The organism is Nocardia sp. MH4 (assembly GCF_019266065.1).
Lineage (GTDB): Bacteria > Actinomycetota > Actinomycetes > Mycobacteriales > Mycobacteriaceae > Nocardia > Nocardia canadensis.
Genome location: NZ_LPNR01000090.1, coordinates 1 through 55,920, shown reverse-complemented (window position 1 = coordinate 55,920; position 55,920 = coordinate 1). Strand labels below are relative to the sequence as shown.

At 70.4% G+C, this 55,920-nt stretch carries 52 protein-coding genes, 1 tRNA gene, 1 pseudogene and 1 riboswitch (1 of these 55 only partly in view); of the genes and pseudogenes, 34 read left to right on the top strand and 20 right to left on the bottom strand.

Annotation, left to right across the window (positions count from 1 at the left end; translation table 11 throughout):
- Together ATM97_RS11465 and ATM97_RS11460 are read right to left on the bottom strand one after the other, a co-directional pair.
- Positions 1–146: the start of a TerD family protein gene (locus tag ATM97_RS11465; RefSeq protein ID WP_218717965.1), read on the bottom strand. The gene continues 436 nt to the left of window position 1, outside the view; 146 of the gene's 582 nt are visible here — the first part of the coding sequence; it begins with the start codon at positions 144–146; its stop codon lies off the left edge, out of view.
- Positions 147–222: 76 nt separating this feature from the next.
- Positions 223–642, bottom strand: a pseudogene (locus ATM97_RS11460) (MgtC/SapB family protein); the annotation flags it as partial.
- Between the two features lie 136 nt (positions 643–778).
- Positions 779–960: riboswitch (M-box (ykoK) riboswitch) on the bottom strand.
- A 153-nt stretch (positions 961–1,113) separates the two neighbouring features.
- Here ATM97_RS11460 and ATM97_RS11455 point away from each other — a divergent pair.
- Entirely contained in the window at positions 1,114–1,821 is a 708-nt protein-coding gene (locus ATM97_RS11455) for a hypothetical protein (RefSeq protein WP_218717964.1), read from the top strand.
- A gap of 13 nt (positions 1,822–1,834) precedes the next feature.
- Here ATM97_RS11455 and ATM97_RS11450 read toward each other — a convergent pair whose 3' ends face one another.
- A complete protein-coding gene (locus ATM97_RS11450) occupies positions 1,835–2,692 on the bottom strand; it encodes a universal stress protein (RefSeq protein WP_218717963.1) in 858 nt (285 codons plus the stop codon).
- A gap of 228 nt (positions 2,693–2,920) precedes the next feature.
- Here ATM97_RS11450 and ATM97_RS11445 point away from each other — a divergent pair, with 228 nt between their 5' ends.
- On the top strand, positions 2,921–3,178 hold the full coding sequence (locus ATM97_RS11445) for a hypothetical protein (protein ID WP_218717962.1): 258 nt from the start codon (positions 2,921–2,923) through the stop codon (positions 3,176–3,178).
- A 44-nt stretch (positions 3,179–3,222) separates the two neighbouring features.
- The gene (locus ATM97_RS11440; protein WP_218717961.1) at positions 3,223–4,905 is read left to right on the top strand and encodes a SulP family inorganic anion transporter; all 1,683 of its coding nucleotides are present in this window, start codon (positions 3,223–3,225) and stop codon (positions 4,903–4,905) included.
- A 5-nt stretch (positions 4,906–4,910) separates the two neighbouring features.
- On the opposite strand, the gene ATM97_RS11435 is transcribed toward ATM97_RS11440, so the two are convergent.
- Together ATM97_RS11435 and ATM97_RS11430 are read right to left on the bottom strand one after the other, a co-directional pair.
- Entirely contained in the window at positions 4,911–5,900 is a 990-nt protein-coding gene (locus ATM97_RS11435) for a hypothetical protein (protein ID WP_218717960.1), read from the bottom strand.
- A gap of 80 nt (positions 5,901–5,980) precedes the next feature.
- The gene (locus ATM97_RS11430; RefSeq protein ID WP_218717959.1) at positions 5,981–6,178 is read right to left on the bottom strand and encodes a three-helix bundle dimerization domain-containing protein; all 198 of its coding nucleotides are present in this window, start codon (positions 6,176–6,178) and stop codon (positions 5,981–5,983) included.
- A 232-nt stretch (positions 6,179–6,410) separates the two neighbouring features.
- On the opposite strand from ATM97_RS11430, the gene ATM97_RS11425 reads away from it, so the two are divergent.
- Positions 6,411–7,211: an alpha/beta fold hydrolase gene (locus ATM97_RS11425; RefSeq protein WP_218717958.1), complete on the top strand. Its 801-nt coding sequence runs from the start codon at positions 6,411–6,413 to the stop codon at positions 7,209–7,211.
- A gap of 51 nt (positions 7,212–7,262) precedes the next feature.
- Here ATM97_RS11425 and ATM97_RS11420 read toward each other — a convergent pair whose 3' ends face one another.
- The 3 genes from ATM97_RS11420 to ATM97_RS11410 all read right to left on the bottom strand — a co-directional run bounded on the left by ATM97_RS11420 (position 7,263) and on the right by ATM97_RS11410 (position 9,554).
- Positions 7,263–7,859, bottom strand: a complete 597-nt coding sequence (locus ATM97_RS11420) for an ABC transporter permease (RefSeq protein ID WP_218717957.1) — start codon at positions 7,857–7,859, stop codon at positions 7,263–7,265.
- Positions 7,860–7,889: 30 nt separating this feature from the next.
- The gene (locus tag ATM97_RS11415) at positions 7,890–8,912 is read right to left on the bottom strand and encodes a medium chain dehydrogenase/reductase family protein (RefSeq protein ID WP_218717956.1); all 1,023 of its coding nucleotides are present in this window, start codon (positions 8,910–8,912) and stop codon (positions 7,890–7,892) included.
- Between the two features lie 72 nt (positions 8,913–8,984).
- Positions 8,985–9,554, bottom strand: coding sequence for a TetR/AcrR family transcriptional regulator (locus ATM97_RS11410; RefSeq protein WP_218717955.1), 570 nt, complete (start codon positions 9,552–9,554; stop codon positions 8,985–8,987).
- Positions 9,555–9,711: 157 nt separating this feature from the next.
- Between ATM97_RS11410 and ATM97_RS11405 the strand changes: the two genes are divergently transcribed.
- The gene (locus tag ATM97_RS11405) at positions 9,712–10,221 is read left to right on the top strand and encodes a universal stress protein (RefSeq protein ID WP_218717954.1); all 510 of its coding nucleotides are present in this window, start codon (positions 9,712–9,714) and stop codon (positions 10,219–10,221) included.
- 22 nt (positions 10,222–10,243) lie between these two features.
- Here ATM97_RS11405 and ATM97_RS11400 read toward each other — a convergent pair whose 3' ends face one another.
- From ATM97_RS11400 to ATM97_RS11390, 3 genes are read right to left on the bottom strand one after another with little or no spacing between them, the layout of a single operon-like run.
- On the bottom strand, positions 10,244–10,999 hold the full coding sequence (locus ATM97_RS11400; RefSeq protein ID WP_255587572.1) for a MerR family transcriptional regulator: 756 nt from the start codon (positions 10,997–10,999) through the stop codon (positions 10,244–10,246).
- Between the two features lie 14 nt (positions 11,000–11,013).
- Positions 11,014–11,901 carry an alpha/beta fold hydrolase gene (locus ATM97_RS11395; RefSeq protein WP_218717953.1) on the bottom strand — a complete coding sequence of 296 codons (888 nt, stop codon included), beginning with the start codon at positions 11,899–11,901 and terminating at the stop codon, positions 11,014–11,016.
- A gap of 34 nt (positions 11,902–11,935) precedes the next feature.
- Entirely contained in the window at positions 11,936–12,910 is a 975-nt protein-coding gene (locus ATM97_RS11390) for a YafY family protein (RefSeq protein WP_218717952.1), read from the bottom strand.
- Positions 12,911–13,003: 93 nt separating this feature from the next.
- On the opposite strand from ATM97_RS11390, the gene ATM97_RS11385 reads away from it, so the two are divergent.
- Entirely contained in the window at positions 13,004–13,465 is a 462-nt protein-coding gene (locus ATM97_RS11385) for a VOC family protein (protein ID WP_218717951.1), read from the top strand.
- Positions 13,466–13,504: 39 nt separating this feature from the next.
- Here the strand turns inward: ATM97_RS11385 and ATM97_RS11380 are convergent, their stop codons facing one another.
- On the bottom strand, positions 13,505–14,119 hold the full coding sequence (locus ATM97_RS11380) for a TetR/AcrR family transcriptional regulator (RefSeq protein WP_218717950.1): 615 nt from the start codon (positions 14,117–14,119) through the stop codon (positions 13,505–13,507).
- Positions 14,120–14,216: 97 nt separating this feature from the next.
- Between ATM97_RS11380 and ATM97_RS11375 the strand changes: the two genes are divergently transcribed.
- The 7 genes from ATM97_RS11375 to fadD11 are packed head-to-tail and all read left to right on the top strand — an operon-like array spanning position 14,217 to position 22,824.
- Positions 14,217–15,110 carry a metal-dependent hydrolase gene (locus ATM97_RS11375; RefSeq protein WP_218717949.1) on the top strand — a complete coding sequence of 298 codons (894 nt, stop codon included), beginning with the start codon at positions 14,217–14,219 and terminating at the stop codon, positions 15,108–15,110.
- A 17-nt stretch (positions 15,111–15,127) separates the two neighbouring features.
- On the top strand, positions 15,128–16,186 hold the full coding sequence (locus ATM97_RS11370; RefSeq protein WP_218717948.1) for a PDR/VanB family oxidoreductase: 1,059 nt from the start codon (positions 15,128–15,130) through the stop codon (positions 16,184–16,186).
- 27 nt (positions 16,187–16,213) lie between these two features.
- Positions 16,214–17,734: an aldehyde dehydrogenase family protein gene (locus tag ATM97_RS11365; protein ID WP_218717947.1), complete on the top strand. Its 1,521-nt coding sequence runs from the start codon at positions 16,214–16,216 to the stop codon at positions 17,732–17,734.
- A 3-nt stretch (positions 17,735–17,737) separates the two neighbouring features.
- On the top strand, positions 17,738–19,198 hold the full coding sequence (locus ATM97_RS11360; RefSeq protein WP_218717946.1) for an NAD(P)/FAD-dependent oxidoreductase: 1,461 nt from the start codon (positions 17,738–17,740) through the stop codon (positions 19,196–19,198).
- Positions 19,198–20,079 (top strand): short-chain dehydrogenase/reductase, encoded by an 882-nt coding sequence (locus ATM97_RS11355; RefSeq protein WP_218717945.1) that lies wholly within the window; start codon positions 19,198–19,200, stop codon positions 20,077–20,079. The genes ATM97_RS11360 and ATM97_RS11355 overlap by 1 nt, the downstream gene beginning before the upstream one ends.
- On the top strand, positions 20,076–21,008 hold the full coding sequence (locus ATM97_RS11350; RefSeq protein ID WP_218717944.1) for an alpha/beta hydrolase: 933 nt from the start codon (positions 20,076–20,078) through the stop codon (positions 21,006–21,008). The genes ATM97_RS11355 and ATM97_RS11350 overlap by 4 nt, the downstream gene beginning before the upstream one ends.
- A 16-nt stretch (positions 21,009–21,024) precedes the next feature.
- A complete protein-coding gene (gene fadD11 / locus ATM97_RS11345) occupies positions 21,025–22,824 on the top strand; it encodes a fatty acid--CoA ligase FadD11 (RefSeq protein ID WP_218717943.1) in 1,800 nt (599 codons plus the stop codon).
- A gap of 38 nt (positions 22,825–22,862) precedes the next feature.
- On the opposite strand, the gene ATM97_RS11340 is transcribed toward fadD11, so the two are convergent.
- Complete coding sequence (locus ATM97_RS11340) at positions 22,863–23,486, bottom strand: hypothetical protein (RefSeq protein WP_218717942.1); 624 nt, start codon at positions 23,484–23,486, stop codon at positions 22,863–22,865.
- 273 nt (positions 23,487–23,759) lie between these two features.
- Between ATM97_RS11340 and ATM97_RS11335 the strand changes: the two genes are divergently transcribed.
- Both ATM97_RS11335 and ATM97_RS11330 read left to right on the top strand, forming a co-directional pair.
- Positions 23,760–25,946, top strand: a complete 2,187-nt coding sequence (locus ATM97_RS11335) for a catalase (protein WP_218717984.1) — start codon at positions 23,760–23,762, stop codon at positions 25,944–25,946.
- A 23-nt stretch (positions 25,947–25,969) separates the two neighbouring features.
- Entirely contained in the window at positions 25,970–27,433 is a 1,464-nt protein-coding gene (locus tag ATM97_RS11330) for an aminotransferase class I/II-fold pyridoxal phosphate-dependent enzyme (RefSeq protein WP_218717941.1), read from the top strand.
- Positions 27,434–27,638: 205 nt separating this feature from the next.
- Here ATM97_RS11330 and ATM97_RS11325 read toward each other — a convergent pair whose 3' ends face one another.
- Entirely contained in the window at positions 27,639–28,538 is a 900-nt protein-coding gene (locus tag ATM97_RS11325) for a metalloregulator ArsR/SmtB family transcription factor (RefSeq protein WP_218717940.1), read from the bottom strand.
- A 100-nt stretch (positions 28,539–28,638) separates the two neighbouring features.
- Here ATM97_RS11325 and ATM97_RS11320 point away from each other — a divergent pair, with 100 nt between their 5' ends.
- The 3 genes from ATM97_RS11320 (at position 28,639) to ATM97_RS11310 (ending at position 32,105) form a co-directional block, all read left to right on the top strand.
- Positions 28,639–29,961, top strand: coding sequence for an NAD(P)-binding domain-containing protein (locus ATM97_RS11320; protein ID WP_218717939.1), 1,323 nt, complete (start codon positions 28,639–28,641; stop codon positions 29,959–29,961).
- A gap of 18 nt (positions 29,962–29,979) precedes the next feature.
- Positions 29,980–31,203 carry an MFS transporter gene (locus ATM97_RS11315; protein WP_218717938.1) on the top strand — a complete coding sequence of 408 codons (1,224 nt, stop codon included), beginning with the start codon at positions 29,980–29,982 and terminating at the stop codon, positions 31,201–31,203.
- Positions 31,204–31,787: 584 nt separating this feature from the next.
- On the top strand, positions 31,788–32,105 hold the full coding sequence (locus ATM97_RS11310; RefSeq protein WP_218717937.1) for a GYD domain-containing protein: 318 nt from the start codon (positions 31,788–31,790) through the stop codon (positions 32,103–32,105).
- On the opposite strand, the gene ATM97_RS11305 is transcribed toward ATM97_RS11310, so the two are convergent.
- Entirely contained in the window at positions 32,106–33,128 is a 1,023-nt protein-coding gene (locus ATM97_RS11305) for an LLM class flavin-dependent oxidoreductase (RefSeq protein WP_218717936.1), read from the bottom strand.
- Positions 33,125–33,697: a DUF1684 domain-containing protein gene (locus ATM97_RS11300; protein WP_218717935.1), complete on the bottom strand. Its 573-nt coding sequence runs from the start codon at positions 33,695–33,697 to the stop codon at positions 33,125–33,127. The genes ATM97_RS11305 and ATM97_RS11300 overlap by 4 nt, the downstream gene beginning before the upstream one ends.
- A 367-nt stretch (positions 33,698–34,064) precedes the next feature.
- On the opposite strand from ATM97_RS11300, the gene ATM97_RS11295 reads away from it, so the two are divergent.
- Together ATM97_RS11295 and ATM97_RS11290 are read left to right on the top strand one after the other, a co-directional pair.
- Positions 34,065–35,147, top strand: coding sequence for an oxygenase MpaB family protein (locus ATM97_RS11295; protein WP_218717934.1), 1,083 nt, complete (start codon positions 34,065–34,067; stop codon positions 35,145–35,147).
- A gap of 11 nt (positions 35,148–35,158) precedes the next feature.
- Positions 35,159–35,374 (top strand): hypothetical protein, encoded by a 216-nt coding sequence (locus ATM97_RS11290; protein WP_218717933.1) that lies wholly within the window; start codon positions 35,159–35,161, stop codon positions 35,372–35,374.
- Here ATM97_RS11290 and ATM97_RS11285 read toward each other — a convergent pair.
- Positions 35,366–36,133 (bottom strand): TetR/AcrR family transcriptional regulator, encoded by a 768-nt coding sequence (locus ATM97_RS11285; RefSeq protein ID WP_218717932.1) that lies wholly within the window; start codon positions 36,131–36,133, stop codon positions 35,366–35,368. The two genes, ATM97_RS11290 and ATM97_RS11285, sit on opposite strands and share 9 nt — an antisense overlap.
- A gap of 202 nt (positions 36,134–36,335) precedes the next feature.
- On the opposite strand from ATM97_RS11285, the gene ATM97_RS11280 reads away from it, so the two are divergent.
- The 11 genes from ATM97_RS11280 to ATM97_RS11230 are packed head-to-tail and all read left to right on the top strand — an operon-like array spanning position 36,336 to position 46,396.
- Entirely contained in the window at positions 36,336–37,142 is an 807-nt protein-coding gene (locus ATM97_RS11280) for an ABC transporter permease (RefSeq protein WP_308248448.1), read from the top strand.
- A 1-nt stretch (position 37,143) separates the two neighbouring features.
- On the top strand, positions 37,144–38,007 hold the full coding sequence (locus ATM97_RS11275) for an ABC transporter permease (RefSeq protein WP_218717931.1): 864 nt from the start codon (positions 37,144–37,146) through the stop codon (positions 38,005–38,007).
- 9 nt (positions 38,008–38,016) lie between these two features.
- Positions 38,017–39,414, top strand: coding sequence for an MlaD family protein (locus ATM97_RS11270; protein WP_218717930.1), 1,398 nt, complete (start codon positions 38,017–38,019; stop codon positions 39,412–39,414).
- 1 nt (position 39,415) lies between these two features.
- Entirely contained in the window at positions 39,416–40,441 is a 1,026-nt protein-coding gene (locus tag ATM97_RS11265; protein ID WP_218717929.1) for an MCE family protein, read from the top strand.
- Positions 40,441–41,505 carry an MCE family protein gene (locus ATM97_RS11260; RefSeq protein WP_255587568.1) on the top strand — a complete coding sequence of 355 codons (1,065 nt, stop codon included), beginning with the start codon at positions 40,441–40,443 and terminating at the stop codon, positions 41,503–41,505. Before ATM97_RS11265 ends, ATM97_RS11260 begins: the two co-directional genes overlap by 1 nt.
- Positions 41,505–42,599: an MCE family protein gene (locus tag ATM97_RS11255; protein ID WP_218717928.1), complete on the top strand. Its 1,095-nt coding sequence runs from the start codon at positions 41,505–41,507 to the stop codon at positions 42,597–42,599. Before ATM97_RS11260 ends, ATM97_RS11255 begins: the two co-directional genes overlap by 1 nt.
- A complete protein-coding gene (locus tag ATM97_RS11250) occupies positions 42,596–43,678 on the top strand; it encodes an MCE family protein (RefSeq protein ID WP_218717927.1) in 1,083 nt (360 codons plus the stop codon). Before ATM97_RS11255 ends, ATM97_RS11250 begins: the two co-directional genes overlap by 4 nt.
- The gene (locus ATM97_RS11245; protein WP_218717926.1) at positions 43,675–44,949 is read left to right on the top strand and encodes an MlaD family protein; all 1,275 of its coding nucleotides are present in this window, start codon (positions 43,675–43,677) and stop codon (positions 44,947–44,949) included. The genes ATM97_RS11250 and ATM97_RS11245 overlap by 4 nt, the downstream gene beginning before the upstream one ends.
- A 23-nt stretch (positions 44,950–44,972) precedes the next feature.
- Positions 44,973–45,557, top strand: a complete 585-nt coding sequence (locus ATM97_RS11240) for a hypothetical protein (RefSeq protein WP_218717925.1) — start codon at positions 44,973–44,975, stop codon at positions 45,555–45,557.
- Positions 45,558–45,591: 34 nt separating this feature from the next.
- Positions 45,592–46,185, top strand: a complete 594-nt coding sequence (locus ATM97_RS11235; protein ID WP_218717924.1) for an SRPBCC family protein — start codon at positions 45,592–45,594, stop codon at positions 46,183–46,185.
- A gap of 10 nt (positions 46,186–46,195) precedes the next feature.
- A complete protein-coding gene (locus tag ATM97_RS11230; protein WP_218717923.1) occupies positions 46,196–46,396 on the top strand; it encodes a hypothetical protein in 201 nt (66 codons plus the stop codon).
- Between the two features lie 19 nt (positions 46,397–46,415).
- Here the strand turns inward: ATM97_RS11230 and ATM97_RS11225 are convergent, their stop codons facing one another.
- Positions 46,416–47,597, bottom strand: a complete 1,182-nt coding sequence (locus tag ATM97_RS11225; RefSeq protein WP_218717922.1) for a lipase family protein — start codon at positions 47,595–47,597, stop codon at positions 46,416–46,418.
- 135 nt (positions 47,598–47,732) lie between these two features.
- Positions 47,733–48,323, bottom strand: coding sequence for a PadR family transcriptional regulator (locus ATM97_RS11220; protein ID WP_218717921.1), 591 nt, complete (start codon positions 48,321–48,323; stop codon positions 47,733–47,735).
- 119 nt (positions 48,324–48,442) lie between these two features.
- On the opposite strand from ATM97_RS11220, the gene ATM97_RS11215 reads away from it, so the two are divergent.
- Both ATM97_RS11215 and ATM97_RS11210 read left to right on the top strand, forming a co-directional pair.
- A complete protein-coding gene (locus tag ATM97_RS11215; protein WP_218717920.1) occupies positions 48,443–48,859 on the top strand; it encodes a nuclear transport factor 2 family protein in 417 nt (138 codons plus the stop codon).
- 226 nt (positions 48,860–49,085) lie between these two features.
- Positions 49,086–49,646, top strand: a complete 561-nt coding sequence (locus tag ATM97_RS11210; RefSeq protein ID WP_218717919.1) for a hypothetical protein — start codon at positions 49,086–49,088, stop codon at positions 49,644–49,646.
- A 467-nt stretch (positions 49,647–50,113) separates the two neighbouring features.
- Here the strand turns inward: ATM97_RS11210 and ATM97_RS11205 are convergent.
- Positions 50,114–50,195 (bottom strand) — tRNA-Leu (locus tag ATM97_RS11205).
- A gap of 371 nt (positions 50,196–50,566) precedes the next feature.
- Between ATM97_RS11205 and ATM97_RS11200 the strand changes: the two genes are divergently transcribed.
- A partial coding sequence (locus tag ATM97_RS11200) for a fatty acid synthase subunit beta domain-containing protein (protein ID WP_218717918.1) occupies positions 50,567–55,920 on the top strand: 5,354 nt, incomplete at its 3' end.

Sequence of the window (55,920 nt, the reverse complement as noted above, 5' to 3'; positions counted from 1 at the left end):
AGATCCAGGTCGACACCGCGCTTGCGCCGCGCGATCCCGAGCAGCCCGCCGCTGGATCCGGCCGACGGGTCCCAGCTCACCCCCACGCTCATCTTGGTGATGCCGGCGAGGTCGGCCGCGCCGTCTTCCTTCTTCAGCGTAATCACGATTCCAGGCTACGGACTGGTGGAGCGGGCTGCAGGGCAACAGAATTCACACCGACCGGTGCGCGGCTGTTTCGGGCTCCGGCTGCCGGTCCACCGCGCGTCCCGCCGCCCGTAGCGCCACGTTGGTGACGACGACGGCGACCGTGCCCGCCGCCGCGGTGGCGTACATGCCCGCGCCGGCGAGCGCGCCCACCGCCGCCGCGCACCACAGCGTGGCCGCGGTGTTCAAGCCGCGGATATTGACGCCGTCGCGCAGGATCACCCCGGCCCCGAGAAACCCGATGCCGGAGACGATCTGCGCCGCCACCCGCGTCGGATCGGCATCGGCGCCGTGAAAACCGTTGGCGGACAGGAGAACGAACAACGCGGACCCGGCGGCGACGAGCGCATTGGTCCGCAGCCCGGCCATCCGGGCACGATACTGACGCTCGATCCCGATCAGCGCACCGAGACCGATCCCCGCGCCGAGGCGGAGCAGCATTTCCAGAGTCGACATGACGACCACACCTTCCGGCGTGCGGCGGTGTCGCTCAGCGCGCGGACGCGGCGGCGATCACCGTGTGAACGAGGGACAGCACAGCTCTATGACTTCCGTCGGGCACGACAACCACCTCCTCACGCGACCTCCCGGCCGCTGCCACTTCCTCGTAAGACCTTCGGCACTCCACGGCGTGAACCCGCGCACCGCTCGGTGCCGGGAGCCAATCGGGGCAACCCCTTAAGCCGGGGAAACCTGTCCTGACCCGGGGCGTCTCTCGACGTTCGGGGTCGCTGGCCTGTATCCGTGAAGGAGCCTCAGCGAACGACGGCACCTTGCGCCCACCAGTAAACCCCCGGCTACCGATTCCCGCAACCCAGTTTGTGTATTTCCCGAGTTACGTTGATTACCAATATGTTTCGCAATCTACAATCGATGCGGGCAGCCTTCGCTTTCCTCGCCGGGTTCAGACGATTTTCGAGGGGTGAGATGGGCACACGCGAGTGGATTGCCGAGAAGGTGGAGGAGTCCAGGGAAGCCACCTACAAGGTGCACCTGCGGGGCGAGCAGGTGCTGGTCGTCGAGCGGACACACGGTCTCTCGCCCGCCACCGTGTTGTGCCTGGAGCGCTCGCCCGCCGACTTCACCGCCGCGGATCTGGATGCGATCTGTACGCAGGTCCCGGAAGTCGACTTCGTGGTGGGAACGCGGTCGAGTCCGATCGCGCATCAGACCTACCACCGTGCCGACATGCTCGGCATCGGGATCGGATCTCTCGGCGACCTGTTGTTCGCGCTGCGTCACGAGGATGTGGCGAGCGCGCGGACGAAGGAACGTGTCTTCGTCGAGAACGGGTTCGCCGGCCATACGGGCGTGGAGAGTTTCGGCCGGATCGCGAAGCGGGCGTACGAGATCGTGCTCCGAGCCGCGGACGCCCGGACCAGGCGGGTCGTGATCACGAAGGAACCCGAACTGTCCGCCGAGGAGGTGAGCGGACTCGTGGCCGAACACCGCACGCTCGCCCTCGACTCCATCGCGTCGAGCAACCCCGCGACCCGGGGGTTCGGCCCCGACGCCCGCGACACGGCCTGCTCGGCGGGTGTCGCGTTGTTCACCTGGAAATCCCTCCTCGCCGACCTCGCCAGGGAGGCCGGCGTGCCGGGCGGGACACCACGCCCGCAGACCGAGTCACGGTGAGGAAGGGACGCGGTCAGCGCAGGGACTCCGGGCGGGTGATGAGGAGGGGTCGGGAGGTGCCGTGGAGGACGGCCTGGGCGACCGAGCCGAGGGTGGTGCGGGCGGCACCACCGCGGCCGTGGCTGCCGACGACGATCAGCTGGGCGCCCGCGGCGGCGGTGAGGATGGCTCTGGCCGGGCGGTCCTCGACGACGATGCGCTCGACGCGCACGTCGGGGTACTTCTCGCGATAGCCCGCCAGGCTCGCCGAGAGCTCGGCCTCGGCCTCGGCGCGCATCGTCGCCCGCGAGTCGTAGCGGAAGAACTCCGACCAGGCGTGCACCGCGATCACCCGGACATCGCGTCGGCTCGCCTCGTCGAAGCCCTGCGCGATCGCGTCCGCGTCGGCGCCGGAACCGGCCACGCCCACCACCACCGCGCCGCCGGCGACCGGCGCTTCCGGCACCACGGCCACCGGGCAGGACGCGTGCCGGGCGATGGCGGTGCTGACCGAGCCGAGCAGGGTGCGCCGCAGGGCGCCGAGTCCCCGGCTGCCGACCACCACCAGCCGGGCCCGCTCGCTGCGGTCCCGCAGCACCGCGCGCGCGTCACCGACCTCGACGAAGGTGTTCACGACGAGCTGATCGGCGGCGACGAGCGCCGCCGCCTCCGCGACCACGGATTCGCCGTGAGCGTAGAGCGCCGCACCGTCGAAGAGCGGACCGCTGAGGCCGGGCCCGTACTCGATCGGGACCTCGACGGCGTAGCCGATCACCAGCGGCGCTCGATGGTGGGCGGCGTACGCCGCGGCCCAGCGCACCGCGAACAGCGACTGTGCCGAACCATCGACACCGACGACGACCGGGCGGCAAGAGTGTTCGGAAAGGGACATGACGGCCTCTCTGTCCCGTTCACCCTGCGTTCCGGGCTTCGCGCCGGAACAGGGCCGCAGGACCTGAGCGCCAGGGACTTCGGTCCCTTCAGTCCAGCGGCGCCGACCAGCGGAGGAGGGTGCCGCCCTCGGGCCGTGCGATCGCGGCGAAGGCACCGCCCGCGGCCGCGGCCCTGGCAGCCGGATCGGCCGGCCCGCTGCGCCGGATCACCTCGGGGGGCGACGCCGATGCCGTCGTCGGTCACCTCGTCGCACACCACGAGTTCCACCGCGACCGTGCGCGCCTTCGCGTGCCGCACGACGTTGCTCACCGCGGTACCCCGGCCCGCGCGCGATCCGGTCGCGGTCGGCAGCACGGTGGTCAGGACGCCGGTGACCGGTCCGTTCGCGCGCAGCGGCAGGGTGAGCACGGGCCCGAGGTCCGCGATCGAGACGAAGTCCGGCTCGTGGTCGGGGGGATCGGAGACTCGCGTCCCGATCCGGTGACGTCTCCGCCGCCCACGCGCGCGACGGCGCACAATATCGGCACTGTGTTGGAGCACGTACTGCCCGGATTGCGGCAGTTCCGGAACTATCAGCGCGCCTGGCTGCGGTCGGACGTGGTCGCGGGTGTGACCGTTGCCGCGTACCTGATCCCGCAGGTGATGGCCTACGCGACCGTCGCCGGGCTGCCGCCCGTGGTCGGGCTGTGGGCCACGATCGCACCGCTGGCGGTGTACGTGCTGCTGGCGACCTCGCGGCAGCTCTCCGTCGGCCCCGAGTCGACGACGGCGCTGCTGACCGCGGTCGCGCTGGCGCCGCTGGCCGCGGGCGACCCGTCGCGCTATGCCGCGCTGGCCGCGCTACTCGCCCTGCTGGTCGGGGCGTTGTGCCTGGTGGGCGCGGTGGCCCGGCTCGGGGTGCTGGCCGATCTGCTGTCGCGTCCGGTGCTGGTCGGCTACCTGGCGGGCACCGCCGGGCTGATGATCGCCGGGCAGCTGGGGCGGGTCACCGGCGTGCCGGTGGACGGCACCTCGGTGATCGAGCAGGTGCATTCGTTCGCGGCCGGTATCGCCGCGTGGCATCCGGCGACCGCTCTGCTGGCAGGCACCGTCCTGGTCGCCCTGCTGATCCTGGCGAAGTGGGCGCCGCGGGCGCCGGGGCCGCTGCTGGCGGTGCTGGCCGCGACGGTGGCGGTGGCGGTGTTCTCGTTGCAGGACTTCGGCATCGAGGTGGTGGGGGAGGTGCCCGCAGGCCTGCCGACGCCGGGTCTGCCCGCCCTCGGGTTCGCCGATATGGCGGCCCTGGTGCTCCCCGCCGCGGGCATCGCGGTCGTCGGTTTCTCCGATAACGCGCTGACCGCACGGGCCTTCGCCGCCCGGCACGGCGAGCGGATCCAGGCCAATACCGAGCTCGCCGCCCTCGGCGCGACGAATGTGGCGGCCGCGTTCACCCACGGATTCCCGGTGAGCTGCAGCGGTAGCCGCACCACCATCGCCGACCTGATGGGCGCCCGCAGCCAGCTCTACACCCTGGTGACCCTCGCCGCGGTGCTGATCGTGCTGTTCGGCGCGACCGGGGTGCTGGCCGAGTTCCCGATGGCGGCGCTGGGCGCGCTGGTCGTCTACGCGGCGCTGCGGCTGATCGATGTGCGGGAGTTCCGCCGGATCGCCCGGTTCCGGCGCAGCGAACTCCTTCTCGCGCTCGGCACCGTCGTCGCGGTGCTGGTGTTCGGTGTCCTCTACGGCGTGCTCGTCGCGATCGCGCTGTCGGTGTTCGACCTGCTGCGCCGGATCGCGCGCGGGCACGACGCCATCCTCGGTTTCGTCCCCGGCCTCGAGGGCATGCACGACGTGGACGACTATCCCGAGGCGAAACCCCTTGCCGGACTGGTGGTGTACCGCTACGACGCGCCCCTGTGCTTTGCCAACGCCGAGGACTTCCGCAAGCGCGCGCTGGCTGCCGTCGACTGGTGGGCCGAGCGCAGCGGTGAACCCGTGCGCTGGTTCGTGCTCAACGCCGAAGCCAATGTCGAGGTCGACCTCACCGCCCTCGACGCCGTGGAGCAGGTTCGCGACGAACTGGCCGCGCGCGGTGTGGTTTTCGCGATGGCCCGGGTCAAACAGGATCTGCGCGACGACTTGGACGCGGCCGGTCTCACCGAGCGCGTCGGCACCGATCGCCTGTTTCCCACCCTGCCGACCGCGATCGAGGCCTTCCGGAAGGCCACGTAGCGGTGTCACTTCTCGGTGAGTACCTCGGCCAGCGGTCGACGCGGCGTGGGCGGACGGCGCACGTCGACGGGGGCGATGCCGATCCGGACGACGACCTGCGGGACACCGGGCCGCCCGGCCAGACCGGCCAGCAGGCGCCGGTTCGCGGCGAGTTCGGTGATATGGGTCAGCGCGCAGGTCGACAGGCCCGACGCGGTGCACTCGAGCAGCACCGCCGAGAGCGCCTCACCCGCGCGCAGCCAGTCCAGCGGGGACTCCGCGCCGGTGGTCAGCACGGCCAGGCGGGCGTGATCGTCGTCGAGATCTCCGCGACGCGCCGAGCGCCCCGGTGCCGGGAACGCGCGCGCGACGCCCACCCGGGCCAGCTCGGATTCCGAGGGCAGCGCCGTGGGCGGCACGCCGTCGGGTTGGTCGGAATGTCCAGCCCACCAGCGGAGTTCGGCCTGGTATTGCCTGTCGTACTGGCGTAGTGCGCTCGCCTGCTCGGACGCGGTGGTCATCCGGGGGCGCGAGTCCTCCGGCAGCAGATCCACATCCAGATCGTGCGGCGCGACGAGTGCCCCGATGGTGGACATGACCGAGGACAAGCCGATCGGTGCCGCCATCGGCAGCCGGTCGGTGTAGCGGCGGTCGATCGCCTCCGCGCGGCGCAGTTCGCCGATCGGTGGATCGGGCCACGGCTGGAACCGGACGCGGGCCAACAGATCCGGGCGATCCGGCTCGGGCAGCCGGGTGACGTCGGTGTGCCAGTGGGCCGCGGCGAACGCGGTCCGCACATGGTGCAGCACCGCCCCGCAGCTGATCACCGCCTGGCGTCCGGTCGGGTCCGCGGCCGTCAGCCCGCGGGTGGTGTCGCGGCACAGCTCCAGGGTGGTGCCGTCGAAGATCCAGCGCCACGGCTGGGTGTTGTGCACCGACGGTGCCCGGCATCCGAGCCGGATCGCCGCGCGCACCGTGGGATGGTCGGGGATCGGGAGCACCGGCTGCTCGGTCATGTCATCGAGCCTGATTCGCGATGCCCGCGGCCGATACGGTCGTTACGCCCTTTCGGCGGGGACCGAAGTCACTCATCGGCTCAGGCCGGTGGGGCGGACAGGCTGCGGGTGGCGCGGCGCTCGACCAGCAGCGGAACGAAGTCGCGGACGTGCACGTCGGCGAATCGGTCGTAGGCCGTGTGGACGGTGTCGGCGATGTATTCGGGGGCGATGCTGGGATATCGCTGCGTGAGTCGGATGACGACTTCGTCGATCTGCTGGGCTTCGTCGGTGGCCATGAGTCCATGGTCAGTGTGGGTCGATCGGGGGTCAATGGATTGCGCGGATCGTTTGCCAGATGTTGCCGGAGCGGTACCTGGTCCCGCGGGCGACCGTGGAGGTGGTCCGGTGCGCGGGGCCCGCCGGGGCACGACGATACTGGGCGGCGGGCGATCGCCGATGTCGCCACGTCGCCCGGATCCGCGCCGCACGTCAACTGAATCCGAGATCGCCGGGAGAGGTAGACCGATCATGAGCAGAATCCGACCGACTACAGCCGTCGCACTGGCCGCCGGGCTGAGCGCCTGCGTGCTCACCGCCGCGCCCGCCCTGGCCGCCGAGAACCCGACCGTGGTGCTGGTGCACGGCGCGTTCGCCGACACCACCAGCTGGGACGGTGTCGCCGCCGCCCTGCGCGCCGACGGCTATCGCGTGGTCGTGCCGGACAATCCGCTGCGCGGACCGGCCAACGACGCCGCGGCCGTCGAGCGCGCCATCGCCGGGATCGACGGGCCGATCGTGCTGGTCGGCCACTCCTACGGGGGTGCGGTGATCACCAATGTCGACGATCCCGATGTCACCGCCCTGGTCTACATCGCGGCCTTCGCCCCGGTGCCGGGCGAACCGACCCAACTCCTGCTCGACCCGATCCGCTTCCCCGGCAGCAGGCTGCTGCCCCCGGTCCTGCAACTCGAGCTGGTCGACGACAGCCAGGGCGTCGCGGGCAAGAACCTCGACGGCTACGTCGATCCGGCCTCGTTCCACGAGGTGTTCGCCCAAGACGTCGACGACGCGACCGCCGCCGAGATGATCGCCCACCAGCGCTCGATCGCCGTCGCCGCCAACCTGGAGCTGTCGGGTCCCGCCGCCTGGCAGCACCTGCCGAGCTGGTATCTGGTCTCCGGCGAGGACCGGGTCATCCCGCCCGCGTCCCAGCGCTTCATGGCGGGCCGGATCGGCGCCACCACGAGCGAGATCCCCGCCTCGCACGCCTCTCTCGTCGCGCAGCCGCAGGCTGTGGCCGAGGTCATCGAGCGGGCCGCCGGGAGCTGACCCGCCGACTGCCCGCGCGGCGTGGCCGGGCGGGCAGTCGGGGGAGTGGCGTCAGGCGGCCATGGCCCGCCGCCGGGGTTCGATCGCCGCGGCGAGCAGGTAGCTGCCGCCGCCCGCGACGGCCAGCACCCAGTACGGGCTCGCGCCGTCGAGGAGGAGGGCGGCCGTGGAGGTGAGGGCCAGCCAGGCGCCGAGCGCGTATTGCAGGACGTCGCGGTAGGCGGCGCCGCCGGCGAGATAGAGCAGGCCGACGATCAGGCCCGAACCGGTGGGCCACAGCAGCATCTTCAGATCGTCTTGGGCCAGTGCCGAACTCAGCGCGGTGATGACGAAGAACAGCGCGCCGAACCCGACCAGCCACGACGCCGCGAGCAGCTGGCCGACGACCGCGTCGGCCCCCGTGACGCCGCGCTGGGCCCGCATGGTGACGACGCTGGTGATCACCATCGCGATCAGCAGCCCCGCGATCAGCAGCGCGCTCGGCGCCGCCGCGGGCAGCCGCACCAGCGGATCGGCGCCGTGGGACAGGGCGTAGGCGCCGTGCCCGAGCAACCAGGCCAGCCCGAAACTCAGGTAGGACGGCCGGTTGTCGAGCAGGACACGCAGGGTGGACGGTCGGGGGTCGGTAGGCGAGATGAGCTGGGACATCACGGATCTCCTGGGTGTGGGCGGAACGGATCAGGCGACGACGACGACTTTGCCGACGACCGTGCGGGACTCGGCGAGCGTCATGGCACGGGCGGCCTCGGTGAGCGGGATGCGCGCGGCGACTTGGGCGCGCAGGTCGCCACGGGCGGCGAGTGCGAAGACCTGGCCCAGGTCCTCGGTGACGCGGGCGCGGAAGGCGGCCTGGCGGCGCTTGCCCGCCCACAGATTGAAGAAGTGCGCATTGCGCTTGTTGGGCAACACGTTCCACAGCATCAGTCGCGCGAACAGCTTCAGCACGGGCAGCCGGGAATCGCCCTCGTCGTTCTTGGTGGCCGCGGTGCCGTAGGAGACCAGCGTGCCGTGCGGCGCGAGCAGCGCGAACGAATCGGCGATCCCAGGGCCGCCGATATGGTCGAAGACCGCGTCCACCCCGCCGGGGGCGAGCGCCCGAACCTGCCGCGCCACGTCGCCGCGGTAGTCCACCCAGGTCGCGCCGAGCGCGCGCACGGCCTCGGCGTGGCGGGCCGAGGCCGTCCCGATGACCTGAATTCCGTTGGCGCGGGCCAACTGCACCAGCGTCGAACCGACCCCGCCGTTGGCGCCGTGCACCAGGATCGTCTGTCCCGCGCGGACGCGGGCGGTCCGGAAGAGCATCTGCCAGGCGGTGATTCCGTTGACGACGAAGGTCTCCGCCTCGGCGGCATCGAGCGCGGCGGGCACCGGCACCAGGTCGGCCGCGTCGAGCACGGTGTGACTGGCCCAGCCGCCGATCTTGGTGAGCGCGGCGACCCGCGTGCCGATCAGCGCCGGGTCGACGTCGGTCCCGACCGCGGTGACGGTCCCGACCAGGTCGTAGCCCGGCACGAACGGGAAAGGCGGCTGGTCGTAGTACTTGCCGCGCCGCATCTGCTGTTCGGCGAAGGACACTCCGCTGGCCTCGACCCGGACAAGGGCCTGCCCGGCGGACGGCGCGGGCAGTTCGCGCTGGGTGATCAGCAGGCCCTCGGGTTCGACGCGGCCGGGCAGGACGATCTCGGTGGCGGTGATGGACATGCGATACTCCTAGTGTGTGACTGGTCAATCACTCGTTGGGTCGAAAAAATGCCCCGCGAGGGGCATCGGGGTTCAGTGGGGTTTGGGGTGGCGGATGCCCGCGGTGACGATCTGTGCCCAGGCGCTGTTGTCGCCGTCGAGCCCGAGGGTGGTGATCAGATGGCAGAGCTGGCCGAAGGCGATGAAGCGCTGGACGTATTCGTCGGCCGCGCCCGAGCGCTGCTTGGCGAGCTCGGTCACCCGGGCCAATCCGTCGCGCAGTGCCGCGCCGATCTCCGGCACGTCCGCCACGGATTGGGCGTGGACCTGCAGCATCAGCAGGCTCTTGTCGCCGATGAGCTCGGCGTAGGCGCCGCCCATGTCGTAGAGGATCTGTTCGGGACTCTCGCCGGTGGACCTCGCCGCACCGCCGGACATGGCCGCCACGATCCGGTCGAAGCACCGCTCGAGCGCCGCGACGAACAGGGCGACCTTGCCGGGGAACAGCTTGAAGACATACGCGGGCGAGATCTGAGCCGTCGCGGCCACCGTGCTGATCGGCGTGCCGTGATACCCGGTCCTGGCGAACTCGACGATCGCGGCATCGACCACGGCATCGCGCCGCACGTCCGACTTGGAGAGGGTGGCTCCGCTCTTGCTCATGTGAGTGACTGTACACTCACTCTTTTCGGGGCGTCAATCCCGACGTGGTGACGACGTCCGTCGCCTGCTTCGGTCGTCGACCGCAGGGCGCATGATGGGAGTACGGGGTAACGGGTGCCCGCCCAGGCGGGCCCGACCGGATATCTCTGGAGGACCGATGACCGAACGGCGAGCGGGGAATCGTGGCGAAGTGCTGCGCGTCGACGGTCCACCGGGCGCCTCGGTGGCTTCCACGCATCTGGTGGTCGGCTACGACCGGCACCGGGCCGGCGAGGTCGCGCTGGGCGTCGCGATCGGCCTGGCCGCCCGGCTCGACGCCCATCTGCACGTCGTCCACGTCATCGACGCCGACGATCTGCCCGACGACCCCGACGCGGCGGAGTGGGAGGACACGGTCGCCGCCATGGTCGACCGCGAACGCGCCGCCGCCTGCGCCCGGCTCGCCGAATGGCCCGGCAACTGGACCTATTACGCGCGCCGCGGCAATCCCGCGCGCGTGCTGGACGCCCTCGCCGAGACCTGCGACGCGTCGATGATCGTGATCGGCGCACCCCGGCCCGGCCTGCGATCCCTCCTCGAACGCCTGCTCGGGGAGTCGGTCTCGGCCCACCTCGTCCACCACGCGCACCGCCCGGTGCTGCTGGTCCCGGCGGGACCCGGCGACTGAAGTCGGACTCCGGCCGGGTGGCTCAGCCGTCGCGGGTGCCTCGGCGTCGCTCGGCGCGGTCGGCGAGGGTTTCGACGATGCGCCGCCAGGCCGGGGAGGCGCCGGCGATGTGGGTGGTGATGAGGTGGTTCGCCGGGCGGGCGGTGTCACCGGCGTGGGCGATCTCCCAGGCGTCCAGGTCGTCGATGAGCTGGTCCAGGCGCGGATCGCGGGGGTCCCAGTCGACGGATCGGTCGCAGGCCAGCAACATCCGCGTCGTCTCCGGGTCGTCGAGGTCGGTGTTCTTCTCGCGCACGCGCTGGGGGAGGACGCGGGGGTCGATGGCCTGCAACAGGATCCAGGAGTCGCGTTCGAGCCGCACCCGCCGTTCGCTGATGCCGAGTGCGCGCATCCGGTTCAGCAGGGTCACCACCTCGGCGGGCAGGACCAGACTCTCGCCGCTGTCGAGCGCGGCGATCCGGCGGCGGTAGTCGGTGAGCTGATCGATCTTGCGCTGGAGCTCGGCGTCGATGGCGGTGACGGCGGCGGCGAACTCGGTCGGCTGGGCGTGCAGCAGCACGTCGATGCGGGCCAGCGGCACCCCGGCATCGGCCAGGGTCCTGATCCGGATGAGATCCACCGCCGCCTGTGCGCTGTAGCGGCGATACCCGGAGGCATCGCGGTCGGGCTCGGGCAGCAGGCCGACGTGGTGGTAGTGGCGCACGGCGCGCACGGTCACCCCGGCCGTCGTCGCGAGCTGGCCGATCGTGAGCACCGTTCCCCTCGGGTCGTCGAACATCGTCGGCGCCGAGTCTAGGGGCGCGCCGCCCGGTCGACGACGTCCCGGATCGCCTGGACCACGGCGTCCGGGCGATCGAAGCAGAGCCGATGGTGGAACGTGTCGGTGAGCAGGCGTTGCTCGCCGTGCGCGACCGCGCCGACCAGCGCCGCGTCCATCCGCGTCTTGGCGTCCTCGAGTTCCCGCTCGGCCGGGTCGCCGGGAACCACGGTCAGGGCGATCACCGGCACGTCCGGAAGGCCGGGCCCGTCCCGCAATTCGGCGGCGAGCGGAACCAGGGTGCGGCGTTCGGTCATGCCGGTGCGCAGCCACGCGTCGCTGCCCTTGGCGTCGAGCAGCGCGTCCCGGATCTCGGCCGGATAGTCCGTGAGCAGTTCGGCGCGCATGGCGCGCATGGCCGGGCGCAGCTCGGCGAGCTGGGCGAGATCGGGACCGAGTCGCTCGGTCGCGGCCAGGCGCGCGCCGCTTGGCACGTACTGGTCCCAGTCGCGGTGGAGGGCATCGAGCCAGACCAGCCCCGCCACCTCGCCCGGGTGCAACTGTGCGAACCGATGCGCGTAGAACCCGCCGAGGGAGTGCGCGGCGAGCACATACGGGCCGGGAATGCCCTGGGCGCGCAACAGCTCCCGCAGTTCCGTGGCGACCGCGCCCGCCGTGCGCGGGAGCGGCAGCGCGTCGCTGTAGCCGGTGCCGCCGCGGTCGTACACGACGGCGGTGGTGAACCGCGAAACCTGTTGCTGGACACCGAAGTAGTCCAGGCCGACGGCACTCGCTCCCGGCAGGAACACGACCGCGGGCCCGCCGCTGCCCGAGCGGAGCACGAAGAGGCGGCGGCCGTCGATCTCCTGGAACGCGCCGACCGGCGGGACGCGGTGCTGCGGGGAGGTGCGGAAGTTCGTCATGCGCCCACTCTCCAACCCTGACGCAGGGTCAAGGTCAACCCCGCTCCGGGATCGTGGTGCCCGCCGCGCGCAGCCGGTCCGCCAGTGTGTGACAGCGCGCCGCCAGATCCGGGGGTTCCAGCACCTCGAAGTCGTGGCCGAGCAGCAGGATCCGCATCAGCAAGATGTCGAGATCGGCAGCACCACTGAGGATTTCGCACGAGTCCCGGTCGCGCTCGCGGACCACGGCGGTGGAGCCGGGGAGCTGGGCCCGGACGGTGTCGGCGGTGGCGTGGACGAGGAAGCGCGCCTGCTCGGCGTAGACCCGGCTCGCCACGCCCTCCTGCACGTAGGTCGCCGCGTCCGGCGCCGCGCGGGGGCGGAACCGCCAGGTGCGCGCGGCGACCTCGGCCATCCGGTCGACGCGAAAGCTGCGCCAGTCGGCCCGGTCGAGGTCGTAGGCGAACAGATACCAGCGCCGATCCGAGGCGACCAGGCGATAGGGTTCGACCCGCCTGCGCCGCGTCGCCCCGGCGGACGGATAGTCGAACGCCGCCTCGACCTCGTCGCGACAGGCCCTGGCCAGGGTGATCAGCACGTCGGGATCCACCGGCGTGTGCCCGGTGCCGAACGACTCCACCGACCCGGTCAGCGCGCGCACCTCGTGCCGCAGCCGGGTCGGCAGCACCCGGTCGAGCTTGGTCAGCGCGCGCAACGCACCGTCGCCGGTGACCGCCCCGCCCGCGCCGACCAGCAGGGAGACGGCGGTGGCGATCGCCTCCTGGTCGTCGAGCAGCAGCGGCGGCAGGTCCTGGCCGGGACCGAGCTGGTACCCGCCGCCGACCCCGTGTCCGGCCCGCACCGGATAACCGAGAGCGCGTAGCCGCTCGATGTCGCGCCGCACCGTGCGCGGGGTGATTCCGAGCCGTTCGGCCAGCTCGGGGCCGGTCCATACCTGCCGTTGCTGAAGCAGTCCGAGCAGGGTGAGTACCCGTTCGGTCTGCCCTCGTTCGTGGTCCGCGGTCGTCATCTCGTCAGCCTGTCAGCAATAGCGGACCTGATCTGTCCGCTATTGCTGTCAGAGTAGGCGAAGCGAATCAGCCGAACGAAAGGGAGCAACCCGATGAGCCGCCATCTCCAGATCACCTTCGACGCCGCCGACCCGAAGGCGCTGTCGACCTTCTGGCGCGAGGTCCTCGGCTATGTGCACCCCGGCCCGCCCGGTGTCGAGTTGCCCGAGGGCGCGGATCCGCTGGCGGCCTGGGACGACTTCCTCGCCCGGATCGGCGTGCCGGAGGATCAGCGCAACACCCGCTCGGCGATCGAGGACCCGGACGGACACGGCCCGCGAGTGTTCTTCCAGCGGGTGCCCGAGGGCAAGGTCGCCAAGAACCGCGTCCACCTCGACGTGCGCGCGGCGCCGGGGCTGCAGGGCGACGAGCGGATGGCTGCCCTGGAAGCCGAGTGCGAACGGCTCGTCGCGCTGGGCGCGACCCGCCTGCGCCGCTTCGAGCCCGAGCCGCCGATGAGCGCGGGATTCATCGTGATGGCCGACCCCGAAGGCAATGAATTCTGCCTCGACTGACGGGAGCCGTCTGCCGGGCCGACGCGGCCCGGCGGCGGGTCAGCGACTGATGATCGGTACCAGATAGGTCCGCGCGAACGCGTCGAGTTCGTCGTCGGTGCGCAGCGGGAGCAGGCCGGTCGGCGCCAGGATCATCGAGTGCACCACGCGGCACAGCACCTCGGCGCGGGCCAGCAGGTCCGGCGTCTCGGCCAGCAGCCCGGCGGCGATCGCGTCCCGGAGCATCGATTCGGTGGTCAGGATCGACATCGTGAAGGTCGACGCGCTGTCGGTGGTGAGGTGCGGCATCACCCGGTCCGGTTCCAGGACCAGCAGCCGCTGCACGAGCGGGTGCTCGCGCCACCGGCCGATGACGGTCACGAGGATGTCGGCGACGAGGTCGTCGAGGTTGTCGTGCCTGCTCGGCAGGCTCCGCAGATCGGCCAGCACGCGCGCGACCTCCCGCGCGAACACCGCGGTGACCACGTCGTCGCGGGAGCCGACCCGGCGATAGACGGTCGCCCGGTCGACCCCGGCCTGGCGGGCGATGTCCTCGATCGTCGTCTTCTTGACGCCCACCTGTTCGAACTGGACCAGCGCCGCGTCGAGGATGCGCGCCGCGGCGGAATCGTCGGTTTCCGGGGTGTTCGTCGAGGTGGGGGACGCCGCGGTCATGTCGACCACGGTAGCAACTCGGCGCCCGATGCAACATATCCACACAATTTGTTGCTGCAACATTGCAATCATTTGTGTTGCATCGTACGGTTGAGGCATGGCTCACTCCGCTGACGCAACGAGGCGTCATCACCGCGAGGAAGCGCACGCGATCCACGCACGCGACGTGCACTTCGACTTCGGTGATGTGCCGATGCACTACATCCCGGGCGAGGTCTTCGCGACCCACGTCATCAATGTCATGCACCTGGTGCTGCCGGAAGGCGAACGGGCGATGGCTCGAGCGCTGACCGAGGCGCTGCCCTACATCGACGACCAGCGGCTGCGCGAGGAGGTGCAGGGCTTCGTCGGTCAGGAGACGATGCACGCCAGCAGCCACGCCGGCGCGCGCGATCACCTTCAGTCCCTTGGCCTCGACGTCGACTCGATGGTGCGGACCTTCGCCTGGTTCGTCGATCGCATCCTCGGCGACCACGGCCTCACCGGCCGGGCGAAGGAGGAATGGCTCAAGGAACGGCTCGCGCTGTTCGCCGGGATGGAGCACTACACCGCCGTCATCGGTGAATGGCTGCTGGAGAACGACACCTTCGAAGACCTCGGCATGGATCCGACCATGCTCGATCTGATCCGCTGGCACGGCGCCGAGGAAGTCGAACACCGCAGCGTGGTCTACGACGCGTACATGTATGTCGACGGCGGCTACGTGCGCAAGGCGCGCACGGCGGTGGCGGCGAGTGTGTCGCTGCTGGCCACCTTCCTGGTCTCCTCGGCCTACCTCTACGCCAAGGACCCCGCGCCGCACAAGGGTCCGTTCTGGCCGGTGCAGCTGGCCCGGGCGACCGCGCGTGGCATCGTGCCGAATTTCGGCCTGTTCCTCAGCGAGATCCCGCGCTACCTGCGGCCGGGCTTCCACCCCTCCCAGCTGGGGCCGATGGATCGCGCGCTGCGCTATCTCGCGCATTCGCCCGCCGCCCGCGCGGCCGCGCGGTGACGGCCACGGTGACTCCGATGGCGGAGCGGTACACCCCGCCGGTCGCCCTGCGGGCGATCGGCGCCGTCGCCGACGGCTACCGGCAGCTGTTCGTCGCGGGCCGCGCGGCCTCGCTGATCTCGCGACCGAATCCGGTGCGGCACGACGACTTCGAGATCGCGGTGACCGTCGCCGGGATCGAGTCGGTAGCGGTCGATGTCCGCAGCCTGAGGCTGACCTCGCCGACCGGCGCACCGCTGCCGCCGTGGCGGCCCGGCTCGCACCTCGACATCGTGCTGCCCTCGGGAGCCCAGCGTCAGTACTCCCTGTGCGGTGACCCCGACGATCGCCGCCACTACCGGATCGCGGTGCGCCGCATCGCCGACGGCGAGGGCGGCTCGATCGAGGTGCACGACCGCTTGGCGGTGGGCGACACGCTGCGAATTCGTGGTCCGCGCAACGCGTTCGACTTCATCGCCGCGCCGTCGTATCTGTTCGTCGCGGCGGGCATCGGCATCACCCCGATCCTGCCCATGGTCCGGGCGGCGGCTCGCGCGCGGGCGCGCTGGCAGCTGGTCTATCTGGGCCGCTCGCGGGCGACCATGCCGTTCCTCGACGAACTGGCCGTCCTCGGCGGCCGGGTCGACATCCGTCCCGACGACGAGTTCGGCACCCCGGATGTGGGCGCGTTGATCGGCCGGGCCGCCCCCGGCGCGGCGATCTATGTCTGCGGTCCGCCGCCCGTCCTCGACGCCGCGCACCGGCACGCCTTCACCGTCAACCCGACGGGATCGCTGCACACCGAGCGTTTCTCCGCGCCGCCGGTGATCGACGGCAGGGAATTCGAGGTGACGCTGGCCCGGTCGGGCAGCACGGTCCGGGTCGGCGCCGACGAGACCGCGCTGGCGGCCATCACCCGGGTGCGGCCGGACGCGCTGTATTCGTGCAGGCAGGGGTTCTGCGGCACCTGCAAGGTCGCGGTCCTGGCCGGCGAGGTCGACCACCGCGACCGCAAACTCCTCGACGCCGAGCGCGGCGATCACATGCTGACCTGCGTTTCCCGCGCGGCAGGCGAATCCCTGGTCCTCGATCTCTGAGCAGGGCACGAACGAGAAAGGTCGTCCATGGGGCGAACAACACTCCCGTCGGCAACATCCACGCCCGCCGAACCCGCGCGCGATGATGCGACCTTCGACGTCATCTCACCCGCGACCGGCGCCGTCGTCGGCAGCTATCCGATCCGCACCCCGGCCGAGGTCGCGGCCACGGTCGCCGACGCCCGCCGGGCCGCGGACTGGTGGTCGCGGATCGGCTTCGCCGAGCGAGCCCGCCGACTGGATGCCTGGCGGGGCGAGATCACCCGGGGGCGAGCCGAACTCGCCCAGCTCATCCACCAGGAGATGGGCAAACCGCTCGCGGACGCCCGGCTCGAGATCGCGATGGCGCTCGAGCACCTGGCGTGGGCGGCGGGCAACGCGCGGCGGGTGCTCGGCCCGCGCGCGGTGCGGCCCGGCCTGCTCGCCGTGAATCAGGAATGCACGCTCGAGTACCGCCCGTTCGGGGTGGTCGGGGTGATCGGCCCGTGGAACTACCCGGTGTTCACCCCGCTGGGTTCGGTGTCGTTCGCGCTCGCGGCGGGCAACGCGGTGGTGTTCAAGCCCAGTGAGTACACCCCGGGCGTCGGGCACTGGCTCGCCGGCCGGTTCGCGGCCGTCGTGCCGGAACAGCCGGTGTTCCAGGTGATCACGGGCCTGGGGGACACCGGTGCGGCCCTGTGCCGGTCCGGGGTCGGCAAGATCGGCTTCACCGGATCCACCGCCACCGGCAAGCGGGTGATGGCCGCCTGCGCGGAGACCCTGACGCCGGTGCTGATGGAACTCGGTGGCAAGGACGCGCTGATCGTCGATGCCGACGCCGACCTGGACGCGGCCGCAGACGCCGCGGTGTGGGGCGGCATGTCCAACGCGGGCCAGACCTGCCTCGGCGTGGAGCGCGTGTACGTCCACACCGACGTCTACGACGAGTTCGTCCCGAAGCTCCTCGCCCACGCGCGGAAGCTGCGCGCGGGCACCGGTGCGGCGAAGATCGGGCCGATCACGATGGGCAAGCAGATCGCGATCATCCGTCACCACATCGAGGACGCGCTGGCTCGCGGGGCACGCGCCCTGCTGGGTGGTGCCGACGCGATCGACGGGCAGTTCGTGCAGCCCACCATCCTGGTCGATGTCCCCGAGGACGCGGTCGCCGTCACCGAGGAGACCTTCGGCCCGACGCTGACGGTCGCGCGGGTGCGGGATATGGACGAGGCGATCGAGCGCGTGAACGCCGGCCCCTACGGCCTCGGCAGCACGGTCTTCTCGCGCCGCAACGGCAGGCGCATCGCCGACCGGATCCGCGCGGGCGGCACCTCCATCAACGCCTATGTCGCCCATGCCACCATCGCGCGCCTGCCGCTGGGCGGCGTCGGCGACTCCGGCTTCGGTCGCGTGCACGGCGAGGACGGACTCAAGGAGTTCACCTACGCCAAGGCCACCACCCGGCAGCGTTTCGCCCTGCCGTTGGCCCTGACCACATTCACCCGCGGCGAGACCACCGACGCGATCGTCGATCGCCTGGTCACTGCGCTGCACGGAAGGAATCGGTAAACCATGGCACCAACCGAACACCGTCACATCGTCGTGATCGGTGCCGGATTCGGCGGCATCGGCCTCGCGATCAAGCTGCGCGAGGCCGGCTTCGACGACCTCGTCGTCCTCGAACGCGCCGCGGATCTGGGCGGAACCTGGCAGGCCAACACCTATCCGGGGTGCGCGTGTGATGTGCCCTCGCAGCTCTACAGCTATTCGTTCGCGCCCAATCCCGATTGGTCGCGGACCTACGGCAAACAGTCGGAGATCCTGGCCTACATCCGGTCGGTGGCGACGAGATTCGATGTCGTCCGGGATATCCGGTTGAGCACCGAGCTGCTCGAGGCCCGCTGGGACGAGGCCCGCTCACTGTGGCGTCTGGAGACCTCGCAGGGCGCACTGACCACCGACTACCTGATCTCGGCCACCGGGGTCTTCGCCGAAGCCAAGTACCCGACGCTGCCGGGGGTGGAAACCTTCGCGGGCGCGACGTTCCATTCCCTGCACTGGGATCACGACCACGATCTCACCGGTGAGCGAGTCGCGGTGATCGGCACCGGCGCCTCGGCGGTGCAGTTCGTGCCCGAGATCCAGCCGAAGGTGGCCGCGCTCACCGTCTTCCAGCGTTCCGCGCCCTGGATCGTGCCCCGGATGGACCGGCCGACGCTGGCGGTGGAGCGCTTCGCCCTGCGCCGGATTCCACTGGCGGGCAAGGTTATTCGCGGCGCCTGGTACACCGCGATCGAGGGCTTCGGGCTGGTCGGCTTCGTCGACAAGCGCTTCCGGCACCCCTATGAGCTGCTCGGCCGCTGGCAGCTGCGTCGCCAGGTGCGGGATCCGGAACTGCGCGAGAAGCTGACGCCGGACTACATGATCGGCTGCAAACGCGCGATCTTCGCCGACGCCTACCTGCCCGCCCTCGACAAGGACAATGTCGAGGTGGTGACCGACGGCATCGCCGAGGTGCGCCCGCACTCCATCCTCACCCGCGCCGGAGTCGAGATCCCGGTCGACACGATCATCTACGGCACCGGATTCGAGCCCGCGCCTTCGTCCTACGACCGGATCGTCGGCGGCGACGGCGTATCCGTGGGCGAGGTCATGCGCAAGCACCGGCGGACCTATCTGGGCACCGCCGTCGCCGGGTTCCCCAACCTGTTCCTCACCCTGGGTCCGTTCGGCGCGGCGGGCAACCAGTCGGCGATCTTCATGATCGAGTCCCAGATCGCCTACATCGTCGACGCGGTGAAGACCCTGCGCGACAAGGGAGCACACCGGGTCGAGGTCCGGCAGCAGGTCCAGGACGCGTTCGTCGAGGAGATGCATCGGCGCAGCGCCGATACGGTGTGGCTCACCGGCGGCTGCGACAGCTACTACACCACCCCGGACGGGCAGAACGCCGGGCTCTATCCGAACTGGAGCTTCGAATACCGCAGGCGGACCAGCGCTTTCGATGCCGAGTCCTACGAAGTGAGTGCCTGATGGACATCACCGCGCTCCATCCGCTGAGCCTGCTCACGCGCCGGTCCTACGACGTGCGCGACAAGACGGTGCTGATCACGGGCGCCGGGCAGGGAATCGGCCTCGAACTGGCCAGGATCCTCTCTGCCCGCGGTGCCTTCGTGGTCGTGGTCGACATCGATGAGATCGGCGCCGAGGTGACCGCGGGCGAGCTGGGGCCTCGGGCCCTGGCGATCACGGCCGATGTCAGTGACCGCGCGGCGATGGTGGCCGCGACCCGGCTCGCGGTGGACACCTTCGGCCATCTCGACGTCGTCGTCGCCAACGCCGGGGTGACGCCTGCGCCCGCCACCGTGCGCACGATGGACCCGGCCGATTTCGACCGGGTGATGGCGATCAACCTCGACGGCTGTTTCAACACGGTCCATCCCGCCCTCGACCACATCGTCGCGGCGCGGGGGCACGTGGTCGTCGTCTCGTCGTGCGCGTCGTTCGCGCCGGGCATGGCCGGGTCGCCGTACATGATGAGCAAGGCCGCGGTCGAGCAGTTCGGGCGCGCGCTGCGGGTGGAACTCGCCGCGGCGGGCGCCAGCGCGGGCATCGCCTACTTCGGTGTCGTCGAGACCGAGATGACCCACGCCATGCTCGACCGCGACGACCTCGGCCGGGAACTGGACGAGATGCTGCCGTGGCCGCTGAACGTCCGCATCACCGCGACACACGCGGCCACCGTGATCGCCGACGGCATCGCCCGCCGCGCGGCCCGGACCATCGCCCCCAGCGGGTGGGAGCCGTACGCGCTGCTGCGCGGCGCGGTCAATGTGGTGCTCGACGCGCAGCTCGCGGGCAGCGGCAAGGTCAAGGACCTGCTCGACCGGGTCGAGCGGCGGAGCGGCCGGTGACCGCGTCGGGGCGGGGATCGTTGCGCACCAGGGCCGCTCGGCTGCTGGCCGAACGCACGGTCAAGCCGTTGGCCGCCGCGCTGCCGGTCAACACCGCCACCCTGCCGGTGGCCCGGCTGGCGATCGATGCCGCGATGCGGGTGGTCGGGCCGAGCCTGGCGGGCACCTCGGTGGAGCGCGTCGACGACGGCCCGGTCCGCGGGGAGCTGGTCACCGGGCCGAAGGCCGACCGCACCGACGCGGTGATCCTGTACGTGCACGGCGGCGGTTTCGTCGCGGGCTCGGTGGCGGCGTATCGCGGTGTGGCGTCGCGCCTGTCGACCACGAGTCGCGCCCGGGTCTTCGTCGTCGACTATCGCCTGGCGCCGGAGCATCCGAGCCCGTGCGCCCAGCTCGATGTGGCGCGGGCGTATCGGTGGCTGCTGCGGCGCGGGTTCGCCCCGGACCGGATCGTGCTCGCCGGCGACTCGGCCGGGGGATTCCTGGCCGCCGATCTCGCCCTCGCCAACGCCCGCCTGCGACGTCGCGGACCGGCCGGGCTGGTGCTGTTCTCGCCGATGGCCGACCTCGGCCTGCGGATCGCCCGCACCGGTGTGCGCAGCCGGGACGGGGTGATCTCGTACACGCTGTCGGCGAAAGCGCTCGCCCACTTCACCAGCGAGCATCTCGAACTGCGGCCGGAGCGGGGCATGACGCTGCCGCCCACCCTGATCCAGACCGGTGGGGCGGAGTACTTCGCCGCCGACGCCATCGAACTGGCCGAGCGCCTGCGGCAGGTCGGCGGGGTGTGCGAACTCCAGGTCTGGCCCGATCAGATGCACGTCTTCCAGGTCATGCCCGCACTGGCGCCCGAGGCCCGTTTCGCCTTCGGCGCCGCGGGCCGCTTCATCACCTCCCTGCTCGCTCCCGACACCGCCACCGCGGTCTGAACCACGGAAGACCTCCATGTCGACACCACGTTTCGAAACCCTCTGTGCCGCCTTCCAATACAACGCCACCATCGATCCCGACGCCGTCGCGTTGCGCACTCCGGGGAATGCCCACACGCTGACCTGGCGCGAATACGCCGACGGCGTGCGCGCGGCCGCGGCGGGCCTGGCGGCGCTCGGCGTCGGCCGCGGCGACACCGTCGCGCTGATGATGAGCAATCGCGTCGAGTTCTATCCGCTCGAAGTCGGCGCCCAGCACGTGGGCGCGACCTCGTTCTCGGTCTACAACACCCTCTCCGCCGAGCAGCTCGCGCACGTCCTCGGCAACGCGGGCGCGCGCGTGGTGATCTGCGAGCCGCAGTACGTCTCGCGGCTGCGCGCGAGCGGCGTGCCGCTCGATCACCTCGTCTGTCTCGACGAGCCGGTCGAGGGCACGGTGCCGGTGGCCGAGATGATCGCCGGTGGCGCTGTGGATTTCGACTTCGACGCGTCCTGGCGGGCGGTCGAGCCCGCCGATGTGGCGACGCTGATCTACACCTCCGGCACCACCGGCAACCCGAAGGGCGTCGAGACGACGCACGCGAACCTGATGTTCCAGGCCTATGGTCTCGGCGATGTGCTCGGGTTCGAGTTCGGCGATTCGATCACCTCGTTCATGCCGAGCGCCCACATCGCCGACCGGCTCACCGCGCTCTACCTCCAGGAGGTGTTCGGCACCCAGGTCACCACGGTGTCGGACCCGAAGCTGATCGCGGCCGCGCTGGCGGATCTGCGGCCGACCATCTGGGGTGCGGTGCCCCGGGTGTGGGAAAAGCTGGCGGCCGCCATCGAATTCGTCGTCGCGAACGAGCCGGACGAGACACGCAGGCAGGGTATGCGGTGGGCGCTGGCGGTGGGGGCCGAGCGCAGCGAATACCAGCTGGCCGGGCAGCCGGTTCCCGACGACGTCGCCGCCGAATGGGCCAAGGCCGACGCACTGGTGCTCTCGAAGCTGCGGGCGAAGCTGGGTTTCGATCGCCTGCGCTTCGCGCTGTCCGGCGCCGCCCCGATCCCGCCGCGCACGCTCGGCTTCTTCGCCGGGCTCGGGGTGCCGATCTCCGAGATCTGGGGCATGTCGGAACTGTCGTGCATCTGCAGCGTCAGCCCGCCGAGCGAGACCCGGCTGGGCACGGTCGGGCGACTGCTGGCCGGCATGGAATCGCGCATCGCCGAGGACGGGGAACTGCTCGTCAAGGGGCCGTTGGTGATGAAGGGCTACCGCGGCGAACCGGAGAAGACGGCCGAAGCCGTCGACGCCGACGGCTGGCTGAGCACCGGTGACGTGGTGACCGTCGACGACGACGGCTACCTGCGGGTGGTCGACCGCAAGAAAGAACTGATCATCAACGCCTCCGGCAAGAACATGTCGCCGACGACGATCGAGCACGCCATCAAGGCCGCGACGCCGTTGATCGGTGCCATGGCCACGATCGGCGACGCCAGGCCCTACAACACCGCGCTGATCGTCCTCGACGCCGAGAGCGCCGAACCCTATGCGGCACAGCACGGTCTGCCCGACGCGTCGGCCGCGGCACTGGCCGCGAATCCCGCCGTGCGCGCGCAGATCGCCGCGGGTGTGGCGGCGGGCAACGCCGCGCTGTCGCGGGTCGAACAGGTCAAGCGCTTCCGGATCCTGCCGGTGTTCTGGGAAGCCGGTGGCGACGAGGTGACACTCACCATGAAGCTCAAGCGGAAGGTGATCGCCGAGAAATACACGGCCGAGATCGCCGAGCTCTACGCCGACAACCCGCCCGTCGAGGTGCTGGAACCGGCCTGACCTGTCGTCGGCGGGCCCGCATCGGGCCCGCCGCACGGTCAGGGCAGCACGTTGGGGATGATCTGGGGAGCCTGCTGGGCGACCAACGTGCCCAGGTAGGCGCCGGCGTAATAGCCGGCGTAGGTGCCGACCACCCCACCGACGATGCCGCCTGCGACCGCGCCGACCGGGACGCCGAGTCCCGCGGTGGGGACCGCCAGCGGGGTGGCCAGCGCCGCTCCGCCCGCCGCGCCGAGGCCGGCGCCGGCGATGCCGCCGATCACCTGACCGGCCGTCGAGCCGAGGAAGGTGGCGTTCTCGATCGGGCTGGCGATCGGCGCCGCCGTGGCGATCGGCCGGGTATCGGCGACCGGGTGCGCGGTGGCGAACTCGGCGGTGTCGCGCTGGTTCGCGCCGAGCGCGAGTTCGTCGCCGACTGGGGAAACCGACTGCGCGACAGCGTGTTCTTCGAGGGGTGCGACGGCGGCCACGGCTTGGACCGGCTCGGGCCGCGGTGCCGCGTATTCCGGCAGATCAGGGGTCTGCGAGACAGCCTGCACGTGCGCGGCCTGCGCCGCGCCGGGCCCGATGCCGAAGGCGATCGCCGCGGGCAGCGCCACCGCCACGGGAAGTCCGCGCAGGGCCGTGCCCCGCTTGCTCACTGCTCGATGCCGTCCAGCCACCTCGATGTCCTTCCCGAGTCCACAGTCGTCACAGGGCAGATCGCGGTCGGCGGAGCGCGCGCTACCGGGATGTGAGTCGCTTCTCTCACCCCGGGCGGCGGCTATGGCCCGACCGGGCTGCGGCGACGGGCGGCTGTTTCGGTGCCGGAGATCCGGGCATGGCCTGGTCAGAAACCACCGGAAAGCAGCGGCGGGCCGCCGAGCGAGCGGATGCCGCGCCGCTGACGCGCTGCTCGCCAGGAGACGGTCCTCGTCAACAGGAAGGCTTCGATGATGGGAAACGCCGGACCACAGCAGGGGGCTTCCGGGCCCGCTATCCCTCCCGAGTACACCCGGCCGGCGACTCCTCCGGACGAGGACCCGGACCACCCCTGCACCGAGCCGGGACCGGCGGCCGACCAGGAGGGGCCCGCGCTGCGCGGACCGACCGGCGTGCCGATCCCCGGCCCCGCCGACCTGCGCGCCCAGCACGGCGGCGCCCTGACCACCGCTCAGGGCCTGCGCGTCGCCGATACCGACCACGCCCTCAAAGCGGGCCCGCGCGGACCGGTGTTGCTGCAGGACATCCACCTGCGGGAGAAGATCACCCACTTCGATCACGAACGCATCCCCGAACGGGTCGTGCACGCCCGTGGTGTCGGTGCGCACGGGGTGTTCGTGGCCAACGGCGCCGCCGCGTCGCTCACCCGCGCCCGGTTCCTCGCCGCCGGCGTGCGCACCCCGGTATTCGTCCGGTTCTCCACGGTGCTCGGTTCGCGCGGGTCGGCCGATACCGTGCGCGACACCCGCGGTTTCGCGGTGAAGTTCTACACCGACGAAGGGGTCTACGACCTGGTCGGCAACAACATTCCGGTGTTCTTCATCCAGGAGGCGATCAAGTTTCCCGATGTCATCCACGCCGGAAAACCCCAGCCGGACCGGGAGATTCCGCAGGCGCAATCCGCGCACGACACCTTCTGGGATTTCGTCACCCTGCACACCGAGGCGACCGCGCACACCTTCTGGAACATGTCCGATCGGGCGCTGCCGCGCTCACTGCGGATGATGGAGGGCTTCGGAATCCACACCTTCCGGCTGGTCGCCGCCGACGGCACGACCAGCCTGGTGAAGTTCCACTGGAAGCCACGCCTGGGCGTGCACTCCATGCTGTGGGAGGAAACCCAGCTGACGGCCGGATTCGATCCCGACTTCCATCGCCGGGACCTGGCCGACGCCATCGCGGCGGGAGCGGCCCCCGAATGGGATTTCGGGGTGCAGGTCTTCCCCGACACCCCCGATCACCTCTTCGACGGCATCGATCTGCTGGACCCGACCAAGATCGTGCCGGAGGAGCTCGCGCCGGTGCAGGTGATCGGGACGCTGCGGCTCACCGCGAATCCGGTGAACTTCTTCGCCGAGACCGAACAGGTCGCGTTCTGCCCCAGTCATCTGGTGCCCGGCATCGAGGTCACCGACGACCCGCTGCTGCAAGGCCGGTTGTTCTCCTACCTCGACACCCAGATCAGCAGGCTCGGCGGGCCGAATTTCGCCCAGCTGCCGATCAACACCCCGCATACCGCGGTCGACGACATGTTCCGCGACGGCATGCACCAGACCGCCGTGCACCCCGGCATCGCGCCGTACAAACCGAATTCGCTCGGCGGTGGCTGTCCGTACGCGGCGAGTCTCGCCGACCAGGCCTACACCGAGACGCCGACGCCGATCCCGCCGCCGGCCGCCGAGCTGCGGACCTCGGCGACGAGCGCCGGGGCGGTCTCCTTCGCCGACCACTACTCGCAGCCGCGGATGTTCTATCGCAGTCTCACCCCGGGCGAACAACAGCACCTGGCCGACGCCTTCGCCTTCGAGCTCGGAAAATGCACGTCGACGGCCATCCAGCGGCGCGGCCTGCAGATGCTGGTCGACGTCGACGACGAGCTGGGCGGCTACGTCGCTGCGCAGCTCGGGCTCGACACTCCGGCGCCGGATGTCGACGACCGGGTCGAGCTCGACCCGAGTCCGGCACTGTCGCAGCGACGCGGCGCGTTCCCGGTCGACGGCCGCACCGTCGCGGTGCTGGTGGACGACACGGCTTCCGCGGCGGCGCTCGAAGAGGTCCGCGCCACGCTCACCCAGGCCGGGATCCGGCCGTTCGTGGTCGCCGCGCACGGCGGCGAGATCGACGGTGTGCCGGTGGCGCGCACGTTCGCGACGATGCGATCGGTGGAGTTCGACGGTGTCGTCGCGCTGGCGGGTCCCGACGACGACCGGGTCGACCTGCTCATCGAGGAGATGTGGCGGCACGGCAAGGCGATCGCCGCCGTCGGGACCGCCGCATCGATCCTGGAGCGCACCGGCGTCGACCCCGACGCCCCTGGTGTGACCGTGGCCGAGGCGGTCCCGGCCATCGAGGCACTGCTGACCGACCTGGGCGAACACCGAGCGTGGACGCGGATCGATCCGCCGGCATTCCCACGCTGACCACCGCGCAGGAGGTGCGCACGATGGACCACACCACCGCCCCGCTGCTGGCCGCCGTCGCCGAGTACCACGGGCTGGGCCGCTACGGATTCACCCCGCCGGGGCATCGGCAAGGACGCGGAGTGGACGACCGGGTGCTGGCCGCGCTCGGCGTCGACGCCTTCCACAGCGACATCCTCGCCGCCCCGGGGCTCGACGATCGGCTGGCCAGGCACCACGTGCTGGCCGAGGCCGAGGAGCTCATGGCCGACGCGGTCGGCGCCGACGCCGCCTTCTTCTCCACCTGTGGGAGTTCGCTGTCGGTGAAGGCGGCCATGATGGCCGTGGCGGGCGGCCACGACGGCGGCCTGCTGGTGGCCAGAGACAGCCACAAATCCGTGGTCGCCGGGCTGATCTTCTCCGGGGTGCAACCGCACTGGATCACCCCGCGCTGGGATGCCGAGCGACACCTGTCGCATCCGCCCTCGCCCGAGCAGGTCGAGCAGGCCTGGCGGGCGCATCCGGACGCGGCGGGCGCGGTGATCGTCAGTCCCAGCCCCTACGGCACCTGTGCCGACATCCGGGGGATCGCCCGGGTGTGCCACGCGCGCGGAAAGCCGCTGATCGTCGACGAGGCCTGGGGCGCGCACCTGCCGTTCCATCCGGACCTCCCCACGTGGGCGATGGACGTCGGCGCCGATGTGTGCGTGGTGAGTGTGCACAAGATGGGCATGGGATTCGAGCAGGGATCGGTGTTCCATCTGCAAGGCGACCTGATCGACCCGGTGCGACTGCGCGGCTGCGCCGACCTGCTGATGACCACCAGCCCCAATGTGCTGATCTACGCCGCGCTGGACGGATGGCGAAGGCAGATGGTCGAATTCGGCCACGACCTGCTCGACCGGGCCCTGAGCTCGGCCCGCCGGGTGCGCGCCGAGCTCGCCGAGATCAGCGGGCTCACCGTCATGCACGACGAGCTGCTCGGCGTCGAGGCCTCGCACGACCTGGACCTGTTGCAGGTCCTCGTCGACGTCGCGGGCACCGGCGCGAGCGGCTACGCGGCCGCGGACTGGTTGCGCGAGCATCGCCGGATCGACCTCGGCCTCAGCGATCACCGGCGGGTCCTGGCGACGCTGTCCTCGGCGGACGACGCCGCGACGGTCGACGCCCTCGTCGACGCGCTCGCCCTGTGGCGGGCCGGGCTGAACCACCCCGAACCGCCGCGGATCCGGCTGCCCTCACCCGAGGAGTTGCAGCTGGAGACGGTCATGCTGCCGCGCGACGCCTTCTTCGCACCGGCCGAATCCGTGCCCGCCGAGCGGGCCGTAGGCCGGATCGCGGCCGAGCAGCTCACCCCGTATCCGCCGGGCATTCCCGCCGTCGTCCCGGGGGAGCGACTCGGCGAGGCCGTCATCGACTATTTGCGCACCGGCATCGAGGCGGGCTTGAACCTGCCCGATGCCGCCGACCCGCGGCTGCGCACGATCCGGGTGGTCCGGGCCGGCTGAGAGCTACCGTGCGGCCGGTGGCAGGTCACGCCACGGCGGTCAGCTCCGCGATGAGCGCGTCGATCCGCTCGCGGACGGCGTCGCGGATCGGGCACACCGCCTCACCGCCCTTGCCCGCGGGATCGTCGAGCTGCCAGGCGCGGTAGTCGACGCCGCGGAAGGGCAGTGGCGGCTGGGATCTGCCGCGACCGGGTGCTCGCGTCGGCTATCGGCAGGCTGCGGGCTCGCAGGCGTCGGCGGCGTCCACGGCGGCGCGGCGCTCGAGCAGGACGGTATCGCGCCACACCCCGTCGAGGGTCGCGATGCGTTCGCGCACCCCGACCGTGCGGAATCCGGCCGAATGATGCAGCGCGATCGCGGCCCGATTCTCCGGGAAGGCCGACGTCTGCAGCATCCACAGGCCCTCGTTGTCGGCCGCGATCACCTGCCGGTGCAGCAGTGATTTCCCGACGCCACGGCCGCGCGCGGCCACGGCGACGTAGACGGAGGTCTCGGCGACTCCGGCGAAGCCGCCGTGGCTCGATACCGGCGCGAGCGCGGCCCAGCCGACCACCTCGCCGTCGAGCTCGGCGACCCAGCGGTGCGCGGGAAGCCAGGTGGCGTCGAGGTATTCGCGAGTCGGAACCTCGGTGGCGAAGGTGGCGTCGCGGGTGGCGATGCCCTCGCCGTAGATGCGGAGCACGACGTCCCAGTCGGCGTCGGTCATCGCGCGCACGGTGACGTCGGTGGGTAGATCGGTCGGGCAGCACGGACGCGGGGTGAGCACGCCCATGACGGCGTCGGCGGCGTGCGGGAGGCCGGTGCAGCAGGCGGGATTGACGGTGACGACGGTGGATGTGCCGTGCTTGTGCACCCGGACGAACCCGACGTCGGCCAGCTTGCGGACGTGGTGGGAGACGGTCGGCTGGGAGATCCCGAGCGCTTCGGTCAGCTCGCCGACGGTGATCCCCTCGGGCCGGGTGGCGACCAGGTGCAGCAGCCGGACGCGGGTGGGTTCGGCCAGGCAGGAGAACCAGGCGGCGTAGGTGGTCGCGTCGTCGATCGACAGGGCGTCGACGCGCGGCGCGGCGGAGTCGCGGACGGAGGGCATGTCCAGGGACGTCATGCCTCCGATTATATCGACGTAGATCGATGGTTGCATCCATCGACATTCGTCGATACAGTTTGGTCATTAGATCGATGGGTGTCGATGAATGGAGTCTGTGATGACCGAACTGCCTGTTGTCGTCGTCGGAGCCGGCCCGGTGGGGCTAGCGGCAGCCGCGGAACTGCGCGAACGCGGCCTCGAACCGATCGTGTTCGAACGTGGTCCCCGCGCCGGTGCCGCGGTCGCGCAGTGGAATCACGTGCGCTTGTTCTCCCGCTGGGCAGAGCTGATCGCCCCCGCGGGTGGCCGTCTCCTCGATGGCACCGGCTGGGTGGCTCCGGCCGACGCGGACTACCCGACCGGCCAGGACTGGGCGCACGCCTACCTCGAGCCGCTGGCCGAGGCCCTGGGCGAGGCGGTGCGCTACGACACCGAGGTCGTCGGCGTCGCCCGCCGCGGCCGCGACCGGGTCGTGGACTCCGGTCGCGACACCGAACCGCTGTCGGTGCACCTGCGCCGCGCCGACGGCACCGAGGACCGGATCCTCGCCCGCGCGGTCATCGACGCCTCCGGCACCTGGACCGCGCCGAATCCGCTCGGCGGAGAAGGACTTCCCGCCCTGGGCGAGCGCGACAGCGACGCCCTCACCTACCGGGTGCCCGACGTGGAGGCCGAGCGGGCGCGCTATCGCGGCAAGCACACCGTGATCGCCGGAAGCGGGCACTCCGCCCTGACCGCGATCGTGGCCTTGGCGCCACTGGCGAACGAGCCCGGCACCCGGCTGACCTGGGTACTGCGCCGGGGTCGGACCGAGGCCACCTTCGGCGGCGGCGAGGCCGACGAGCTGCCCGCCCGGGGCGCGCTCGGCCTGCGCGCCAAGCGGGCCGTCGAGGACGGACTGCTCACCGTGGTGACCGGATTCCGCACCGCCGCGGTGGAAACGGGGCCCGACGGGCGCACCGCGCTCGTCGCCGACGACGGCCGCCGGATCGACGGCGTCGACACCGTGATCGCGCTGACCGGCTTCCGTCCCGACCTGTCCTGGCTCTCGGAGGTCCGCCTCGACCTGGACCCCGTGCTGCAGGCCCCGGTCCGGCTGGCGCCGCTGATCGACCCGAACGTGCACTCCTGCGGCACCGTCTACCCGCACGGCGTCGCCGAGCTGACCCATCCCGAATCCGGGGTGTACCTGGTGGGCATGAAGAGCTACGGCCGCGCGCCGACGTTCCTGGCGATGACCGGCTACGAGCAGGTCCGGTCCATCGCCGCCGAACTCGCCGGTGACCACGAATCCGCCGCCCGTGTCGAGCTGACCCTGCCCGACACCGGTGTGTGCGGCGGGGCCGGTGTCTTCGACGACCCCGACGGCGCGAGTTCCGGCGGTTGCTGCGCGCCCGCGCCCGAAGTGTTCACGCTCACGGTCGGGTCGCTCTCGCGCTGACCGCCCGTGTCGTCCACTGTGACGGCCACGCGGACCGGACCGGCTGCGGCCGGTGCCGGTCTGCGGCGGCGCGTGCTGATCACGTTGTGCCTCACCGAGATCACCAGCTGGGGCATCCTCTACTACGCGTTCCCGGTGCTGTCGGTGTCGATCTCGGCCGACACCGGATGGTCGCTGCCGATGCTCACCGCGGCGTTCTCGCTGAGCCAGCTCGCCGCGGCCCTGACCGGCATCCCGGTCGGGCGCGTCCTGGACCGCGTCGGGCCACGGTCGGTCATGACCGCGGGATCGGTCCTGGCCGTGCCCGCGCTGGTCGTGGTGGCCCTGGCCCCGAATCCGCCGGTGTTCTTCCTCGGCTGGCTCGCGGCCGGGGTCGCGATGGGCGCGGTGCTGTACCCGCCCGCGTTCGCGGCGCTGACCCGCTGGTTCGGGACCGAGCACGTCAAGGCCCTGATGATCCTGACGCTGGCGGGCGGTCTGGCCAGCACGGTGTTCGCGCCACTGACCGCCGTCCTGGTCGAACGCACCGACTGGCGTGCCACCTATCTCGTCCTCGCGGTGGTGCTGACGGTCGCCACCGTGCCCGGTCATCTGTTCGGGCTCACCGGCGCCTGGCCACCGGCGCCCGCACCAGCGACCCGGCACGACGACGACCACCGCGCGATCGCCCGCAGCCCCGCGTTCCTGGCCTTGGTCACCGCCCTGAGCCTGGGCGCGTTCGCGGCGTTCGCCGCCGTGTTCAACCTGGTCCCGCTGCTCATCGAGCGCGGATTCTCCCCGGCGGCGGCCGCGCTGACGCTCGGCCTCGGCGGTATCGGACAGGTCCTGGGCCGGCTCGGCTACCTCCCGCTGATGACCCGCACCACCCCGGCCGTCCGGATCGTCGGCGCGTTCGCCGTCACCGCGCTCGCCACCGCGCTGTTGGGTTGGGTGACAACGGTCTTCGCGCTGGTCGCGGTCTCGGTCGGCGCGGGCCTGATCCGCGGGATCATGACCCTGGTGCAGGCCACCGCGATCACCGACCGCTGGGGCGCCACCCACTACGGCCGCCTCAACGGCCTGCTGTCGGCTCCCGTGGTGATCGTGATGGCCACCGCGCCGTTCGCCGGAACCGCCCTGATGAGCTGGACCGGCACCTGGTCGGGCACCTACCTCGTCCTCGCCGCGATCGCGGCACTCGCCGCGCTGATCGCCGTCGGCAGTGTCCCCCGGACCCGCCGATTCCTGAGCGGGGTCGGCTGATCCCCGCTGGAACCGCTGTCCGGTCGCGGACCGTTGTCGACTTCGGCCGACAGATGGATCACCCCCGTCGCGATGGTGCCGACCATCGGGCCGGGGCGGACCACCGGCGGTCGGTGTTCCCAGGTCCCGTCGGATCGGCACTGCTCGGGCTGCTGCTCCACGGTGGGCGGCGGGACACCACGGGGCACGCCACGCTGATCCGCGCGGTGTCCCGCGGCGCGACGTAGGTGGTGACTATGACCGTTTGCCGGGGCACCGCCGCGTCGCACACCACGTTTCGACCGCACCCGGTAGGTGTCGTCGGTGTCGTTGCGGCAGGTGAACCCGTCGCAGGCGACCCCGGGCGCGAGGTCGGCCGCGCCGCGTGCGGCGCGGCCGGTACGAGATGCGCGATGCCTGCGGCGACGGCCAGCAGTCCGGCGCGCTGTGCGGTGAGTTTCCTGTCGGGAGGCAAGAGGGGTATCGCCGTCGTCACGGTGACGCATCATTGCGGCGGCGGCTTTTCGCGTCATCCGCCGCCGCCGGGGGAGTGCCCTAGGCTGTGGACGCCGAGATCGCGTCCCAGTCAGAGGAGGCTCGAAGCTATGCCCAAGTACATGTGGCGGGTCAGCTATCTGCAAGACGGGGCCAATGGCCTACTCGCACAGGGTGGTAGCGCTCGCCGGGCGGCCATCACCGAGATGGTCCAGAGCGTGGGCGGGCACGTGGAGGCCTGCTATTTCGCGTTCGGCGACGACGATCTGTTCGTGATCGGTGACGTCCCGGACGAGGTCGCCGCCGCGGCGCTCGCGATGCGCACGGCGGCCGCGGGCGCGGCCGTGTCGCACACCGTCGGCCTGCTCACTCCCGAGCAGATCGACGCCGCCGCGGCGCTGGATGTCACCTACCGGCCGCCGGAGTAATCAGCCGAGCGCGGGTTTCCAGCCCAGTTCGGGCGCGATCAGCGTCACCGTGTCGTGCAGGATCTGCTCGTAGTCCGCGCGGTGGAACTCGTACGGCAGCTCCAGCCGCAGCTCGCTGGTCCGCGCGAGGACCGGATCGGCCCGCAACCGCTCGAGGATCTGCTCGGCGGTCCCGACGACATCGGGGGCATAGAGCACCCGCCGCTCACCCTGCGGTCCGAGGGTGCGTTCGTGGCGGCTCGCGGCATAGGTCCGGTAGCGCTCGCGGGTCGCGCGATCGGCGCTGTCGAACGGGACGAGCACCCGCCCCACGGCGACTCGCGCCGGTCGCGCCGGATCGATCCGCTCGCGGTAATCGCTGATCAGGCCCAGCTGGGCGGTCGCGAAGTCGTCGCTGCGGTCACCGAAGACGATATTGCCGCTGAGCAGATTCAGCCCGCTCTGCGCCGCCCAGCGCACCGACCGGGTGCTGCCACCGCCGTACCAGACGCGGTCGGCGAGGCCGGGACTGTGCGGCTGGAGCCGGGGCCGCTGGGTGGTGCCCGGCGAGTGGATGACGGTGTCGGCGTCGCCGAGGTAGTGGCCGCGCAGGTTCTCGACCAGCCGGGCCACCCGGCCGTAGGACAGGTCGAAGGTGCGCCAGTCGCCGTCGAAGACCAGATCGCCGATCAGCTCGGCGTGCGGTGGGGTCCCCGCGCTGAACCCCGGCTGTAGGCGGCCCTTGGACAGCACATCGGCCAGCGACAGATCCTCGGCCAGCCGGAACGGGCTCTCGTACCCGATCGGGATGACCGCGGTGCCCAGCTCCACCCGGCTGGTGCGCTGCGCGGCGGCGGCCAGGAAGACCGCCGCCGATCCCACTCCGTGCTCGAGATGCCGCTGCCGGACCCACGCGCCGTCGAACCCGAGGCGCTCGCCGTACTCGAACAGTCGCAGCGTGTCCTCGAGACCGGTGTACGGATCGTCGTCGAGGTAGTTGCCCGGGGACAGGAAGGCCAGCGAGCTGATCCGCGGCGAGCTCATCCCCGGCGCTCGAAGGGGATCTGCTCGCCCGCCTCGACGGCGATCGGCAGCCGGTTCGCCGCCGGCGGCAGCGGGCAGGTCGCCAGATCGGTGTAGGCGCACGGCAGATTCACCGCGCGGTTGAAGTCGAGCACCACGGTCCCGTCGGCCGCCGGCATCGGCACCTGCACCACCGGATTCGCCGCGTAGGTGGTCACCCCGGAGGTCGCGTCGGTGGACAGCACCGACAGATCCTCGGGGTTCTTGCCGGGAAACGCGGTCAGCCGCAACGCCGGACCGACGATCTCGAACTCGACCTGTCCCGGTGCGTCGTAGACGTGCTCGAGCCCCTCCACCGACGCGCCGACCGTCGTCGGGCGCGGTTCGTCGAAGCGCACGTACTTCCCGGTCACCACCCACTCGCGGTCCGGGGCGAACGCGGACCGGCCACGCACCACCTCGCCGTCGACGCTCAGCTCTTCGCCCTCGTCGAGCACGACCACCACCCCGTCGTCCCCGGTCGACCAACTGCCGGGCGCGTCATCGAACCGCTCCGGCGTCTCGGTCTCCGGCGCTGCCTGCGTAGCCATGTCATCGATGGAATCCGACGCGTCGTCCGATCGACAGGATTCCACTCAGCCCGAACGCAATGGGGTTCTCCAGGGGGAGGCGCGATCCGATCGGACCACACCTGGCGACTGTCTGAGATAATCAGTCGAAAATGGGGTCCAAATACTCGATGGCCGGAGAGGACTCCGAGGGGGCGCTCACATAGGCGGAAGTATGCTGGCTCTTATCAGGCTATTCGGGCGGCACCATCCCGGCCACCGACTGTCTGAGTCAATTGTCGACAAGTCGGGCTCGAACCGTTGACTCGGGGTCGATCACGGGTCTATCGTTCCTACTCATGCGTAGTAATACTTCTACGCTCGAGTAGGAAATGGATTGGAACCCGCGATGGCAACAATTGCTTCCTTGCGTGAGTGGCTGGCGATACCCCCACTCACGCCCGCGGAGGACTACGGCTTCTTCGGTCCGGACTCGGTCGCGTGGCGCGTCTGGAGTTACCCGACCAGCCTGACGGTCGGCTTCCAGCGGGCGGTGGTGATCGAGGAGCTGGACCCGGCGCTGGTGGCCTCGGTCGACGCCACCCACGCGATCTACGACCGGCCGCGGACCCGCTACGACCGCACGCTGCGGTACTTCGCCATGGTGATGTTCGCCGACAGCCGCTCGACCGCGCACGCGGCCGACATCCTGGTGAAGATCCACTCCAAGGGGATCGGCGTCGACCCCGTCACCAAGCGGTCCTACGACGCGAACGACCCGCAGTCGCAGCTGTGGATTCACCTGACTGCCTGGCATTCCATCCTCGTCGCGTACGAGAAGTACGGTCCCGGCCGGCTCAGCGAGGCCGACGAGCTGCAGTACTGGGCGGAATGCGCGCGGGCGGCCGAACTCCAGACCTGCGACCCGGCGGACGTGCCCCGTACCAGGGCCGGGATCAGCGAGTACTTCGAGCAGATGCGTCCACAGCTGATCGGGTCCGACATCGCTCGCAAGGCGATGCGGCACCTGCTACAGGCGGAGGTGATGATGCCGGAGATCCCGCTGCTGCTCCGGCCGATGTTCAAGATCGTGTACGCGTTCCTGCGCCGGGGCACCCTGGCCACCATGCCGCGATGGATGCGCGAGATGGCCGGATTGCCGAAGGGCAGGCTGCTCGACGCGCTCGTCACGACGCCGATGAGCGTCGCCTTCACGCTGGTGAGTCTCAACGCGCGCTTGCAGATTCAGCTGCTGCGCCTGATCTCGCCGATGTCGGTCCCGGTGGCCGGTCCGGTGCTGCTGAAGATTCCGCCCGTGAGCGCGACCACGATGACGCCGCGGCAAGCGCAGCAGCGCTACGGCTACGACATTCCCGCCCACGCCCATCAGGCGCTGCGGGACAAGCAGCGCGCCCGGGTCTTCGGTCGCGGGGAAGCCCCGGACGATCAGGGGCTGATCGAGTCCCAGGCCGTGCTCGGCGAGATTTCCTGAGAGGTGGGGTGATGATCAAAGAACTGCTGGGCTATCGAATCAGCCTGCGCCAGCTCATCTTCCTCGGCATCGCCTTCGGTGTGCCGTACTTGCTGATCGGGCTGTTCTGGCTGGGCGCCCACCACGAGCACCTCGACGATCTGCACGGCGTCGACAAGCTGTTCTCGGCGATCGGCGAGATCATCGCCTGGCCGCCGCTGCTGATCTCCGATATCGAGCTACGGTGACGCGGCCTGGTCGGGCGGGGTCGGCGCGTTCCCGGCCTGCCACGCGGAGACCACCGATCCGCCGGCCGGGATGATCCGGGTTCCCTTGTCGTCCTTGGGCAAGGTCCGGGTCAGCGCCCGCACCGTGGGCCGAAGTGTTTCGGGCGTAGCGAGATCCGGATTCGACAACACCAGTCGGCCCAGGGATTCGATGAATCCGAGCATGATTCGGCCGGCCAGTTCGACGTCGACGTCCCTGGGGCCACCTCGCCGCGCGATCCCCGTCTCGAGCAGTTGGGCGCAGCGCGCGACGACCTTCTCCCTGGCGCCGGCGAGCAGGCCGCGATAGGAGGCGGGGGCGCCGTCGGCGGGCATGAGGATCAACCGCCAGCGCACCGGATCGTCCTGGACCGCGGTGAGGAAGGCGATGACGGCCTGCTCGTACTCCACGTCCGGGTCGGAATCGTCGAAATCGGCGGGCAGTGCCTCGAGGACCTGCGCGATGCCCCGGGTGTGTTCGCGTCGAAGCAGCGCGTCGAGCAGTTGGGGCGCGGTGGGATAGATCGCGTACAGCACGGGTTTGGCGACACCGGCTTGCTTGGCCACCGATTGCATCGTGAGCTCGGACAACCCGTCCCGGCCCGCGACCGCGAGGGCCGCGTCGAGCAGTTGCTCACGGCGTTGCTCCGGCGGTAGTCGGGGGCCGTTGCGGCGCCGCGGCCGGGCCGGTCGCGGTGGGGCGATCCGCCAGACGCCGTCGGTGTCCTCTTCGATGCTCATCAAGAAATGATCCCCCAAAGCTCTGGTGCCGCGTCATCGGCGCTGTTAGTGTCCACATATCTACTCTAGCGTAGTAATTAATATCTACGGATACGTAGAAAAGAGTGAACCCATCGTGCAGCAGTCGTCGACCAGGATTTCTGGTGAATTCCATGCCGGGGCAACAGCTCCACCCGGGGGCGGTGATGCCCGCGATCAGGTCATCGCCTTCGGGCTGACCTACTGGCGCGAACACCCGCAGCGAGCTGTCGAGACGGCCGGGCGTCAGGTCCTGATGACCGGCCGGGCCCTCGCCGAACTGGTCCGCGCCCTGGTCACCCGGCGGTTCCCGACCACGGAATTCGTCAAGCAGTGCGCGTTCATGGCCAGTGTGTCGGCGTCACCGACCCTGCTGGTCGCCATCCCCATCGCGGTGGTGGTGTCGATCCAGGTGGGCTCGCTGGTCAGTCAGGTCGGGGCGACCACCTTCATCGGCGCGGTCAACGGGCTGGGGATCATCCGCCAGGGCGCACCGCTGGTGACCTCGCTGATGATCGCCGGCGCGGTGGGGTCGGCGATCTGCGCGGATCTGGGTTCGCGCACCATCCGGGAGGAGATCGACGCCATGACCGTGATGGGGGTCGATCCGGTCCGGCGCCTGGTCGCGCCGCGCCTGGCCGCGGCGGTCGTGGTCAGCACCCTGCTGTGCGGGCTGGTCGTGTTCGTCGGCTTCGCGACCGGCTACGTGTTCAACGTCTACATCCAGGACGGCACGCCGGGCTCCTACATCGGCACCTTCGCCTCGTTCGCGGTGGCCGCCGATCTGGTCGTCGCCATGGTCAAGGCCACGGTCTTCGGCGCGCTGGCGGCGATCATCGCCTGTGACACCGGACTGCACACCCGGGGCGGACCGGCGGGTGTGGCCGACGCGGTGAACTCCGCGGTCGTCAACTCCGCGATCGTGCTGTTCGCGGCCAACATCATCCTCACCCAGCTCTACAACGCCGTGTTCCCGTCGAAGGTGCTCTGAGATGGCCTCCGAATACGTGCCACCGGTGTTGCGTCCGGTGCGCCGGCTGCGCGCGGCCGCCACCGTGCCCGCCAGGGTTCCGGTGCGGCTGGGTCATCAGGGACTGGTGTTCCTGCAGGCGGTCGCGGCGATTCCCTTCGTGCTCAAGCACTATCGCAAGGAATTGCTGCGGCTGATCACCGACGTGAGCTTCGGCAACGGCTCCTTGATCGTCGGCGGCGGAGTGATCGGCGTCGTGGTCATCCTCTGCGGTTTCGGCGGGATCACCGTCGGCATGGAATCGCACACCGCGCTGAACCTGCTCACCATGAGTCCGCTCACCGGCGCGATCTCCGGATTCGCCACCACGCGGGAACTGGCGCCGCTGCTGGCGACCTTGGCGTTCGGCGCCCAGGCCGGCTGCCGATTCACCGCGCAACTGGGCTCGATGCGGATCTCCGAGGAGATCGACGCCCTGGAGTCGATCGCCATCAGGCCGCTGCCCTACCTGATCACCACGCGCATGCTGGCGGCCGTCGTCGCGATCGTGCCGCTCTACACCGCGGGCCTGGCCATCGCCTACATCGCGACACGATTCACCGTGGCCTTCCTCGGCGGGACGACGCTGGGGACCTACGATCACTACTTCCACCAGTTCCTCGACCCGGTGGACGTGGCCTACTCGATCCTCAAGATCGTGGTCTTCGCCGCCGTGGCGACCTTCATCCAGTGCTACTACGGCTATACCGCGGCGGGCGGACCCGAAGGGGTCGGCGTCGCGTCCGGCCGCGCCATCCGCATGACCATCGTCACGGTCGTGTTCGTCAATCTGCTGTTCTCCCTGTCGATCTGGGGGATCGACCCGGGCATCAGGATCACGGGATAGGCATCGACCATGATCATCGACCCCAGCGGCCGTGGCCCGAGCGCCCGGCGACTCGGCCTGCTCGGCGGGCTCATCGCCGTGCTCATCGCCACCGTCGTCTATCTGCTCGGACTGCGCTACAACGGCGCGTTCCTCGACACCGTCGAAGTGACGGCTCGCATGACCAGCACCGGCGACGGCGTGCCCGAGCGCGCCGACGTCACCTTCCGCGGCGTGCTGGTCGGCCAGGTCGCCCGCACCGACATCGCGGCCAGAGGCGAACGCCAGAACGTGCTGCTGCGCATCGAACCGGCCATGGCCCAGCGCATTCCCGCCACGGTCACCGCCAGGGTGGTGCCGAACAACATCTTCGGCGTCACGGCGGTCGAACTCATCGGCAACGGCGCTTCGCCGGATCGATTGCGCGACGGCGCCACCATCGCGCAGGACACCAGCGAGGTGGGCGCCCAACTCCAGACGACCTTGACCACCCTGCGCACCGTCCTCGACGCCATCGATCCGATTCGGCTGGCGACCGTCCTCGGCACGCTGGCCGACGCCCTCGACCCGACCTACCGCATGCCCGGCTCCACCATCGAACGGCTCGACACCTGGACCACGCAGGTCCGGGCGACCCCGGGGATCGGCGATCTGCTCGGTGACCTCGGCGCCGCGGCGTCGGCGGTCAACGAGTCGGCGCCGCAGCTGGTGGACACGCTCGTCTCCTCGGTGACCGCGGCGCGCACACTCACCGAGAAGCGCGCGAACCTCATCTCGCTGCTGACCGCCGCGCGTGGCGTGGTCGGCGTCACCAACACCCTGTTCGAGCGCAATCCGGGCGCGGGCCCGGAACTCGTCGGCGGGTTGCACGAGACATTCGGCGCGCTGGCCGCCGACTCCGGCGCGATCGGGGCCGCGGCCGCCAACCTCAATGTCGCGCTGCGCAATCTGGCGACGGTCTTCAACTGGGGACCCGACAAACAGATGCGCTGGGTCGTCGACGTGAGCTTCACCCCCTTCACCCAGTACACCGCCGCGGACTGTCCCCGCTACGGCGACCTCGCCGGGCCCCGCTGTGGTGGTTCGACGGTGCCGTATACCGCTCCGGAGCAGCACATTCCGACGCAGCTGCTGCCGCGCCGGCTGGAAGCGGCGGGCCCGCCGCCCGTCGTCCCCGGTCTCCCGGCGATTCCCGGCCTGCCCGCGCTCCCGGGTCTGCCCGCGATTCCCGGCCCGACACCGATCGAGGCCGGCCCCGGACCGGCCGCCGCCCCGGCGTCGACTCCGGCGTCCCTGCACGGCATCGAGGCCATCGAGGCGCTCGTCGGGCGAACGCCGAACGCCGCGCAACTGGTGCTGCTCGCGCCGGTCCTGGCCGACGGGGCCGTGCACGTCACCTACGCCAACGCCCAGCCCCGGGGGAATTGACATGATGAAAACCCGCACCGCGGTGCTGATCCTGGCCTTGTTCATCGGCGTGGCGCTGGTGGCCAGTTACACCATCTTCTCGACCTTGCAGCGCGGCGTCAGCGGCGACACCGTCCGCTACACCGCGACGTTCGGCAATGTCCTGGGCTTGCGCGTGGGCGACGACGTCCGCATGGCCGGAATTCGCGTGGGCCGGGTGGATGCCATCGAACTCGACGCCGATCGGCGCGCCTCGGTGGTGCTGCGCGTGCAGTCGCGCCAGCAACTCACCACGACCACCAAGGCGCTGATCCGCTATCAGAACCTCATCGGGCAGCGATATGTCGCGCTGGCCGCCGGCGATCGTGGCGGTGACCGGTTGCCCGCGGAGGGCACCATTCCCTACGAGCGCACCGAGTCGTCCTTCGATGTGTCCACGGTGCTGGCGGGCTTCGAGCCACTGTTCGCCACCCTCGAGCCCGACGACATCAACTCGTTGTCGCACACGCTGGTCCAAGCCCTCCAGGGCGACGGCGTCTCGCTGAGCGCGCTGGTGACCCAGGCCGCGCAACTGGCCGCCACCTTCCGCGACCGGGACGAGATCCTCGGCCAGGTGATCACCAATCTCGGTGGTGTGGTGGAGGGTCTGGCCCACCGCAGCGGTGAGCTGGAAACGCTGATCACCCAGACCCGCACGCTGACCGTCGACCTCTACGAGCAGGGCACGACGCTGGCGGGCGCGGTCGAACAGGCCTCGGGCTCGACCAGGCAGCTCGCCGATCTCATCGCCCGGATCAGACCCGGACTCGCGCAGGCCCAGCAGTCCGCGAACGAGGGTGTGCGGCTGCTGATCGGCAACGGCGCTCGGCTGGACCTCACCGCGGCCGAATTGCCGTTCGTGCTGGCCGGTCTCGCCCGGATCAGCGGCAACGGCGCCTACATCAATTCCTATGTCTGCAGTCTGGATGTCTCGCTGTGGGGTGTGCTGCTGCCGCCCGGGATGTTCAACCAGATCGGTGGCAATTCCCATTCGGAGGTATGCCGGTAATGACGTCCACCCGACCGAGTCAGCGCCGCGGAACGCTGCTGCCCATCGCGCGGCGACTGTGGCAGGCGATACCGAGCTATTCGAGCAATCGTCACTGGTGGCTCGGCCTGAGTGCCGGGGCGGCGGTGGTGGTGCTGCTGTTCGGTTCGAGCGCGCTCACCGAGTTCGATCTCGGCAACCGGACCGTGCACGCCGAATTCGCCCAGACCGCCGGGCTGCGTACCGGCGACAGCGTCGATATCGCCGGCATCGAAGTCGGCACCGTGAAGTCGACGCGCCTGGCGGGCGACCGGATCGAGGCCGCGCTCTCGATCGACAACGGTATCCGGGTCGGCGACGACGCCAGGGCCGCGATCAAGATGTCGACGATCCTGGGCCGGATGCACGTCGAACTCGATCCCGGCGCGCCCTCCTCGCCCGAGAGCAAGCGCATCCCGTTGAACCGGACCGAAGTTCCCTACAACCTGGCCAAGGTCGTCAACGACGACAAATACACCCACGCGTTCGAGCACCTCGAACGCGTCGACCCCGTGGCACTGCGGGCGTCGCTGGACGCGCTCGCTCGGCAGATGGGCGACTCACCGCAATTGACCGCGGCGGCATTGGATTCGGTGGGCTCGCTGGCCCAGGTGATCAGCGATCGGCGCGACGAGGTCGAGCAGTTGCTGCGCAATATCGACAAGGTCTCGAGCGTGGTGTCCGACAATCAGAACGCCGTCCTGCTGCTGCTGACACGTGGTCAGGCCATCGGCGACGCGGTCGCCCGACGGCAAGCCCTGGTCACCCAGCTGCTCGACAGCATCGCCGCGGTCTCCGCGGACCTGCAGGCGATGGGCATCGAGAACAGGGGACAGCTCGCGCCGCTGATCGCCGATCTCAACACCATGTCGGCGGGGCTGCAGAACAACAAAGCCAATCTGGACAACCTGTTCCAGATCATGCCGGTCACCCTTCGCCAGTTCAACAACACCCTCGGCAACGGCCCGTACGGGGAGATCTATCTGCCCTGGATGTTCCCCGACAACTGGCTGTGTGCCGTCCACGCTGTGGAAGGGTGCCGCTGATGCGCACGACATTCGTCCGCCTGGCCGTGCTGGCCGCTGTCGCCGCGTTGTTGTCGGGGTGCTCGGCACTGCCGCAGAGCCTGACCTCGCTGCCGGACCGGTTGCTGGGCAAGGAGAAGACCATCACGGCGGATTTCGAGAACGTCGCCGGCCTGTATGTCGGCAACGAAGTCTCCGTTCTCGGGATGCCCGTGGGCCGGGTGACGGAGCTGGTCCCGCGAGGGCAGTACGTGCAGGTGCACATGGTCGTCGATCCCGAGGTCGACCTGCCCGCCGACGTGATCGCGGCGCTGGTCTCGCCACAGATGATCACCAACCGCCACATCGAACTCACCCCCGCCTACACCGGCGGCCCCACTCTGGCCGACGGCAGCCACATCCCCTTCGCCCGGACCCGGACGCCCGTCGAGCTGGACCGCATTCTGCGCAACTTCGACGACATCGGAAAGGCGCTGGCGGGCAACAACTCCGACGGCCCGATGGCCAGCCGGGTGCTGTTTCCGCTACTCGACGGCAACGGTGACCGCATCCGGGAGACCCTGGACGCCCTCTCCGGCGCCTTCGAAGTGACCCTGGCCAACAAGGACCAGATCGCCAACGCGATCGTGCGGCTCAACGATGTCACCCAGATCCTCGCCGACAACGACGCGACGGTCCGGGACTTCAGCGCCCGGCTCACCCAGCTGGTCACCCTGATGCGCGAGCAATCCCCGGGATTGCAGGCCGTGCTCACCCAGATCAACGACTTCGTCGCCAACACCAGCGCCGTCGTCGGCGAGAACAAGCAACCGCTGACCGACGCGCTGCTGCGACTGATCACGATCACCGCGCAGATGCGCGATCACGCCCGCGGGCTCACCGAGATCGTCGATATCGCCCCGCTGTTCCTCGACAACCTCGGCAACGCGGTGAGTCCGGAGAATCGGGCCGTCCGCCTTCATCTGCTGACCGACAAGAGCCTGCTCGACAACGAATTGCTCGCGCTGTTCTGCCAGCGAGTCGAGCTCCGGGCCGACGGCTGCCGGACCGGCAAACTGCAGGACTTCGGGCCCGACTTCGGACTGTTCGCCGCCCTGTTGGGACTGACCCGATGAGGCGACACCTTTCCCGCGCGGTAGTCCTGGGGCTGGCGGCGTGCGTGGTCGCCGGGTGCGCGGTCACCGTCGACTCCATGCCGTTGCCCGAGCCCGGCCTCGACGGCCCCACCTACACCGTGCGCGCGCTGTTCGACAACGCGCTGAACCTGCCCGATCGCGCGCACGTGAAAACCGGCGGCACCGACATCGGCGTCGTCACCGGCCTGGACACCACCGACTTCGTCGCCACCGTCGAGCTCGAGATCCGCGGGGACGTCCGGCTGCCGCGCGGGTCACGCGCCGAGCTGCGGCAACCGACACCGCTCGGCGACATCTACGTCGCCATCGTGCTGCCCGAACTTCGTTCCGGCACACCGATGCTGGTCGACGGCGACGTCATCGACAGGGACCACACTGCGGCGGGCGCCTCGGTCGAGGAACTGATGATGTCGCTGTCGATGCTGCTCAACGGTGGTGCGCTCAGCCAGGTGGCCCGGATCACCAGCGAATCGAACTCGATCTTCGCCGGCCGCGGGCCCCAGCTCGCGCATCTGCTCACCGAACTGACCGCGACGCTCACCGCGCTCAACGCCCGCACCGGTCAGATCGACGCCGTGCTGCACGGTCTGGACTCGCTCAGCGCCACCCTCAACCAGCGCCGGGCCGAGCTGGGCCAGGCCGCGGACACCTTCCCGCCGCTGATCTCGGTGCTCACCGAGAACAACCGCGCCATCACCGATCTCACCACCGAGGTCTCGACCACCCTCGGCGCACTGGGCGAGTTCACCGCCACCAGCAGCGCGGACTTCGTCGGCCTCTTCGACAGCGTGCAGGCTCTGATGACCGGCTTCACCCAGATGGGCGACAACCTGGCGGGCGCGCTGGACCAGCTGCACGCGTTGCATCCCGCACTGCTGGCCACCACCGAGGGCACGAGCCTCGCGGTCGCGGCGACGATCTCCTACCTCAGTGTCGGCGCCCTGACCGACCCGAACGGGAGCAGGCTGCCCGACGGATCGGACCCCGGCGCCTTCGTCGGCAGTCTCGCCGAGGTCCTCGCGCGGGTACTCGGCCGGTTGCAGGGCGGTGGGCGATGACCGAATATCCCCGGGGCAGTGTCCGATACACGCTCGCGCTGGTGGTCACCTTCGGCATCTGGGCGCTCGGCGTGGCACTCGAGGTCGCCGCCGAATTCCTGCTCCGGGCCGCGAGCTGGGGCAAGCGGCACGTCAACGGCGTCGCGGCCGTGGGACTGGTGGCGACCCTGCTGGTCAGCGGCGGCTACCTGCTGCTCGACGTCATCCGGATCGATCCGTTGCGTGACACCTTCACCGTCCGGGTGGAACTGGCGGGCTCCGGTGGCCTGCTCGCGCATTCCGATGTCACCTTCCGGGGGGTGCGCGTCGGGACGGTGCGGTCCCTGGAGCTGTCGGAGACCGGGGTCGTCGCCGTCGCCGAGATCGATGCCGCCTACCGCGTCCCCGCGGGCGGCGCGGTGGTCGTCGCTCGATTGTCGGCCGCGGGGGAGCAGTACCTCGATATCCGGCCAGATACCGACGACGCCCCGTATCTGGCCGACGGCGCCGTCGTCGAGCTCGCCCGGACCGCCACGCCGGTCACCATCAACGAGTTCCTCACCAACACCGGCGATTTCATCGGCGGGCTGAATCCACAGCGATTGAACGTCATCGTCGCCGAGCTCGACAAGGCGCTCGCCGGCGGGCCGGACCAGTTGCGCACCGTGATCAGCGGGATCAGCCAGGCCATGGTGGGGATGACGGAACTGCTTCCGCAGACCCGCAACCTCGTCGAGAAGCTGTCGGTCATCGCGGAGACGACCTCGCACGCCCAGCCGGACCTGCGCATTCTCGTCGAGGGTTCGGGCGTGCTGTTCGGGCAGTTCGCCGCCGCCGACCAGGAACTGCGGCGGATACTCGACCTCGGCCCCGGACAGCTGGCGACGCTGGGCGGCGTGATCACCGAGACCACCGACCCGATCACGAATCTGGTGACCAACCTCCGCGCGATCACCCAGGCGGCCCGCCTGCGCACACCGGCGCTGTCGGCGCTGTTCCCCGCCTTGCGCTCGGGCACCGCGCTGCTCGGAGTACCGGCGCACGACAACGCTTTCCACACGATGGTGGACATCTGGCCGCGCCCGTTCTGCGAGTACGACACCATCCCGGTCTCACCCGCCACCGTCTCCGACGGCAGCGTGCGGCTCTACAACTACTGCGTCATCAACGATCCCGCGCAGCAGATCCGCGGGTCGGCCAACGCGCCACGGCCCACGACCCCCGACAACACCGCCGGACCGCCGCCGGGCGTCACCGGCGACGAACGTTCCGTGCCGCTGCCCGGCCGCTGACCCCTGCTACCGAGAGGAACCCCATGACCGACACCGAGGATTCCGCAGTCACCGCGCCGGAGACGCCGGAGGAGGCCGGCCCCGCGGCAGTGTCGTCGGCCCGTCGGCCGCGCACCACCGCGATCGTGGTCGCGCTGGCGATCGCCCTGGGCATCGGGGGCTGCGCCGCCGGTGGCTACTTCGGCTGGCAGAACCACCGTGCCGGGGAACTCGAGCGATCCCGCACCGACGCACGGGCCGCCGCCTGCGCGTACGGCTCGGTGCTGTCGACCTACAACGCCACCGACCTCGACGCCTACTTCACCGCCGTGCTCGATCGGGCGACCGGTGCGTGGAAGCAGGAATTCGAGTCCACCAGCGCCGACCTGCGCGAGGTGCTGATCCAGGGCCAGGTGCAGTCGACGGCGGGCACCGTGGATTGCGCGATCGCCACCAGTGACGCCGACACCGCCGAAGCGATCGTGGTCGTCGACCAGTCCATCGCCAGCGTCGGAACACAGCAGCAGCCCCGGCGCGGTCAGCTGTCGATCACCTTGTCGCTGACGAAATCCGGGGACCGATGGCTGACGAGCAAGGTGTCCTCGCCGCTGCTGCGCACCAACCCCTGAGACCTCTACTTACGCGACAAGGACTGCGCTGCACATGGTTTGGCTCGTTCTGCTCGGTTCCGCGCTCGGCGCTCTCGTGGCCGCCGCGGGAGCCGGACTCGCCGCTGTCGTCGTCGCGCAGCGCCGCGCCGCTCGCCTGCTCGGCACCGAGATCCCGCCGGTCGACGACCAGGCGATCCTGCTGATCGAGACCCGGCGTCCGACCTTCCGGATGACGGTCGAGCAGCACTTCCCCGCCCTGCCCTGGGAGGTGTGGTCCGCGCTCGAGGACGGCGCCTTCACCTGGATCCCGATGATCGAGGGGGTCACCTACCGCGACCAGCGGCGTGGTCCGGGCACCGTCCGCACGCTCGACGGCATCGTCTTCGCCGCCGCCGAGCAGGTCACCCGCCGCGATCCGCACACCTGGCTGAGCGTGGCCGGGATCAAGACCTCGATCCCGCTGCTGATCGAGTCCTACACCATGGATTTCGATCTCACCGAAACATCCGACGGCACAACGGTGCTGCGGTGGACGATCGCCGGCCGACCGGCGATCTTCGCCTTCCTGCGGCTGAGCTGGACCGCGTTGTTCCTCCGCCCGTTCGTCCGGGTCGTGCTCGGGAGATGGGCGAACTACTACCGCTGAAGGACACATCGTGGAGCCGGTTCCGAACTATGCCGCCGGGGTCAGCCAGGAAATTCTCAACTACTTCGGCACCTGCGGCGCCTGTGGCTACCCGGCACAGGCCCACCTGGTCAGCGCTCTCGTCGACGGCCACATCGCGACCAGGGTCGTCGCCACCTGCGGCTTGCCCTGTGGGTGGCGCAGTGTGTGCGCCCGCACCACGATGACCTGACCGCCGGCCACGAGCGCGCTCAGCAGGTGCTTACCGCGGGCCTGCCGGCGAATCGGTCGGCCAGATACGTCAGGGCCGTCGGTAGTCCCACCATGGCCTCGGTGCCGTGCTCGCCGAACGAATGCTCGACCAGCTCCACCGCGATCCCGTCGGCGCAGTATTTCCCGGCCATCGCGCGCGCCGCGGCGACAGGTGCGAATTCGTCGGCGACCGCGTGGTAGATCAGCACCGGCGCGGTGGGTGCGCCCGGACGGAACAGGGGACTGGCCCGTCGCACCACCTCGCTCAACGCGGGGTTGTCCGTGATCGATCCCGGCCACGCTTCCAGCGTCGCCGCGTCGAGGAAGGGATACGCGACCGCGGCGTCGAGCAGGCAATCGGCCCGGCTCGCGGCCATCATCGCGCGACCGGCTTCATTGAGGTATCCGGCCACATCGGCGTCGGGATAGGACCGGTCCAGCCCCACCAGTCCGACCACCGCGCCCCCGCCCGCGATGCCACCGCTGAACCCGGCCATGGTGGCCTCCAGATCGGCGACGATCCCGCCCAGCGCCACCCCGGTCACCGGCAGCTCCGGGGCGTAGCCGCGCTGCTGCTGCGCGGCGATGGCGGTGGCCTGCGCCCCGCCGGAGTAGCCCCACATGCCGATCGGCGCCGCGGGGTCGACCGCCGCGGGCGCGAACGCTCTGGCCGCTCGGATACCGTCCAGCACGCCGTGGACATACCCTTCGGCGCCGAACAGATCGGAATCGGGCCCCTGATAGTCGGGCACGACCAGGGTCCACCCTTGTTGCAGGGCGAACCGGATCATGCCGGTCTCGGTATAGGCGTTGCTCGGGACGCCGTCGATCCCACCACGCAGTGCGTACGAGGGCGCGCAGCGCGCACCCACACCGTCCTCGGCGACCTGATAGGACAGCAGCGGCCGTGGTCCGGCGCCGGTCCATTCCCCGTGCGGCACAAGCACTGTCGCGACAAAAGCGCGGGGTGCCCCGTGGTTGTCGATCGTCTTGTACTGCACCTGCCACGCGTGCGCGGGTAGCGGCAGCAAGAACGACTTCGGCTCGACCACACGGGACGCGAGCACCGTTCCGTTGGGGAGGTCCGCGAGATCGGCGGGCTCGGCGTAGAACGAATCCTGGTGCGGCGGTGGCACTGCCGCGGCCCACCCCGCGCACGCCGTCGAAAGCGCGACCGCCATGCCGGCCACCGCTGCCCGTATCGCCGTGATTTCCCTTGCCCGCATCGAATGCTCCCACCCCTGGAACCTGTTCTAGTTCGCGTCCGCGAGCGTAGTGCATTCGATGGAATTCGATGCCCGATCCCGTGGGAAAGCTCACGGCGGCACGAGTCGATCGACCGGATCGAGCGCTGCCGTGCGGCGGCGACGGATGGCGTCGAGGCTGAACTGTGCCCAGCGGATGTTCTCCTGCTCGAAGGCGATGCCGCGCAGCAGGGTCAGGTAGGGGCCGATGTGGACGGATTCGCTGAGGTAGGCCTGTTCGCTGCGGCCGGCGAGCATCCGGGTCCGCGACCGCTCGTAGCGGGCGAGTTTCGCCTCCGCCCAGCCGATTCGCTCGACCAGGACGGCCTCGACGGCCGGGGCGTCGCCGGAGTCCATGCCCTGGATCTTGACCAGCATCTCGTCGCGGATGACGGTGGGTTTGGTCGAATCGGCGATGAAAGCCCGCAGCGCCGCCCGCCCGGACTCGGTGATCGAATGCAGCCGCTTGTTCGGGCGTTTCTCCTGCTCGACGACCCGCGCCGCGATGAGGCCGTCGGCCGTCATTCGCTCGAGCTCCTTGTACAACTGCTGCGGGGTCGCCATCCAGAAGTTCGCGACCGACGCGTCGAATTGCTTGGCCAGGTCGTAGCCGGACGCCTCGCCGTCCAGGAGGGCGGCCAAGACCGCGTGTCGTAACGCCATCGAGCAAGCCTACCGGACCTGAATGGTGAATTCGGTCAATGGTGACACCATCCTGGACAGCGGTGCACGCTGGGGATAGCCTCGTTCGACCTAATCAATTATTTGCCTAGGAGGCACAGGTGCATCAACGGTTTCGGGCCGCGGTGGAGTCGAAGAATCTGGATAACGTCGAAGAACTGCTGGCCGACGATGTGGTGTTCACCAGCCCGGTCGCTTTCGCGCCGTACCCCGGCAAGGCGGTGACGGCGGCGATTCTGCGCGGGGTTTTGCGGGTCTTCGAGGACTTCCGTTATGTGCGCGAGATCGGTGCGGCGCAAGGGCCCGACCACGCGCTGGTGTTCGAAGCCACCGTGGACGGCTTGCAGTTGACGGGCTGCGACTTCCTGCACTTCGACGACGACGGCCGCATCGACGAGTTCACGGTGATGGTGCGACCGCTCTCGGCGGCCCAGGCGCTGGCCGCCCGCATGGCCGAGCAGTTCCCGCGCATCCAGCGGGAAGCCCGGGAGGCGCTCGAGCGCAAGGCCGCACAGTGAGTGTCCGGCACATCTTCTCCCGACGGGTCGGGTCGCCGAGCGGCCGTTGCGGCTCCGTTCGCGGGCATGCTCCGAATTCGCCCGTGTTGTACGAAATGGATTGGCCCAGCTGTGTCAATGTGAAATAGATCACAAAAGTTGCTTTTAATATTGCTTGGCTATTACTAATAGCCCGGTCGACATTCGGTTGGTCCAGTCGGGGGCACAAGGTCGAGAGGGTACTTAAATGTTCAAGCGCTCAACTCGCAATATTCTTCTCGGTGCACTGCCGGTCATCGTGGCGGTCACCTTCGCTGGAAGCGGCGTCGCGTCGGCGGATGCCTCCGCCGATCAGCGGGCTCAGCCTGCTGTCGCGACGACGCTCCAGGATGACGGCTACGACACTGCCATCGCCGCGTTCTCGTTCGGGTCCGCCACCCCGGTGGCCGCCGAGATTGCGCAGGACTCCGAGCCTTCCGGCGAAAGTCCCGTTGTGGAGGCGGCCGTTCCCGTCGCCGCGGATGTGGTCGCTCCCGTGGTTTCGGATGTGGTCGAGACCGGCCTGCACGACGTCGCGACCGACCCGAAGGCCGAGAACTCCGATCCGGTGGTCAACGGTGCCCTCGCCGGTGCCGGTGTCGGTGCCCTCGCCACCCTGGTCAATTGCCTGCCGTCGGTGATCCTGCTCGGCGTGGGCTACCCGATCTGCCTCGTCCTCGGCGTACTGCCCCACGCGGCCATCGGTGCCATCATCGGTGGCGTCGTGGGTCACGTGAACCCCGAGGCCATTCCGCAGGTCCTGCCCTGAGAAGGTGAGCCGGCGGGTAACTGCCTCCGGCCGAGGGACTCCCGGTGCTGCTGCGGTGACACGCGGTCGCGCCGGGAGTCTCGCCTTTTGTGGGGGATCAGGTCCGGGTGTGTCCGCACTCGGCGTCGACTGTGACTCGGTAACCGATCCGAACCGCGGGCGCATCCTCGCCCATGGCTCAGTTCTGCGATGTGGCCGTAGCGTGCCTCTCGCGGGAGCGTTCGGCCCGGTGAGGGGCCGTTAACCCGTTCCTGGAGCGAGGGCGGCGGCGGAATGATCGGCTCGATTACGTGGACCTGCCCGGCCGCTGGAGCCGTCGGGCACGGCTGACCGGGCTCGCGGGGTCGGCGGATCTGCCGGGAAAAGCGGCATCAATGCAGGTCGGGGGATTGATACGACGAGGGCCTCGTGGGCGAGCGCACTCGACCACCGGTCCGGGCACGACCAGCGCAACCGCTGGAAAACTGTGCGCGAGAGGGGACTTGAACCCCTACGTCCGTGGACACCAGAACCTAAATCTGGCGCGTCTGCCAATTTCGCCACTCGCGCTGGATGTGTACGACCGTCCAAACTCTACCGGGCAAATCCGGCTTCGCGAAGCGTTCCGGCGGCGTGGCGTACTCGTCGGTAACACGACCTGGGATTATAACGATTCGATATACCTCAACATGAGGGCCACTCATGTTTGCGAAGTGAAATAACAGGCTGGACCTGCGGTTTGAACATGAGGCGGAGTCATGTTTCAGAAAAAACTGGTACGAGCGTGCAGAAATACTCGGCGGTAGCTGCCGTCGGGGCGAGAAACGTGAGGCTTTCCTCATGATTTTGTGCGATCGTGGCTCCCAACAGGCCCGAGGGGCTGCCGGATACGTGTGCGTGCCGTCGGTGGGCGGAGCGCCAGGAGAAGGAAGTCGAGCGTCTTGACGATCAACGAGAGCACCGAGATGGGCACGGGGTCGACCGCGAAAGCTGGTGGTCGTGGCCAGGCATCGGGTGTCCGCGCAGCGCTGCTGGAGCAGCTGCGCGACGGGGCCGGGTACGCGTTGGCGTTCGGTGGGCAGGGTGCGCAGTGGCTGCGCGAGCTCGAGGAGATCGGTCGCGACAGTGCGCTCGAGTCCGAGCTGACCGCGCTGGTGCACGCGGCCGAAGCACTGGTCGAGCCGGTTGCGGCGCAGTTGCTGGTGGTCCGTCCCGGCGGCTTCGACCCGATGGGCTGGATGCTGGAGAGCGAGCTGGACGAGCCGGACGAGCCGTCCTCGGCGCCCGCCGACGCGGTGCTGCGCTCGGCCGCGGTGTCGATGCCCGGTGTGCTGCTGGCCCAGCTCGCGGCCATCAGGGCGCTGCGGTTGCAGGGCCTGGACCCGACCGAGCACGCGCCGGTCGCGATCGTCGGGCACTCGCAGGGGCTGCTGGCCGCCGCCGCGGTCGAGGCCCGTGGTGAGCGCGACGCCGAACTGCTGGCCATCGCCCAGTTCATCGGTGCCGCGGCCGGGCTGGTCGCGCGCAGGCGCGGGCTGATGCCGGTCGGCGAGCGTTCGCCGATGGTCGCGGTGTCCAATGTCGATCCGGAGCAGCTGCGGGCGATCGTCGCCGAGGTCGCCGAGGGCGTCGACCCCGCGATCGCCGCGGTGGTGTCGATCCGCAACGGGCGCAGGCGCGTCGTGCTGTCGGGCGCCCCGGCGCAGATCGATCGGGTGCGCGTGCGCTGCGCCCAGCTGCACGACGAGCAGACCCGCGAGCGGGAGAGCAAGTCGCGCGGTGGCGCGGTCTTCGCGCCCGTGTTCGAGGACATCTCCGTCGACGTCGCCTTCCACCACCCGGCGCTGGCCGAGACCGTCGACCTGGTCACCGGCTGGGCCCGCCAGTGCGAGCTCGACGCCGACCTCGCCGCCTCCCTGACCCAGCAGGTGCTGGTCGATCCGATCGACTGGGTCGCCACCGTCGACGAAGTCGTCGAGGCGGGCGCGGAATGGATCCTGGACCTGGGCCCCGGCGACCTGCTCTCGCGCATCACCGGCGGTTCGCTCAAGGGCGCCGGCGTCGGCGTGATCGCCGCCGCCACCCGTCCGGGTCAGCGCAGCCTGCTCACCCCGGGCGCCGCGCCCGAGCCCGCCACCCCGTGGTCGGCGTTCGCGCCGAAGCCGGTGCGGCTGCCCAACGGCCGCATCGTCGTCGAGACCGCGTTCACCAAGCTGACCGGCCGCTCGCCGATCCTGCTGGCCGGCATGACCCCGACCACCGTCGATGCCAAGATCGTCGCCGCCGCGGCCAACGCGGGCCACTGGGCCGAGCTGGCCGGCGGCGGTCAGGTCACCGAGCAGATCTTCGCCGACCGGATGACCGAGCTGCGCCAGCTGCTGCAGCCGGGCCGCGCGGTGCAGTTCAACTCGCTGTTCCTCGACCCGTACCTGTGGAAGCTGCAGCTGGGCGGCAAGCGCCTGGTGCAGAAGGCGCGTGCGGCGGGTGCGCCGCTGGACGGCGTCATCGTCACCGCGGGCATCCCCGAGCTCGAGGAAGCCGTCGCGCTGATCGAGGAGCTGACCGAAGCGGGCATCAGCCACGTCGCCTTCAAGCCGGGCACGGTCGCCCAGATCCGCGCGGTGCTGCGCATCGCCGACGCCGTGCCGGACTACCCGGTGATCATGCACATCGAGGGCGGCAAGGCCGGCGGGCACCACTCCTGGGAAGACCTCGACGACCTGCTGCTGGCCACCTACGCCGAGCTGCGCAGCCGCGCCAACGTGGTGGTCTGCGTCGGCGGTGGCATCGGCACGCCCGAGCGGGCCACCGACTACCTCACCGGCACCTGGGCCACCGGCCACGGCTACCCGGTGATGCCGCTGGACGGCGTCCTGGTCGGCACCGCCGCCATGGCCACCCTGGAGGCGACCACCGCCCCCGAGGTCAAGCAGCTGCTCGTCGACACCCCCGGCACCCCCGACTGGGTCGGTGCGGGCACCGCCAGCGGTGGCATGGCCTCGGGCCGCAGCCAGCTCGGCGCCGACATCCACGAGATCGACAACGCCGCCTCGCGCACCGGCCGCCTGCTCGACGAGGTCGCCGGTGACGCCGAGGCCGTCGCCGCGCGTCGCGCCGAGATCATCGCGGCGCTCGACGCCACCGCCAAGCCCTACTTCGGTGACGTCGCCACCATGACCTACCAGCAGTGGCTGGAACGCTATGTCTCGCTGGCGGTCTCGAGCGAGGTCCCGATCTCGTTCGACTGCGGCAGCGACATCGGCGACGCGATCATCGACGCCACCCGCTCGGACTGGCTCGACATCAGCTGGCGCGACCGGTTCGCGGAGATGATGCGGCGCACCGAAGCCCGGCTGCACCCCGCCGACAGCGGCGAGATCGAGACGCTGTTCGCCGACGACGAGGCCTTCGAACACCCGGTGCAGGCGCTGTGCGCGCTCAAGAAGCAGTACCCCGCGGTCGCCGAGACCGTGCTGCACCCCGCCGACGTGCCGTTCTTCGTCGCGCTGTGCAAGACCCCGGGCAAGCCGGTGAACTTCGTGCCCGTCGTCGACGCCGACGTGCGACGCTGGTGGCGCTCGGATTCGCTGTGGCAGGCCCATGATCCGCGCTACTCGGCCGACCAGGTGTGCATCATCCCCGGCACCGTCGCCGTCGCCGGCATCACCCGGGTCGACGAGCCGGTCGGCGAGCTGCTCGACCGGTTCGAGCAGGACACCGCCTACAGCCTGGTCCGCGCCGGCGTCGTGCCCGCGCCGGTCGACGCGCGTCGCGTCGCCGGGGTGGTGTCCGGCTCGCTCGACACCGTGCTCGCGGCTCCCGACGTGCAGTGGGCCGGACGCACCACCGTCAACCCGGTGCACCGGCTCGGCGCCCCGAACGAATGGGTCGTGGAGCAGGGCGTCGCGGTGCACCAGAGCACCGGCGCGACGCTGACCGAGGTCTCCGGTCCCGAAGCCGAATTCGGCTACGTCGAGCTGGCCGTGCCGCTGCTCGGCCGCGACGCGGTGAAGATCCGCATCACCGTGCCGACGAGCGTCTACTCCGGCGGCGCGCCGGTGATCACCGAGGCCGACGCCGAGACCGCCATGTCGGCGCTGCTCGGCGTGGCCGCCGGCCAGTCGCTGCCCGAGGTGAAAGCCGGTGTGGCGCACCTCAACCTGGCCTGGATGCCGGACCTGGTCGCCGACCACGCCGGTGTCACCGGTTCCGGCCTGCCCGCCACCCTGAGCACCCTCGGCCGCACCGCGCCCGACGTGCTCGTCGGCGCCTGCTGGCCCGCGGTCTTCGCGGTGCTCGGCGCGGCCCGCACCGGCAACGGCGGCTCGGTGATCGAGGGCATGCTCGACCTGGTGCACCTGGATCACCAGATCCAGCTGCTGAGCGAATTGCCCGCCGAGACCGGCATTCTCGTGGTGCGCGCCGAGAGCGGCGCGGTCGTCGACACCGACATGGGCCGGGTCGTCGAGGTGACCGTGCACGTCGGCCTGATCCTGGATCAGGGCCTCGAGCCTGCCCCGCTGGCCCGTCTGGTCGAGCGGTTCGCGATCCGCGGCCGCAACGGCGCGGGCGAGCTCACCGATCCGCCGCGCGCGGCCGGAACGGTCTCGGCCGAGGCCACCGACACCCCGCGCCGCCGTCGCCGCGACGTGTCCATGACCGCCCCGCGCGCCATGCACGCGTTCGCCACGGTCTCCGGCGACCACAACCCGATCCACACCTCCGACGCCGCGGCCAAGCTGGCCGGGCTGGGCAGCCCGATCGTGCACGGCATGTGGCTCTCGGCCGCCGCCCAGCACGCCGTGGTCGCCGTGGATCCCGAAAGCTCCGTTCCCGCACGCACTCTCACGGCCTGGACCACCCGGTTCCTCGGCATGGTGCGCCCCGGCGCGACCGTCGACGTGCGGGTGGAGCGGATCGCGGTGGACGCGGGCAGCGAGATCATCGAGGTCTCCTGCCGCGTCGACGGTGACCTGGTCATGACCGCGACCGGGCGCACCGCCGCCCCGAAGACCGTCTACGCCTTCCCGGGCCAGGGCATCCAGCGCAAGGGGATGGGCCTGGACGCGCTGACCCGCTCGAAGGCGGCCAAGCAGGTGTGGGAGCGCGCCGACGCGCACACCCGCGAAGCCCTCGGTTTCTCGATCCTGGCGGTGGTGCGCGACAACCCGACCTACCTCAAGGCGCGCGGTGTCGAGCACCGGCACCCGGACGGCGTGCTGCACCTGACCCAGTTCACCCAGGTCGCCATGGCGACCCTCGGCGTCGCCCAGGTCGCCGAGCTGCGCGAGGCCGGCGCCTTCGTCGAGGGCGCGATGCTGGCGGGCCACTCGGTCGGTGAGTACAACGCCCTGGCCGCCGTCGCCGGGGTGCTGCCGCTGGAGGCCGTGCTCGAGGTGGTGTTCCAGCGTGGCTCGGCCATGCACGAGCTGGTGCCGCGCGACGCCCAGGGCCGCAGCGACTACCGGATGGCCGCCATCCGCCCGTCGCAGATCGGGCTGCCGGACGCCGAGGTCATCGACTTCGTCAACGGCATCGGCGAGGCCACCGGGGAGTTCCTCGAGGTCGTCAACCTGAACCTGCGCGGCTCGCAGTACGCCATCGCGGGCACGGTCGCCGGACTCGAGGCGCTCGAGACCGAGATCGACCGCCGCCGCGAGGAATTCGGTGGCAAGCGGGCGTTCATCCTGGTGCCCGGCATCGACGTGCCGTTCCACTCCTCGGTGCTGCGCGACGGCGTCCCGGAGTTCCGGCACAAGCTCGAGCAGCTGCTGCCCGCCGAGGTGCACCCGGAGGTGCTCGTCGGCCGCTACATCCCGAACCTGGTGCCGCGTCCGTTCTCGCTGGACCGCGCGTTCCTCACCGAGATCGCCGAGCTCGTGCCGTCCGAGCCGCTGGCCGCCGTGCTGGCCGACTTCGACAGCTGGGCCGAGCGGGACGCCGAACTGTGCCGCGTGGTGCTGATCGAGCTGCTGGCCTGGCAGTTCGCCAGCCCGGTGCGCTGGATCGAGACCCAGGACCTGCTGTTCACCGACGCCGCCCACGGCGGCCTCGGCGTGGAGCGCTTCGTCGAGATCGGCCTCGGCGCCACCCCGACGGTGGCCAACCTGGCCTCGCAGACGCTGAAGCTGCCCGCGTTCGGCGGGGCGACGGTCGAGGTGGTCAACGTCGAGCGCGACGCCGCGGTCGTCTACGCCACCGACACCGATCCCGCGCCGGTCGACGACATCGAGGAGACCCCGGCCGAGGCGCCCGCGGCCGCTCCCGCCGCCGCGGCCGCACCGGTCGCCGCGGC

Coding starts and splice junctions, on each gene's coding strand:
- ATM97_RS11370 (WP_218717948.1), top strand. CDS start 15,128: ATGGCGGAGCGGTACACCCCGCCGGTCGCCCTGCGGGCGATCGGCGCC.
- ATM97_RS11225 (WP_218717922.1), bottom strand. CDS start 47,597: ATGGCGGTCGCGCTTTCGACGGCGTGCGCGGGGTGGGCCGCGGCAGTG.
- ATM97_RS11275 (WP_218717931.1), top strand. CDS start 37,144: ATGGCCTCCGAATACGTGCCACCGGTGTTGCGTCCGGTGCGCCGGCTG.
- ATM97_RS11235 (WP_218717924.1), top strand. CDS start 45,592: ATGGTTTGGCTCGTTCTGCTCGGTTCCGCGCTCGGCGCTCTCGTGGCC.
- ATM97_RS11290 (WP_218717933.1), top strand. CDS start 35,159: ATGATCAAAGAACTGCTGGGCTATCGAATCAGCCTGCGCCAGCTCATC.
- fadD11 (WP_218717943.1), top strand. CDS start 21,025: ATGTCGACACCACGTTTCGAAACCCTCTGTGCCGCCTTCCAATACAAC.
- ATM97_RS11320 (WP_218717939.1), top strand. CDS start 28,639: ATGACCGAACTGCCTGTTGTCGTCGTCGGAGCCGGCCCGGTGGGGCTA.
- ATM97_RS11245 (WP_218717926.1), top strand. CDS start 43,675: ATGACCGAATATCCCCGGGGCAGTGTCCGATACACGCTCGCGCTGGTG.
- ATM97_RS11395 (WP_218717953.1), bottom strand. CDS start 11,901: ATGACGAACTTCCGCACCTCCCCGCAGCACCGCGTCCCGCCGGTCGGC.
- ATM97_RS11400 (WP_255587572.1), bottom strand. CDS start 10,999: ATGTTCGACGACCCGAGGGGAACGGTGCTCACGATCGGCCAGCTCGCG.
- ATM97_RS11415 (WP_218717956.1), bottom strand. CDS start 8,912: ATGTCCATCACCGCCACCGAGATCGTCCTGCCCGGCCGCGTCGAACCC.
- ATM97_RS11310 (WP_218717937.1), top strand. CDS start 31,788: ATGCCCAAGTACATGTGGCGGGTCAGCTATCTGCAAGACGGGGCCAAT.
- ATM97_RS11305 (WP_218717936.1), bottom strand. CDS start 33,128: ATGAGCTCGCCGCGGATCAGCTCGCTGGCCTTCCTGTCCCCGGGCAAC.
- ATM97_RS11450 (WP_218717963.1), bottom strand. CDS start 2,692: ATGTCCCTTTCCGAACACTCTTGCCGCCCGGTCGTCGTCGGTGTCGAT.
- ATM97_RS11325 (WP_218717940.1), bottom strand. CDS start 28,538: ATGACGTCCCTGGACATGCCCTCCGTCCGCGACTCCGCCGCGCCGCGC.
- ATM97_RS11445 (WP_218717962.1), top strand. CDS start 2,921: ATGCCGTCGTCGGTCACCTCGTCGCACACCACGAGTTCCACCGCGACC.
- ATM97_RS11420 (WP_218717957.1), bottom strand. CDS start 7,859: ATGTCCCAGCTCATCTCGCCTACCGACCCCCGACCGTCCACCCTGCGT.
- ATM97_RS11425 (WP_218717958.1), top strand. CDS start 6,411: ATGAGCAGAATCCGACCGACTACAGCCGTCGCACTGGCCGCCGGGCTG.
- ATM97_RS11270 (WP_218717930.1), top strand. CDS start 38,017: ATGATCATCGACCCCAGCGGCCGTGGCCCGAGCGCCCGGCGACTCGGC.
- ATM97_RS11265 (WP_218717929.1), top strand. CDS start 39,416: ATGATGAAAACCCGCACCGCGGTGCTGATCCTGGCCTTGTTCATCGGC.
- ATM97_RS11260 (WP_255587568.1), top strand. CDS start 40,441: ATGACGTCCACCCGACCGAGTCAGCGCCGCGGAACGCTGCTGCCCATC.
- ATM97_RS11375 (WP_218717949.1), top strand. CDS start 14,217: ATGGCTCACTCCGCTGACGCAACGAGGCGTCATCACCGCGAGGAAGCG.
- ATM97_RS11210 (WP_218717919.1), top strand. CDS start 49,086: ATGTTCAAGCGCTCAACTCGCAATATTCTTCTCGGTGCACTGCCGGTC.
- ATM97_RS11330 (WP_218717941.1), top strand. CDS start 25,970: ATGGACCACACCACCGCCCCGCTGCTGGCCGCCGTCGCCGAGTACCAC.
- ATM97_RS11390 (WP_218717952.1), bottom strand. CDS start 12,910: ATGACGACCGCGGACCACGAACGAGGGCAGACCGAACGGGTACTCACC.
- ATM97_RS11335 (WP_218717984.1), top strand. CDS start 23,760: ATGGGAAACGCCGGACCACAGCAGGGGGCTTCCGGGCCCGCTATCCCT.
- ATM97_RS11365 (WP_218717947.1), top strand. CDS start 16,214: ATGGGGCGAACAACACTCCCGTCGGCAACATCCACGCCCGCCGAACCC.
- ATM97_RS11250 (WP_218717927.1), top strand. CDS start 42,596: ATGAGGCGACACCTTTCCCGCGCGGTAGTCCTGGGGCTGGCGGCGTGC.
- ATM97_RS11385 (WP_218717951.1), top strand. CDS start 13,004: ATGAGCCGCCATCTCCAGATCACCTTCGACGCCGCCGACCCGAAGGCG.
- ATM97_RS11410 (WP_218717955.1), bottom strand. CDS start 9,554: ATGAGCAAGAGCGGAGCCACCCTCTCCAAGTCGGACGTGCGGCGCGAT.
- ATM97_RS11380 (WP_218717950.1), bottom strand. CDS start 14,119: ATGACCGCGGCGTCCCCCACCTCGACGAACACCCCGGAAACCGACGAT.
- ATM97_RS11255 (WP_218717928.1), top strand. CDS start 41,505: ATGCGCACGACATTCGTCCGCCTGGCCGTGCTGGCCGCTGTCGCCGCG.
- ATM97_RS11285 (WP_218717932.1), bottom strand. CDS start 36,133: ATGAGCATCGAAGAGGACACCGACGGCGTCTGGCGGATCGCCCCACCG.
- ATM97_RS11435 (WP_218717960.1), bottom strand. CDS start 5,900: ATGACCGAGCAGCCGGTGCTCCCGATCCCCGACCATCCCACGGTGCGC.
- ATM97_RS11295 (WP_218717934.1), top strand. CDS start 34,065: ATGGCAACAATTGCTTCCTTGCGTGAGTGGCTGGCGATACCCCCACTC.
- ATM97_RS11430 (WP_218717959.1), bottom strand. CDS start 6,178: ATGGCCACCGACGAAGCCCAGCAGATCGACGAAGTCGTCATCCGACTC.
- ATM97_RS11220 (WP_218717921.1), bottom strand. CDS start 48,323: ATGGCGTTACGACACGCGGTCTTGGCCGCCCTCCTGGACGGCGAGGCG.
- ATM97_RS11455 (WP_218717964.1), top strand. CDS start 1,114: ATGGGCACACGCGAGTGGATTGCCGAGAAGGTGGAGGAGTCCAGGGAA.
- ATM97_RS11300 (WP_218717935.1), bottom strand. CDS start 33,697: ATGGCTACGCAGGCAGCGCCGGAGACCGAGACGCCGGAGCGGTTCGAT.
- ATM97_RS11360 (WP_218717946.1), top strand. CDS start 17,738: ATGGCACCAACCGAACACCGTCACATCGTCGTGATCGGTGCCGGATTC.
- ATM97_RS11240 (WP_218717925.1), top strand. CDS start 44,973: ATGACCGACACCGAGGATTCCGCAGTCACCGCGCCGGAGACGCCGGAG.
- ATM97_RS11355 (WP_218717945.1), top strand. CDS start 19,198: ATGGACATCACCGCGCTCCATCCGCTGAGCCTGCTCACGCGCCGGTCC.
- ATM97_RS11405 (WP_218717954.1), top strand. CDS start 9,712: ATGACCGAACGGCGAGCGGGGAATCGTGGCGAAGTGCTGCGCGTCGAC.